The sequence below is a fragment of the Aneurinibacillus aneurinilyticus ATCC 12856 genome, assembly GCF_000466385.1.
Taxonomy (GTDB): domain Bacteria; phylum Bacillota; class Bacilli; order Aneurinibacillales; family Aneurinibacillaceae; genus Aneurinibacillus; species Aneurinibacillus aneurinilyticus.
Genome location: NZ_KE952738.1, coordinates 1 through 44183 on the forward strand (window position 1 = coordinate 1; position 44183 = coordinate 44183).

The 44183-nt window shown below is 46.1% G+C and carries 43 protein-coding genes and 1 pseudogene; 3 read left to right on the plus strand and 41 right to left on the minus strand.

The window, feature by feature from the left end; all coding sequences use genetic code 11:
- Window positions 1-298 precede the first annotated feature (298 nt).
- Both HMPREF0083_RS07015 and HMPREF0083_RS07020 read right to left on the minus strand, forming a co-directional pair.
- The gene (locus tag HMPREF0083_RS07015) at window positions 299-481 is read right to left on the minus strand and encodes a gamma-type small acid-soluble spore protein (RefSeq protein WP_021620482.1); all 183 of its coding nucleotides are present in this window, start codon (window positions 479-481) and stop codon (window positions 299-301) included.
- Between the two features lie 53 nt (window positions 482-534).
- A complete protein-coding gene (locus HMPREF0083_RS07020; RefSeq protein ID WP_021620483.1) occupies window positions 535-786 on the minus strand; it encodes a GIY-YIG nuclease family protein in 252 nt (83 codons plus the stop codon).
- A gap of 87 nt (window positions 787-873) precedes the next feature.
- Between HMPREF0083_RS07020 and HMPREF0083_RS07025 the strand changes: the two genes are divergently transcribed.
- The gene (locus HMPREF0083_RS07025; RefSeq protein ID WP_021620484.1) at window positions 874-2262 is read left to right on the plus strand and encodes a TldD/PmbA family protein; all 1389 of its coding nucleotides are present in this window, start codon (window positions 874-876) and stop codon (window positions 2260-2262) included.
- Entirely contained in the window at window positions 2259-3560 is a 1302-nt protein-coding gene (locus tag HMPREF0083_RS07030; RefSeq protein ID WP_021620485.1) for a TldD/PmbA family protein, read from the plus strand. Before HMPREF0083_RS07025 ends, HMPREF0083_RS07030 begins: the two co-directional genes overlap by 4 nt.
- A 34-nt stretch (window positions 3561-3594) precedes the next feature.
- Here HMPREF0083_RS07030 and HMPREF0083_RS07035 read toward each other — a convergent pair whose 3' ends face one another.
- The 29 genes from HMPREF0083_RS07035 to rpsU all read right to left on the minus strand — a co-directional run bounded on the left by HMPREF0083_RS07035 (window position 3595) and on the right by rpsU (window position 32242).
- Entirely contained in the window at window positions 3595-4293 is a 699-nt protein-coding gene (locus tag HMPREF0083_RS07035) for a hypothetical protein (protein ID WP_021620486.1), read from the minus strand.
- 234 nt (window positions 4294-4527) lie between these two features.
- Window positions 4528-5331 (minus strand): basic amino acid ABC transporter substrate-binding protein, encoded by an 804-nt coding sequence (locus HMPREF0083_RS07045; RefSeq protein ID WP_021620488.1) that lies wholly within the window; start codon window positions 5329-5331, stop codon window positions 4528-4530.
- A 94-nt stretch (window positions 5332-5425) separates the two neighbouring features.
- A complete protein-coding gene (locus tag HMPREF0083_RS07050; protein ID WP_167331547.1) occupies window positions 5426-6655 on the minus strand; it encodes a CapA family protein in 1230 nt (409 codons plus the stop codon).
- Window positions 6656-6769: 114 nt separating this feature from the next.
- Window positions 6770-7669 (minus strand): acyl-ACP desaturase, encoded by a 900-nt coding sequence (locus HMPREF0083_RS07055; protein ID WP_040301838.1) that lies wholly within the window; start codon window positions 7667-7669, stop codon window positions 6770-6772.
- A 170-nt stretch (window positions 7670-7839) separates the two neighbouring features.
- The gene (locus tag HMPREF0083_RS07060; RefSeq protein WP_040301840.1) at window positions 7840-8343 is read right to left on the minus strand and encodes a C4-type zinc ribbon domain-containing protein; all 504 of its coding nucleotides are present in this window, start codon (window positions 8341-8343) and stop codon (window positions 7840-7842) included.
- 104 nt (window positions 8344-8447) lie between these two features.
- Complete coding sequence (locus HMPREF0083_RS07065) at window positions 8448-9563, minus strand: Nif3-like dinuclear metal center hexameric protein (protein WP_021620492.1); 1116 nt, start codon at window positions 9561-9563, stop codon at window positions 8448-8450.
- Complete coding sequence (locus tag HMPREF0083_RS07070) at window positions 9539-10267, minus strand: tRNA (adenine(22)-N(1))-methyltransferase (RefSeq protein ID WP_021620493.1); 729 nt, start codon at window positions 10265-10267, stop codon at window positions 9539-9541. Before HMPREF0083_RS07070 ends, HMPREF0083_RS07065 begins: the two co-directional genes overlap by 25 nt.
- Window positions 10268-10463: 196 nt before the next feature.
- Entirely contained in the window at window positions 10464-12110 is a 1647-nt protein-coding gene (locus HMPREF0083_RS07075) for an AMP-binding protein (RefSeq protein WP_021620494.1), read from the minus strand.
- Window positions 12111-12214: 104 nt separating this feature from the next.
- A complete protein-coding gene (locus tag HMPREF0083_RS07080) occupies window positions 12215-13357 on the minus strand; it encodes an acyl-CoA dehydrogenase (protein WP_021620495.1) in 1143 nt (380 codons plus the stop codon).
- A 221-nt stretch (window positions 13358-13578) separates the two neighbouring features.
- Window positions 13579-14439: a hypothetical protein gene (locus HMPREF0083_RS26250; protein ID WP_021620496.1), complete on the minus strand. Its 861-nt coding sequence runs from the start codon at window positions 14437-14439 to the stop codon at window positions 13579-13581.
- 93 nt (window positions 14440-14532) lie between these two features.
- Window positions 14533-15666 carry an RNA polymerase sigma factor RpoD gene (gene rpoD, locus HMPREF0083_RS07090; RefSeq protein ID WP_021620497.1) on the minus strand — a complete coding sequence of 378 codons (1134 nt, stop codon included), beginning with the start codon at window positions 15664-15666 and terminating at the stop codon, window positions 14533-14535.
- Between the two features lie 34 nt (window positions 15667-15700).
- Window positions 15701-17524 (minus strand): DNA primase, encoded by a 1824-nt coding sequence (dnaG, locus tag HMPREF0083_RS07095; RefSeq protein ID WP_021620498.1) that lies wholly within the window; start codon window positions 17522-17524, stop codon window positions 15701-15703.
- A 77-nt stretch (window positions 17525-17601) separates the two neighbouring features.
- Window positions 17602-18066 (minus strand): YaiI/YqxD family protein, encoded by a 465-nt coding sequence (locus tag HMPREF0083_RS07100; protein ID WP_021620499.1) that lies wholly within the window; start codon window positions 18064-18066, stop codon window positions 17602-17604.
- Between the two features lie 184 nt (window positions 18067-18250).
- Window positions 18251-19078: a pyruvate, water dikinase regulatory protein gene (locus HMPREF0083_RS07105; RefSeq protein ID WP_021620500.1), complete on the minus strand. Its 828-nt coding sequence runs from the start codon at window positions 19076-19078 to the stop codon at window positions 18251-18253.
- A gap of 13 nt (window positions 19079-19091) precedes the next feature.
- Window positions 19092-19733 (minus strand): transcriptional regulator CcpN, encoded by a 642-nt coding sequence (gene ccpN, locus HMPREF0083_RS07110; protein WP_040301843.1) that lies wholly within the window; start codon window positions 19731-19733, stop codon window positions 19092-19094.
- Between the two features lie 238 nt (window positions 19734-19971).
- Entirely contained in the window at window positions 19972-22047 is a 2076-nt protein-coding gene (gene glyS / locus HMPREF0083_RS07115; RefSeq protein WP_021620503.1) for a glycine--tRNA ligase subunit beta, read from the minus strand.
- A gap of 3 nt (window positions 22048-22050) precedes the next feature.
- Entirely contained in the window at window positions 22051-22926 is an 876-nt protein-coding gene (gene glyQ, locus HMPREF0083_RS07120; protein ID WP_021620504.1) for a glycine--tRNA ligase subunit alpha, read from the minus strand.
- A gap of 439 nt (window positions 22927-23365) precedes the next feature.
- Window positions 23366-24127, minus strand: coding sequence for a DNA repair protein RecO (gene recO / locus HMPREF0083_RS07125; protein WP_021620505.1), 762 nt, complete (start codon window positions 24125-24127; stop codon window positions 23366-23368).
- Between the two features lie 33 nt (window positions 24128-24160).
- Window positions 24161-24310 carry a YqzL family protein gene (locus HMPREF0083_RS27050; protein ID WP_021620506.1) on the minus strand — a complete coding sequence of 50 codons (150 nt, stop codon included), beginning with the start codon at window positions 24308-24310 and terminating at the stop codon, window positions 24161-24163.
- A gap of 107 nt (window positions 24311-24417) precedes the next feature.
- Complete coding sequence (gene era, locus HMPREF0083_RS07130; RefSeq protein ID WP_021620507.1) at window positions 24418-25326, minus strand: GTPase Era; 909 nt, start codon at window positions 25324-25326, stop codon at window positions 24418-24420.
- A complete protein-coding gene (locus tag HMPREF0083_RS07135; protein WP_021620508.1) occupies window positions 25319-25717 on the minus strand; it encodes a cytidine deaminase in 399 nt (132 codons plus the stop codon). Before HMPREF0083_RS07135 ends, era begins: the two co-directional genes overlap by 8 nt.
- A gap of 1 nt (window position 25718) precedes the next feature.
- A complete protein-coding gene (locus HMPREF0083_RS07140; RefSeq protein WP_021620509.1) occupies window positions 25719-26231 on the minus strand; it encodes a diacylglycerol kinase in 513 nt (170 codons plus the stop codon).
- Between the two features lie 12 nt (window positions 26232-26243).
- Window positions 26244-26726, minus strand: coding sequence for an rRNA maturation RNase YbeY (ybeY, locus tag HMPREF0083_RS07145; protein WP_021620510.1), 483 nt, complete (start codon window positions 26724-26726; stop codon window positions 26244-26246).
- Window positions 26723-28846 (minus strand): HD family phosphohydrolase, encoded by a 2124-nt coding sequence (locus HMPREF0083_RS07150; protein WP_021620511.1) that lies wholly within the window; start codon window positions 28844-28846, stop codon window positions 26723-26725. The genes ybeY and HMPREF0083_RS07150 overlap by 4 nt, the downstream gene beginning before the upstream one ends.
- A 43-nt stretch (window positions 28847-28889) precedes the next feature.
- On the minus strand, window positions 28890-29855 hold the full coding sequence (locus HMPREF0083_RS07155) for a PhoH family protein (protein ID WP_021620512.1): 966 nt from the start codon (window positions 29853-29855) through the stop codon (window positions 28890-28892).
- A 6-nt stretch (window positions 29856-29861) separates the two neighbouring features.
- Complete coding sequence (gene yqfD / locus HMPREF0083_RS07160) at window positions 29862-31046, minus strand: sporulation protein YqfD (RefSeq protein WP_021620513.1); 1185 nt, start codon at window positions 31044-31046, stop codon at window positions 29862-29864.
- Between the two features lie 15 nt (window positions 31047-31061).
- Entirely contained in the window at window positions 31062-31343 is a 282-nt protein-coding gene (gene yqfC, locus HMPREF0083_RS07165; protein ID WP_040301845.1) for a sporulation protein YqfC, read from the minus strand.
- A 269-nt stretch (window positions 31344-31612) separates the two neighbouring features.
- Window positions 31613-32056, minus strand: coding sequence for a GatB/YqeY domain-containing protein (locus tag HMPREF0083_RS07170; protein WP_021620516.1), 444 nt, complete (start codon window positions 32054-32056; stop codon window positions 31613-31615).
- A gap of 12 nt (window positions 32057-32068) precedes the next feature.
- Window positions 32069-32242 carry a 30S ribosomal protein S21 gene (gene rpsU, locus HMPREF0083_RS07175; RefSeq protein ID WP_040301847.1) on the minus strand — a complete coding sequence of 58 codons (174 nt, stop codon included), beginning with the start codon at window positions 32240-32242 and terminating at the stop codon, window positions 32069-32071.
- Window positions 32243-32468: 226 nt separating this feature from the next.
- On the opposite strand from rpsU, the gene HMPREF0083_RS07180 reads away from it, so the two are divergent.
- Window positions 32469-33854 carry a UDP-N-acetylmuramoyl-tripeptide--D-alanyl-D-alanine ligase gene (locus HMPREF0083_RS07180; protein ID WP_021620518.1) on the plus strand — a complete coding sequence of 462 codons (1386 nt, stop codon included), beginning with the start codon at window positions 32469-32471 and terminating at the stop codon, window positions 33852-33854.
- Between the two features lie 77 nt (window positions 33855-33931).
- Here HMPREF0083_RS07180 and HMPREF0083_RS07185 read toward each other — a convergent pair whose 3' ends face one another.
- From HMPREF0083_RS07185 to HMPREF0083_RS07230, 10 genes and pseudogenes are all read right to left on the minus strand, one after another.
- On the minus strand, window positions 33932-35008 hold the full coding sequence (locus tag HMPREF0083_RS07185; RefSeq protein WP_021620519.1) for a D-alanine--D-alanine ligase: 1077 nt from the start codon (window positions 35006-35008) through the stop codon (window positions 33932-33934).
- Window positions 35009-35390: 382 nt separating this feature from the next.
- Window positions 35391-36287 (minus strand): nickel transporter permease, encoded by an 897-nt coding sequence (nikC, locus tag HMPREF0083_RS07190; RefSeq protein ID WP_021620520.1) that lies wholly within the window; start codon window positions 36285-36287, stop codon window positions 35391-35393.
- Window positions 36288-36298: 11 nt separating this feature from the next.
- Window positions 36299-37303 carry an ABC transporter permease gene (locus HMPREF0083_RS07195; RefSeq protein WP_040301849.1) on the minus strand — a complete coding sequence of 335 codons (1005 nt, stop codon included), beginning with the start codon at window positions 37301-37303 and terminating at the stop codon, window positions 36299-36301.
- Between the two features lie 80 nt (window positions 37304-37383).
- Window positions 37384-39045: an ABC transporter substrate-binding protein gene (locus HMPREF0083_RS07200; RefSeq protein WP_040301851.1), complete on the minus strand. Its 1662-nt coding sequence runs from the start codon at window positions 39043-39045 to the stop codon at window positions 37384-37386.
- A gap of 31 nt (window positions 39046-39076) precedes the next feature.
- A complete protein-coding gene (locus tag HMPREF0083_RS07205; protein ID WP_021620523.1) occupies window positions 39077-40048 on the minus strand; it encodes an ABC transporter ATP-binding protein in 972 nt (323 codons plus the stop codon).
- Window positions 40014-41024 (minus strand): ABC transporter ATP-binding protein, encoded by a 1011-nt coding sequence (locus HMPREF0083_RS07210; RefSeq protein WP_040301853.1) that lies wholly within the window; start codon window positions 41022-41024, stop codon window positions 40014-40016. Before HMPREF0083_RS07210 ends, HMPREF0083_RS07205 begins: the two co-directional genes overlap by 35 nt.
- A 177-nt stretch (window positions 41025-41201) precedes the next feature.
- Window positions 41202-41693, minus strand: coding sequence for a spore coat protein (locus tag HMPREF0083_RS07215; RefSeq protein ID WP_148315906.1), 492 nt, complete (start codon window positions 41691-41693; stop codon window positions 41202-41204).
- A 146-nt stretch (window positions 41694-41839) separates the two neighbouring features.
- Window positions 41840-42043: a hypothetical protein gene (locus tag HMPREF0083_RS07220; RefSeq protein ID WP_021620526.1), complete on the minus strand. Its 204-nt coding sequence runs from the start codon at window positions 42041-42043 to the stop codon at window positions 41840-41842.
- Between the two features lie 91 nt (window positions 42044-42134).
- Window positions 42135-42759, minus strand: a pseudogene (locus tag HMPREF0083_RS07225) (response regulator).
- The gene (locus HMPREF0083_RS07230; protein WP_021620529.1) at window positions 42752-44107 is read right to left on the minus strand and encodes a sensor histidine kinase; all 1356 of its coding nucleotides are present in this window, start codon (window positions 44105-44107) and stop codon (window positions 42752-42754) included. Before HMPREF0083_RS07230 ends, HMPREF0083_RS07225 begins: the two are co-directional and overlap by 8 nt.
- Window positions 44108-44183: the final 76 nt, after the last annotated feature.

Sequence of the window (44183 nt, forward strand, 5' to 3'; positions counted from 1 at the left end):
CATTGTTCTTCTGTATCCAGTTTTCAAGGTGCAACATATATCTTTTATTGTTTGTCGCTTAATTTAGTGGCGACATATACAAATATATCACTTTCTAAAAAGATAAGCAAGGATTTTTCTAAAGAGAATTTGAAGAAAATCTGAAGAACTTTTCCTTGTTTCCTTGACCTTCCTGCTCCCAGCCACGCTACATTGGTTGAAATATGCAATGCAACTTATACAGGAAGTCATTACATATACAACGACAGCATATAAGAAGAGGCTCCGACAATAGTCGGAGCCTGGGATGATGCTTCACTTACTGCTTGTTCTGCTGTTGCTGTTGTGCAGCCTTCGCTTTAGACTGTTGGTTAGCCTGGCGAACAGCCTGAACATTTGTCTCGCTGCCAAACTCAGTGTCAGCTCCCATCTGGGAAGCCGAAGCCTGGTTTTGCTGACGTACTTTGTTAATGTCAGTGCCTGCTTTAGAACGTTTAGCCATGAATCTCACCCCCAGTCATTAAGGTGCTCTTCATACGGATTTTTACGCAATCCTCATTCTTCCATCCGCCCGCTGACTAAACGTTCTTTTTGCTGCTTGGAATAACGCTTAATGGCATACTCCCGTTTTAAAGCGGCACTTTTGTCTGCTGCTTCCTCTATATATACAACTTCTACAGGAGTACGTCCACGTGTGTAACGTGCCCCTTTTCCTGCATTGTGTTTTCTCACCCGTTCCTCTAGATTCGGCGTGCATCCGGTATATAAAGAGTTGTCAGCACAGCGCAATATGTAAACAAAATACATAATTCTGATAAATCCTTTCTGAATTTATGTATCCTAACTTATATTATAATCGTATAAAATGGAAAAAAAGGAAAGGAGAGATGCACAATGCTTCATCCGGCAACAGTTGAACGAGTGCTGCTGGCCGCTCTGTCTTACGGCGGGGATTTTGCCGAAGTGTTTGTTGAGAACAAAATCGAGCAAAACATCTCTATGGTCAAAGGCGAAGTGGAAAAAGCACGCTCCGGACAAGATTTCGGCATCGGTATACGCATTTTTCATGGAAGCGATTACCTCTACACGTATACCAGCAACGAAGACGAAGAACACCTCATTAAAACCGCCCGCCTTCTCTCCCAGGCAGCTCAAAAAAGCGAGCATAGGAATAAAACGATTACGTTTCAGAAACGTTCCTTCGTGCCACGCCATCTCGCGCAAATCGATCCACGTGTCGTCTCTATCCATCAGAAACGGGATGTACTGGCCGAGTTGAACCACCATGCTATGGCATACCATACGGCCATCTCACAAGTACGGACCCGCTACTTTGATGAAACACAGAAAGTGCTTATCGCCAATTCGGAAGGCGTATGGGCGGAAGATATACGCGTGCGCACCCGTACCTTCATAGAAGCTATCGCAACCGAAGGCAATCAAAAGCAACGAGGATATGTCGCTCCTGGCGCACAGAAAGGGTTTGAATTCTACAATGAACTCGATTTGCGTGCATTAGCCGAATCGGCGGCAGACACAGCAGTCCGTATGCTGGAGGCAAAGCCGTGTCCGGGTGGCAAAATGCCGGTTGTTATTGATAATGGATTCGGCGGCGTCATCTTCCACGAAGCCTGCGGACATGGAATGGAGGCCACAGCGGTGGCTAAAGGCAAAGGACCTTATGCTGGAAAATTAGGGCAAACAGTCGTCAGTGCCAAAATCTCCGCAGTGGATGACGGTACAATTAACAATGAATGGGGCTCACTTAATATTGATGACGAGGGCACGCCAGCCAAACGCAACGTACTGATTAAAAAAGGCATACTTAAAGGATATCTTGTCGATAAGCTGAATGGACGGCGCATGGGAATGGAATCTACCGGTTCGTCACGGCGCCAGTCATACCGGTTCGCTCCTACATCTCGCATGACTAATACGTATATTCTAGGTGGTGCCGATAAGCTTGAGGACATGATTGCCACTACCGAGTACGGATTGTACGCTAAAACGATGGGTGGCGGCAGCGTAAATACGACGACCGGTGATTTTAACTTCGCCGTACTGGAAGGGTACATGATCGAGAATGGTAAGCTTACTTACCCGGTTAAAGGGGCTACCCTAATCGGAAATGGACGGCAAACAATGTACGATGTTGACATGGTGGGCAATAACTTCTTACCAGGGCAAGGAATGTGCGGTTCAATCAGCGGATCAATTCCGGTTAACGTCGGTCAGCCTGCGCTGCGCGTATCACAATTGACGGTTGGGGGGAGCGGCCAATGATTCAACAATTATTCGAACTTGCCGAAAAAAAGCGAATTGCTGAACTGGAGGTACTGACCAACCAATCCTCGAACTTCAGCGTCCAGGCATATGAAGGAAAAATCGAATCATACAAAAAAACCAATACGGCCGGGCTCGGCGTTCGTGGCACATATCAGGCCGGTACCGGCTATGCCTATACGGAACGACTCCGTCCCCCTGAATTCGAAACCCTGCTGGATATGGTAAAGGATAACGCCTCCTTAATGAAAGAGAAAGAACCGATGTTTCAGAAGAAAGAGGTAGGAAACTGGCATGACAGTCAGCCTGACCTTACGGAAAAGGAAAAAATTACGCTTGCCCTCGAGCTTGAATCACAGGCACGGCTCGCTGAAGAAGTGTCCGACGTAAGCTACGCGATGATAAGTTCGGGGGAAAGCACACGCCAAATCGCCAATACACACGGATTAAATAAAATATACCGTTCCAATTACAGTATGGCGTACTTGTCCGTTATCGTAAAACGCGGTGAAGAAGTGGAGACGGATAGCGCATATTATATAGGAGATTTAAGTAAGCTAGACCGCGTCAAACTAATTGATGAAGCTGTAGGCAAAGCCCGTCGCAAGCTGGGCGGCAAACCAATGCCTGTAGGGCGGTACCAGGCCGTGCTGGACCGCCGGGTCGTCTGCTCGTTGCTCGGCGTCTATAGCGGGATATTCTCGGCGCGGAATGTTCTGCAAGGAACCTCTCGCCTCGAAGGACAGCTCGGCGAGAAACTATTTGGGTCGCTCGACTTACTGGACGATCCGCTTTCCGGGCATGAACGCATTCTATTCGACGATGAGGGCATGGATACATCTACACGCTATCTGGTGCGAGACGGTGTTGTAGAGAGCTATCTTCATAGCCTTCAGACCGCAGCAGAGATGAGGCAGGCCCCCACCGGTCATGGCATTCGCAGCTACAAGGGAACAGTGCAAATCGCACCCCATCGTCTGCAAATACCGAATGGCACAACCGGGCTAAATAACCTGTTTACCGAAATAACGAACGGAATTTATATCACAGATGTACAAGGGCTTCATTCCGGTACAAATACAGTCTCCGGTGATTTCTCGCTTGCAGCCCAGGGCTTTCGTATCGAGAACGGGCAAATTACCTCACCGGTAAAAGAAATCACTATTGCACATAACTTCTTTGATATGTTCACACAACCGATTAAGAAAGCGGACGATTTTGATTTCTCAATGCCTGGCGGACATAGCCAATACGGGGCACCTTCCATCCTGTTCGAGACGATAGCGGTATCAAGCTGACACCGCAACAGTACAAACCCTCCTGACTTTAGTATCAGGAGGGTTTGTTTGCCTGCTCTCCGGTTGAATCATCCTGCGTTGCCGGTGGATGTTCAACTGGTGCGGGATCTGTCTGGGTATTTTTTAGCTTCCATCCCAGTTCTGTCTTCTCTACGGTAATCGTTTTAAGAAAGTCCTGGCTAGTAACATTGCTAGAGCGTGTAATGAGTACCTCTACAATCGCTTGCTTATCGTCTTTTTGCTTTAACATAATCTGCTTTACTTTATCGGTTGGAAAAACAATCGGTTCTTTCGCTGCCCATGTGTCCTGAAGACGGCGCGTCTCTATGTCAATGTATTCCTGTGTGGCATGCGGTGCTAAAGCACGCTGGAATTGAGTCAATGCTGCCTTCCTAAACTTATCTCCATTCGCTCCATTTATTAGCGGTATGCTCGCTTCATATGTGCCACGAAGTGCTGCACGGGATTCCTGTTCCATTAAATAAGCCAGTTGGGGCAGCGTTTGCTCGTCCACCTCTGCACTTTTCAAGCGCTCAATCTGCTGCTCAAGTTTCGCCTTCTCTTCGTTCACCTGTTTGGTTTGCTGGCGACTGTCACTCAATTGTTTTTTTACATTATCGAGTTCGATTTTCAACGCCTGGTTTTCACGTTCAATTACTTTTGTATTACATCCGGTTAATACACTTAACGACGCAAATAAAACAATTGCGCCTAATTTCACTTTTCTTTTCATCTACGTCAAACTCCTTATTCCCGAACGATGCCAGTACGCCACCTGCTCATTACCGTACCTTCGGCTCCTTGGGGTTGAATCTGCTCTGCTTTATGTAAAAACGTATAGTCGGGCTGCATATAAAGAATACTCCCAGCTTTTGCCCGCATATCTGTAACATTCTCTATTGTAACAGGAATAAAGAAAATTTGGGAATAAAAAAAGAGAATCGATCGATTCTCTTTTTCTTCCATCTTACTTCTGAGAGAAATACTTCTTATAGATTTCATCGTACGTGCCGTTTTCCTTAATCTTTTTCAATGCATCATTCACCTGTTTTACCATCTCATCGTTACCCTTCTGCATCAAGATGCCGTATGATTCCTTCGGGATGGTTGGATCATCCAATGTGACAAAGCCCGGTTTCGATACTTTGGCCATCTGCTCCATCATCGGTACGTTATCACCGATGACTACATCAACCCGCTTGTTATACAGCTCATCCATAGCAGACGGCAGATCTTCGAACTGGAATATGTCTTTGCTTCCTTTGCCCAGGATCTTTTCCGCCAGAAGCGCACCGGTTGTGGACAGCTGTACAGCTACCTTCTTGCCTTTAATATCCTGTATCGTCTTTATTTGAGAACCTTTAGGTACCATAATTAACTGCTTTGCATCAAAATACGGATCAGAGAATGCATATGATTGCTGGCGCTTCTTGTCGATCGTAATCGCTGCGATAGCCACCTGAGCTTTCCCGTTCTTCACCTGCTCCAGCGCACCATCGAATCCCGTATCCTGTACTTCGACCTGCCAGCCGAGCTCTTTTCCGATTGCATTAATAATATCGATATCAAAGCCCTCGGGTTTTCCCTGCGCACTCATATATTCAAATGGACGAAACTGCGCATGTGTTACTGCTAGAATTTTTTTATCGGCTTTCGTATCGCTTTTCCCATCGGTTTTTGTTGTAGTTTCCGCTTTGTTGCCGCAAGCGGCAGCCATAAGCCCCATCACAACAATAAGAAATAGTATCCCTGCCTTTTTCCACGTTGTCATCTTATGCTTCCCCTTTTAGTATAATTATTAATTTATGTTGATAATTATACACATCACTTCAAAGGAAGACAATAAAATATTTTGTCAATCATTTTTATTTTTTCTGACTTTCCTGTGATAGTACATTTCTTTCGCCATTCTGAACAAGAGCAATCTCCTTAATATTTTTTTTATCAAGCAGTATATCTAGCTGTGATGGGCCAAGATTGTAAAAAATATATTTTCCATTATACAATTCGTACGGCTGCCGGATCGGGCTACGGTGCCCAATAACCATATCTACCCCTGCATCAAGCAAATCATGTGCTAGATCTTTCTGGTACTGTTCGGGAGCTGTCTGATCTTCTTTGCCCCAATACATAGTCAAAATCAATACATCAACCTGCTGCTTAGCCCGCTGGATATCATCGAAGATATGCTTACCATATGCATCGGCTACTCCAACTTGCTCGCCTTCCGCTTTCCACTCAACTGCTGGTACAACACGAGTGTAGGACATCACTCCGTATTTCATTCCATTTTTTTCGAAAATTTGTGGCTGAAATACGTGCTCAGCTGAACCGTAACCAACCACTTTTACATGGTGCTGGTTAAGTAGCTCGATTTCTTTGGCAATGCCTGTCCGGCTTTGTCCTTTTAAAATATCAACATTAGCTATGTCAAGACCCGTCGGCGCTTTTCCGGCTGCTTCCTTAACCCACTCAGGCACTCCTTGTCCGACTTGAAACTGCGACACGGGAAACAGCTGGAAGTCAGCCGGTGTAAACGAATTTACTCCGCCGGTATGGTACGGACGATCCCCGTATACAGCTAAGCGAAAGTCAGCCTGCCTTGGTTCCTCCTTTTTTTGTTCCGGGGCGACTACCTGCTTTGGAATCGGTGGTTTGTTGGCATGCGCTCCTGTAAGAAGTTCGCTGACTTTTTGCTCCCCTCCCGTGGGCTGCTGCTTCATCATCTCTTCAACAGGTACAGGGCCGTCCGCCGTTCGTGCGGTGCTCTCACTCTGAAATGCTGCGTACCCTTTGTAGCCGCCATAGCTAAGTGCTGCCAGCAAAGCTCCCCAGATAACTGCACGCACTGCTTTCTGCGCTCGGCCCACCGGACGTGCCAAATCGTTATAGGCGAGAATTGCATTGGCATCCATCTGATAAAAAGTAAGCAATGTTTCTACTTCTTCTACTGTAATCGGGCTGATTCCCTGTTCGATACGCTTCATCCGTTGTTGGGAAATTCCCGTTTTTTCTTCGATTTCTTTGAGGGTGACCTTGCTGTCTAGCCGGTACTCCCGCAACTTTTTAGTTAACCCGTAGAATTCCAGGTTCATCGTGTTCTCCCCCATCTCTGGCCTCTTCTCTCCTATTTTTACACAATCGGCCAACCTCTGCCAGACAAAAGCATAAAAAATAGCCCGGAGCCATTCCGGGCGTAGCATTCATCGTTAGGATCGTGCTTTGGCAGCGCGCAGACGGGCGCACACTCTTTTTAATCGATCATAATGCTTTAGCACGCGCTGTCTCGCTGCTTCAGCTTCCGGCATGCTTGGACGCATATGCTGGATATGCCAGTAGTCTACAAGCACATCGAACACTTGATCAAAATATTCAACCGGGCCATACGACGCTTCGCGAGCAATTACATTCATACGTTCATCATAATCTGGTATGACAGCACCCGGCATCGTAAATTTAATCATCACATCGGCGATATGGTATATATAATTCTCATCCACTTCCAGATGCGCTTTCACCGCATCCCGATAAAAAGCGTAATGCAGAACTTCATCTTTGGAAAGACGGCGCAAAAGAGTTGCCAAATCCGGATCTTTCTCCCTTGCAACTCGAGCTACATTGTTATAGAACACCATCGTCGCCAATTCCTGCAGCGTAGTATATGCCAGCGTTTCCAACGGTGTAGTAAAATTACCCACCCAGCCATGCTCTACTGTTTCTTTGCGCAGTTCATGCAAACGATGCGGATCAACGTTACGCGTAAGCAATAAATAAGTTTCAAGCAAACTTGAATGCTGATCTTCTTCAGCAGTCCATGTATGAATAAAATCATGCATTACAGAGAACGATCCTCTAAATGTGTCATTTAAATAACTGGTGAACCATGGTAAGTTTACTTCTGTCAATAGCGCCGTTTCTACAGCAATGCGAAGACTGTCCGGCAAATTGCCCTGATCAGGCTCATATGGAACACGACGAAAATCTTGCCCTTTATCCCAAGGCAAAAATTCGTGGTAACTCCAGTCAATTTTACGGGAACGCTCTAAATGAATTTCGTACAGTTCTTTAAACTTCTTCTCCAAACGATGATCTAAATGGCATGATAACAAAGTGAATCCTCTTTTCCCCTCACGGTTGTTCTTTTACATTGTTCCACTATGCTAGCAAAACTAGCATTATGGGTATTATACCATGCCTTAAAAAGATGTCAGCCTTTTTGGACATTTTTTTGTTTTTTGTATTATTTCACTAATTGTGAGAAGCCAATTCAGTCTGGAGCTTACACAAGAATACGACCACACTCGTCGCACGTAACGAGTGTTTTTCCTTTATACCATTCTTCCATTTTCACTACGGATAGTGGGAGAAAACATCCCATACAAGACCTGCGTTTCACTTCCACAACCGGGTTCTGTATATTTTCGCCGATTTTGTAGTATAATTCCAGCTTTTCCCTACTAAGGGCCGCCTCTCTTTCAACAGCTTTCTCATCCCATTCCTGCTTGCTTTCACGCAAAGCGAATTCTTTCTCGAACCTTTCTTCCATAAAACGCTCTGTATCTTTATCAACAAGCCATAGTTCCTGCTGCGCGAGCTTGAGTGCAATCTGATTATCGATATCGTTCTCCGCCGGTATCCCGATTCGCTTGATTTTCGCTTCTGCTTCTTTCCGCCTTGCAGCAAGCTCCTCTTCACGCGCTCGCCATTCATCCAGCCCTCTTTGCGCTGCCGCTCCCCTCACTTTGGCCTGATGCCATTCTAATAAGTTTCTTGCTTCCGTCATCTTCATCTCTCTCCTGCTCACCTGTCTTTTCTGCTATAAAGTAAAACTTCCATCAGCGGTGGGCTCTTTCCCATTAATGATTAGTTGCACGTATCGGGATAAAATTATAAGAAAGTAAACGGATCGGTATTCACCTTGGATACAACAATTTTCGTATCCAGCTTATCCTGTTCAATCCGTTTATCAAGTACATTCTTGACACCCTGCTTCATGATTTTTTCAACATTATGGCCTGGGTCGATGATCGACAGACCGCCCGCCATTGCATCATGAGCAGTATGATAGTAAATATCTCCCGTTACCAGTACATCGGCGCCCCGGAACATCGCCTTAGAAACAAAACTATTTCCATCTCCGCCGAGCACAGCCACTTTTTGTACAACCGTATCAAGATTGCCGACTGCCCGTACACCAGTAACATCAAAGGCTACTTTTACATGCTCAGCGAATTCTCGCAACGTAACAGACTCTTTCAACTTGCCGATACGTCCGATACCCAAAGCGGCACCGGCCTGTTCTACCGGATAAATGTCGTACGCCACCTCCTCATACGGATGAGCCTTTATCATTGCTTTAACCACTCGCGCCTGAATATCCTCCGGCATGATGGTTTCTATTCGCATCTCTTCTACTTCCTCTATTTTTCCCTGTTCGCCAATATACGGATCAGCTCCTTCGCCCGGCATGAACGTTCCGGTTCCCCGAACTCCAAACGTACAATGGCTGTACTGGCCAATCGAGCCGGCACCTGCCTGTGACATGGCATCGCGTACTGCATCCGCATGTGAAAGTGGAACGTAGACGACGATCTTCTTCAACTTTTGCTCATGCCATTTCTCCAGTATATCAACATCGGCAAGCCCCAGTGCTTCAGCCATTAAATCATTAATTCCACCTTCAGCAACATCAAGGTTTGTATGGGCTACATACACAGCGATGTCATGCTTAATCAGCTTTTCGTACAAGCGACCAGCCGGCAGATCGGTCCGTAAATTTTTCAATGGACGAAAAATAACAGCATGATGCGCAATAATTAAGTCCACGCCCTCTGCAATGGCCTCATCTACGACTTCTTCGAGCACATCAAGCGCAACCATTACTTTTTTAACTTCTTTCTGTAAGGTACCAACCTGTAGCCCAATTTTATCTCCTTCCATCGCTAAATGCTTAGGAGCGAACTCTTCAAAATACTGAATTATTCTTTGTCCGTTTGCATACATGCTAGCATCTCCTCCATCCAGGCCAATTTTTTGTTTACTTCCTGTTTTTTTCCTTCCGCTTCCGGATTTTTCGCTCGTTGAAGCTGAGTTTGTACAGAACGAAGCTTACCCAGCTCCTGCTCCCATTTCTTGCGCAGTACGGGGGAGCTTTCCTGCCACAAATACGGACCAACCTCTAGCAAATCTTCCAATTCACGTTCATGATTTTCATACGGGAAAGCCGGGTTTCCGGGGATCGCCTCCAAAATCTCGTAGATAATTCCATCTTCCTCAAGAATTTTTTCCCGGTTCAATTGCCAGCCATGTTCAAGCAACCAACGCCGAACAAGCGGTGCTGCGACATTAGGTGCAAGCAAAAGCTGCGTCACACCTGCAAGCTTCTCCATGCCTTTATCAAGAATGGAAACGATAAGGCTACCTCCCATTCCGGCTATGCACACAGTATCCACTTCACCCGGATGAATAACATCCAATCCGTCACCCAGGCGAACATCAATACGCTCGCCAAGTCCGGCTGAACGTATCTGACGCACAGCAGATTGCCATGGACCGCGGTTGACCTCGCCTGCGATGCAGGCAGATGCAATGTTTTTTTGAATAAGGTATGTAGGAAGGTAAGCATGATCAGAACCAATATCCGCTACGCGGTGCCCCTGTTCCACCATGTCTCCAATTGTTCGTAATCGCTGTGAAAGTTCAATCATCTGTTCAATTCGCTCCTTATCTACTCCATCCCTACTAGATTACCATTTCCACGGAAAGTTTAACAACATAACGGCAATTCTATATACGTCTGACTTGATGAATCGGTATCCTCTTGCTAGCAAGCAAAAGTCATCAACTTTTTTTCATCAAAATAGAGACTACCTCATACGTGGCAGTCTCCCTATTCCTCGGTAGCTATTTTATCCCAAGACCAAGTTCTTTGATTGCATTTTCCCGTAGGCGGAATTTCTGAATTTTGCCTGATGCAGTCATTGGATACTCATCGACGATTTGTATATACTGCGGAATCTTATAACGAGCGATTTTGCCATCGCAGAATTCTTTAATTTCCTCAACCGTCAATTCCTCTTCTTCTTTGACTTTGATGCAGGCGAGAATTTGTTCCCCGTACATTTCGTCCGGAACACCTACCACCTGAACATCCAGCACTTTCGGATGCTGGTAGAGAAACTCCTCGATTTCACGCGGATATACATTCTCTCCACCGCGAATAATCATATCTTTTAGACGACCGGTAATCTTATAATACCCGTCTGCGTCAACAGTTGCTAAATCGCCGGTATGCAGCCATCCTTCATTGTCGATAGCCTTTGCTGTCTGTTCCGGCATGTTATAATATCCCTTCATTACATGAATGCCCCGCGTGCATAGTTCTCCCTGCTCGCCCTGCGGCATTACCTCACCCGTAGCCGGATCGATAATCTTCGCCTCTACATGCGGCAATATACGTCCAACCGTCGACACACGCTGCTCAATTGTATCATTAGGCCGCGTCTGTGTAATAACTGGCGCCGACTCTGTCTGACCGTATGCGATCGTAATCTCGCTGGCGCCCATAACATCCACAACTTTTTTCATGACTTCCTTCGGACATGGAGAACCTGCCATAATACCGGTACGCAGCGAGCTTACATCGAATGTACTAAATTCAGGATGGTTCAATTCAGCGATAAACATCGTCGGCACGCCATACAGTGCCGTGCATTTCTCATCTTGTACAGCTTGCAGCACCTTTAACGGTTCGAATGAAATAATCGGCACCATTGTTGCACCGGTTGCCACGCTCGCCAGCGTCCCCATAACGCAGCCAAAGCAATGGAAGAACGGAACTGGAATGCAGATGCGGTCCTGTTCTGTTATGTTCTGGCAAGCGGCTACATTTATCGCATTATTGACAATATTTTTATGAGAAAGCATAACTCCTTTCGGAAACCCGGTCGTACCTGAAGTATACTGCATATTAATGACATCATCCGCATCCAGACTATTCTGTACATGCGTCAGCTCTTCATCTGATACTTCTGCTGCACGCTCCAGAATATCCTTCCATGTGAACATACCGGGCTTATGCTCATCACCAATAAGAATTACATTTTTCAAGCGCGGAAGCCGCTTGGCTTCAAGTTTTCCGGGTTCGCATTCTTTCAATTCCGGACAAATCTCGTACAGCATATCGGTATAGCTTGTGCTACGGAATGAATCAATTAAAAGAAGGGTCGTTGAATCCGATTGTCGAAGCAGATATTCAAGCTCATGAACCCGATAGCTTGTATTTACCGTAACAAGCACGGCTCCCATCTTTGCGGATGCAAACTGGGTTGTTACCCATTCCGGCACATTCGTAGCCCATATAGCGATATGCTCGCCAGGTTTAATGCCGAGGGATATCAATCCTTTTGCTACCCGGTTGCAAGCGGATTGAAATTCAGAAAACGTATAGCGCAATCCCACTTCTGGATAAATAACTGCTTCCTTCTCCGGAAATTTGGCTGTTGTCTGATCCAATAATTCCCCTATTGTTATCGTTGCCGGCGCACTCACTCTAATTCCTCCCTCAGATCAAATTATTTGGAAAAGTAAAAAAATAAACAAGGGAGCAAAAGGAACACCCTCTCGCTCCCTTATTCAGAATTTTACATCATTTTTCATTTGCAGCCAATCTCACGGGAAATAACAATGCGCAGAACTTCAGATGTTCCTTCTCCAATCTCAAGAAGCTTGGCGTCACGGAAGAAACGCTCCACCTGATACTCTCTCATATAACCATTGCCTCCATGAATTTGTACCGCCTGATCGCAAACACGCATGCACATCTCCGAAGCGAACAATTTGGCCATGGCCGCTTCTTTCGAGAATTTACGTCCTTGATCCTTCAGCCATGCTGCCTTGTGCACCATATTGCGTGCTAATTCAATATTCATTGCCATATCAGCCAGCTTAAACTGGATGGCCTGGAATTTGGATAGCGTCTGACCGAACTGTGTTCGTTCATTCGCGTAAGCAAGCGCCTTTTCATAAGCACCTTGTGCAATACCTACAGCCATAGCACCAATCCCAATACGGCCGCCATCTAAGGTGGCCAGAAATTGTTTGAATCCATTTCCTTCCAAACCAAGTATATTCTCATGCGGTATATGAACGTCTTCCATAAAAAGCTGTGTCGTATTGGATGCGTGTAGTCCCATTTTTTCATAATCGGACACAACGGAAAATCCCTTCGCATCTGTCGGCACAATAAAAGCAGTAATGCCGCTCGTACCTTTGCTCTTATCAGTCACTGCCGTCAGAGCAAGTGCTTTTGCATAGCTTGCGTTTGTTATATAGCACTTCGAACCATTAATGACCCACTCATTTCCTTTTTTAACGGCAGTAGTACGCGTACCACCTGCATCCGAACCCGCATTCGGCTCAGTCAGTCCGAACGCACCGAAATATTCTCCACGTGCCAGCGGAGTCAAATATGTCTGCTTCTGTTCATGTGTACCAAACATATTAATCGGTGCGCCTCCAAGCGAGATGTGGGCAGAGTACGTAATTCCCGTCGATGCACATACCCGGCTCAATTCTTCTGTCACGATCGCAAAGCTAATCGTGTCCGCTCCACCTCCGCCGTACTCCTCCGGAAATGGAAGCCCCATTAAATCCAGCTTCGCCATCTTCTTAAATACTTCTAAAGGAAATTCGCCGGTTTTGTCGCGTTCGTCTGCACCTGGAGCTACCTCACCCTCCGCAAAATCACGAATGAGGTTCTTAATCATCTGTTGCTCTTCGGTGAATGTAAAATTCATGCTCTTCCACCCTTTCCTAATTATGATTGAGCGCTAGCTCAGAATTTTTGGTCAAAATAAAGCGGTTACATTTCTTCCTTATTAAATTTTTCTGAAATTATATACTAATTATTTTATTCTACATTTTACTAAGATTTCCTTCCAGCATGAAAAGAAAAACTCGAAAGCATTGCTGTGTGTTCTTTTCCACATAGAAAAAACCGGGTTCATATGAACCCGGCTTAACGTAAAGGCTGCTGGAGGCTGAACCAGCCCCACCAGAAGTTCTTAAGCGAGAGTAAAAAAAACGAAGCGCTGAAGGTTTTTAAGTAAAGAAGATACAACAACACATCGTTGCCTGCTTCAGGGACGAAAAAGCTCTCCAACTCTGCGCCGAACAGTGCAACAATCCCACTAAAGAACAAGATGGCCGATGTTTTTTCCTGCCGGCGTTTCCATAATAAACCCAGTACGATTAGTATCATGGCGATTGGGATCCAAAACGCTTCCATCTGCCACCATGTAAACTGATTATACAATTTGTAGTAGGCAAACCAGCCATATACTCCCTGTAATCCGAGCAGCGCGCAAAAAGAAAGATATCTTTTATCAGCAAGAATGCCTGTCAAATACCAGATAATGCAGGCAGCGCCAAGATAAAGTATTGTGGCGGAGTGCGGATACTTGGATAATCCTAATGCGTATATCCCTGCAAGTGCCAACAACATTGAAGCGAGACCAAGGAATAAATGACTCGATAAACTGCTTTTTTCCTTCATAAATCCCATAATGTAAAATAAAAGGGTCAAAAATCCAATCAACGTCATTTGCATTGTCAAAGTAAAATCGGTAAAATGAAAAGCAAGATACAGCAATACAACCATAAGCAAGGCAAAGCCAAACCATCTTATCTCGAATCTTGGGATGGTGAATGCCGGAAGCGCTTCAATTCCGGTGCTTGCCTCATCCCGCGCATCTCTGCCGGCGGCCTCACCTTCCGTATACAGGTTCAACAGAAAATCGCAGTATTGGCTTGGAAGAAGATTGCTGCGACGCCAATGTTCAATCTCGGCTGTAATGATTTTCTTTCTTTGCTCTTTCATCGACATTACCTCCCGTGTGAATCCATGCGGAAAAAAAGAAAAAGCCTACGCGATACATGCGACGCAGGCTGTCTATAATCAATGATGCGGTACTTATTCTAAGAAATCTTTCAATCGCTTGCTGCGGCTTGGATGGCGAAGCTTACGTAATGCTTTTGCTTCAATTTGACGAATACGCTCCCTTGTAACACCGAAGACTTTGCCTACTTCTTCAAGTGTACGGGTTCTTCCATCGTCGAGTCCGAAACGTAATCGAAGCACGTTCTCTTCCCTTTCGGTTAATGTATCAAGTACGTCTTCAAGCTGCTCTTTCAGCAGCTCATATGCCGCTGCATCAGATGGTGCAAGCGCGTCCTGATCTTCGATGAAGTCACCCAGATGCGAATCGTCTTCTTCGCCTATTGGCGTCTCTAAGGATACCGGCTCCTGCGCGATTTTCATAATTTCTCGCACCTTTTCCGGCGTAAGATCCATCTTCTCAGCGATTTCTTCCGGAGACGGTTCACGGCCTAGCTCCTGCAGCAATTGGCGGGAAACACGAATCAGCTTGTTAATCGTTTCCACCATATGAACTGGAATACGAATGGTACGTGCTTGGTCAGCAATCGCACGGGTAATAGCCTGACGAATCCACCATGTTGCATATGTGCTGAATTTAAACCCTTTACGATAATCAAACTTCTCAACGGCCTTAATTAGACCCATGTTTCCTTCCTGAATCAGATCAAGGAATAACATGCCACGACCAACGTAGCGTTTGGCGATGCTAACTACTAGACGAAGGTTCGCTTCGGCAAGACGGCGTTTCGCCTCTTCATCTCCCTGTTCAATCCGCTCTGCGAGCTGAATTTCTTCCTCAGCAGACAAAAGGGGGACGCGGCCGATTTCTTTGAGGTACATCCGGACAGGATCGTTAATTTTGACACCCGGCGGAACGGATAAGTCGTCGAAAGTATAATCTTCCGAGTCATCTCCTTCCTGCGGCTGCGGCATCATTTCATCATCATGGTCCTCGTCCTCTGATTCATTCATAACCTCAATGCTTTGATCGTTCAGATATTCAAAGAATTCATCAATCTGGTCCGAGTCTTGATCAAAGGTAGAGAGGCGTTCCATGATTTCTTTGTACGTAAGCACTCCTCGTTTTTTTCCTTGATCCACCAGTTGGTCCTTGACTTGATCAAGGGTTAATTCCATATCAGGCTTGCTTTCTGTTTTTTTAGTCATGGTGTTCCCTCCTTCCGGCACTCTTCAACTTCACTTATTTTACCGATCTTTTTAAGGGGATAAGCTCCAGGCTGATGCGAACTGCTTCCGCTGTATTTCCGGCTCGCTCATACATCCGCTGCTCTCTCTCCAACTGCTCGATCTGCATTCGCTTCACATTTTTCACCACTTGCTCGATATAATCGCTTACAGCACGTGGGGCGTGGAGATGAGCCTGTACGTCCATCATCGCCAATTCGGATGCTTTCTCTACTAAACGCTTTTCATCCTGCAGAAAGGAAATGAACCGTGCTGGGTCTGACGTGTATCCTTCCGAATAATATCGGTAGATATGTGCAGCCAGAGCGGCGTGATCTTCTACCGCAAAATCGGCCCCTACCTTCATCTGAACCTGTTCTGCAATCTCAGCACTATGCATCATGAGCGATAGCAAATACTGCTCGGATTTGATATATGCGGGCAGCATCGGTTTTTCGGCGACAGATCTGCTACTATCTATACTATTATTCCATCCGTCTTTGAGATTATCCCTGTTTTCTGCCTTTTTTTGCTGTTTAAAAATCTTCTTTTGTTCCTGTTTCATCGCATCGAGCGACAGATGGAACTCCTCGGAGATTTGACGAAGGTAATGATCCCGCTCTACAGCACTTGGCAGGCGAGAAATTTCTTCAAGCGCCTCATGAACAAACTTCATCCTCTCCGTTTCATCAGTTAGCGTATGCCGCGAGCGAATGACCTGCAGTCGATAAGCGGTCAAGGAAGCGGCATTCAGCAGAATTTCCTGTTTAAATCGCTCTCCTCCGTATTGCTGGATATAATCATCCGGGTCCATTCCCTGCGGCATCTGCGCAACCTTCACTGTACATCCCGCTGCAACCAGCAAATCTGCTCCCTTAAATGCAGCTTCAATGCCTGCCTGATCCGAATCGTAGCACAGAATGACAGTTTCTGTGTTGCGGCGAATAATACGTGCTTGCTGCTCGGTAAGCGACGTACCGAGGGAAGCAATTCCGTTATGGACACCTGCCTGCCACGCAGAAATGACGTCTACATATCCTTCAAACAATACAGCTTCCTGTTGTTTACGAATCTGCGTTCGTGCCCGATGCAGGTTAAAGAGCAAATGACTTTTGTTAAACAGCGGTGTCTCCGGACTGTTTAAATATTTGGGCTGGTCGTCCCCTAATGTACGAGCTCCAAACGCAACAACTTGTCCCTGAGAATTGTGAATCGGAAACATCACTCGACCGCGAAACCGATCAAACGGCCGGCTGCTTCTATCTTTTTGACTCAAGAGTCCCGCTTCTTCCATCAGGGATAATGAAAAACCTCTCTTTGCAAGACGCTGTGTGATAAAATCCCAGCTGTCCGGGCTATATCCCAAACCAAACTCTTCAATTGTAGCAAGTTGCATTTGTCTGTTCAAGAGATAATTACGCGCCTGGGCTCCATGGTCCGTATTCAACAAAAGATGATGATATAATTTAGCCACCAGGTCATGCGCAGCCAGCATGCTTTCCTTGCGCTTGCGTGCCTTCTCGTTCTCGGGGGTGCTTTCCTCTCTCGGTATATCAATGCCCACACGCTGGGCCAGATTATACACCGCTTCCGGGAACTCGAGACCTTCTACCTTCATTACGAAAGAAAAGACATTGCCTGACTCGCCGCATCCATAGCAACGAAAGAGCTGTTTGTCAGGATGTACAGCAAACGAAGGGCTCTTCTCGGAATGGAAAGGACAAAGCCCGAAATAATTGCGCCCCGTTTTTTTGAGATGAACATACTGTCCGATAACATCGACAATATCGTTCTGCGAGCGTACCCGCTCAATGACATCTTCCGGAATTCTTCCTGCCATGCTTCTCACCTGTACTTCCTGCTCTGCCTTTCCTGTTGCATAAAGGGCAACGGAATAATAATATTCGTCAAAACCCCTTAAATTCCTTCTAAATTACACAAAAGTTTTCGCAGTTTTTGTCGAAAATAATCGATTTCCTGGTTGGATAGCGGTCGCGGCCCTTTACGCTTGCCTCCTGCTTTAGCCGCTTGCTGTGAGATGTGACGATTCATGAGGAGAAAAGAGATGGTATCTCTAGTATATTCTTTTCCTCTCGTGCCCAACGCTAAACATTCCTTACCTAATGCTAGGCACGCCAACCCGTAATCGTCAGTAATGACGATGTCGCCCGCCCTTATATGGTTGGCGATATACATATCAGCGGATTGGGAGCTAGCATCGACAGTAATGGAGCGTGCCAGCGGATGGGACAATGATAAACGATGATTATAGGATGCTACATAATTCACCAAAACCTCACAGCGTTCAGCTTCCTCAAGAATACTGTTTTTGACGGGACATGCGTCAGCATCCACCCATATTTCGGGCTTATTTTTATTCATGCCTGTAGTATTCTACATGATGAACTGTTTTTCCTGCACATGATTTATAGTTTGTCAATTTCGAAAGTTGTCGAAAGGAAAATTTTGTTCGCTTCGCTTATTTCGAAATTCAAATCACCAAAAGTCACTGTACAAACGAAAAAAAGCCAAAACTTTACGGACAAGTTTTGACTCTCTATCTTCCTTATTTCTTTCGGTTGCGTTTAATCATCTGCATAATGATATTGGCTGTTTCCTCAACTGCTTTATTAGAAACATCAAGGACAGGACAACCAACTTTTCCAATGATTTCACGAGAGTAATCCAGTTCATGCTTAATACGTTCCATACTGGCATAATTAGCTTCCGCAGTTAAACCGAGAGATTTGAGTCGTTCGGCACGAATCATGTTAAGCTGATCTGCATTAATGGTAAGGCCGATGCACTTCTCCTTCGGCACAAGGAACAGCTCTTCCGGCGGAGCCACTTCTGGAACAAGGGGCACGTTGGCCACTTTAAAGCGCTTGTTAGCCAAGTACATTGATAGCGGGGTTTTCGATGTGCGGGATACTCCGATGAGAATAACATCGGCTCGCAGGATGCCCCGCGGATCGCGTCCATCATCATATTTGACTGCAAACTCAATCGCTTCCACTTTGCGGAAGTAGTCTTCATCAAGCTTGCGGACAAGGCCAGGTTTGTTGCTCGGTTCCTGATTCAAATATCCTTGAAGTGCATTAACTATCGGACTCATAATATCAATTGCCGTCACATTTTGCTCGGCAGCAGCCTGGCGAATGTGACTTTTCAGCGCGGGGATAACCAGCGTATAGGCAATAATCGCATTCGATTCGGCAGCGGCATGGATGATTTCGTTTAATGTTCCTTCATCTTCTATGTAAGGAAACTTGCGAACATGTAAAGAATGGCCTGCAAACTGACTAGCCGCAGCCTTTACCACAAACTCGGCCGTTTCACCGACGGAATCGGAAACCACATAAACTGTTGCTTCTTGTAGAAATGTCGGAAACATGCTTCCTCCTTCGCTATACGTTTATTTCATTGCCCAACTCCACAAATCCCCGGGTAATCGTCGTTTTTGTGACGCGTCCCACCACTTCATAGGCGGTCTTCCCCGTCTCCTGCGCCAGCCGTACAACCGGAAGCGAATCGATCTGATAGTCAATTAATTTCTTCGCCGCATCCAATAAGCTATCTTCAGGCATACAGGTAATAATATTCGGCATGCGCGTCATAATGATGCTGACCGGCATATCCTCAAGATTCTGTTTGCCCAGTGCGGCGCGCAATAAATCTTTGCGCGAGACGACGCCAGCAAGATGCCCTTTTCCATTAACGACAAACAGCGTCCCTACATCTTCGAGAAATAGGGTACAGATAGCATCGTATACGGAACTGGACTCTTTGATAATAATCGGTGGGGCTTTATAGTCTTTTACAATTTTACGACTGACTTCTTCTTTTATCAACTGGTTGCTGTCTTTACCCGTATAGAAGTAGCCAACTCTTGGCCGTGCGTCCAGAAATCCGGCCATCGTCAAAATCGCCAAATCAGGTCGTAGCGTCGCGCGTGTGAGCGACAGCCGTTCGGCGATCTGCTCCCCTGTAATCGGCCCCTCCCCCTTAACAATCTCTACAATATGTTCCTGGCGCTTTGTAAGTTCTATGACTGCTCACCTCCTGCTTCGGAGTTTTATCGTGACATACTAAATCATGTTTTTTTACATATATAGTATATACTATATAAACCTGCGCATATCCTGCAAGTAATTTTTCTTTACAGGGAGAAAGTAGATGTCGCTTCTTACCCATTAAAAAAGGACCCGCCTTTTCTGCCCTATAAAAAGCAGAAGCTATGCGAAGTCCTTTTCCGTAAAAGCAGGTGAAATAAGAAGACAGGAAAAGCTAGGCAAATACGATTTTGCTAAAGTCAGCCAATCCGAAAATGAACACCGCAATAGACACAAGCAGCGCCAGACGATTAGCCTTCACTTTTTCGTCTTCAACCATAACCATTACGTTATCAAAGAACGCATCAATATCGCTCTTAAGCTCGGCCATGCGAGCCAGTGCCTTGCCGAATTCCTTCGCTTCGAGCAGCGCCTCACCTTCCTGCTTTACAGCAGTGAATGCTGTCCATAGATTACGTTCGGCTTCTGTCTCGAACAGTTCAATATCGACTTTACTGCTTGTCGCTTTTTGCGCCAGGTTGTTCACACGATTAAACGATTCCACCACACTTTTGAATTCCTCTTTCTCTGTCGCATCCATAAGCGTTTGGGCGCGGGCGATTACATCAGTTACATGGGTGGCATCTGCCGTCAGTACAGCATCAATAATGTCATAACGAACATGCTGCTCTTGCAGCAGATTTTTCAGGCGCAGGGCGAAGAACTCACATAAGTCCTGTAAAATCTCGCCTTTGTCACGTTTAAGAAGCGACTTACTTTCCAGAATAGAGAGCGTTCCCTCGAATAACTCATCCAATGAAATAGGCAATTGTTTATCTAGCATAATTTGTACGATACCGGTTGCCTGGCGACGTAGAGCGTATGGATCCTGGGAACCGGTTGGAATAATGCCAATGGCAAAACAGCCAACAATCGTATCCAGCTTATCCGCGATGCTCAATACCGCGCCTTCATTCGTCTCAGGAAGCCTATCTCCGGCAAAGCGTGGCAAATAATGCTCAAATATCACATGCGCTACCGTCTCATCTTCACCTGCTAGACGGGCATAACGCTCACCCATAATACCCTGAAGTTCCGGGAATTCGTATACCATTTGGCTTACCAGATCAAATTTATTAATAGTAGCTGCACGCTGTAATTTTTCCTTCTCTGCAGCAGACAGCTTGGCCGCATCTCCAATAATGGCTGCCGCTTCCTGAACACGGCGGATTTTATCACCGATTGTACCCAATTCTTCATGGAATACAACATTCTCCAGGCGAGCTAATGCATCTTCAATCTTCATCTTCTGATCTTCTTGGTAGAAGAAACGGGCATCAGAAAGACGGGCACGAAGAACCTTCTCATTACCACGTGCTACTGTCGCAAGATCGCGGTCATCTCCGTTACGCACGGTAATAAAGTGTGGCAAAAGCTCCCCTTTATCATTCTGCACCGGGAAATAGCGCTGATGTTCACGCATCGAGGTAACAAGAACCTCCTGTGGGATTTCCAGATATTCTTCTTCAAAGCTTCCGAACAATACAGTTGGATACTCAACCAGATGAATAACCTCATCCAACAATCCTTCATCAATCGGAACAGTCCAGCCCTTTTCCGTTTCTAGTTTCTTAATCTGGGCCAGAATACGACTTTTTCTCTCTTCCGGGTCCACCAACACGTATTGAGCAGCCAGGGTACTTACATAGTCCTCCGGTTTCTCAACCCTCGTCGGCTGACCAAGAAAGCGATGGCCCTGTGTTTCTTTGCCTGATTCTACGTCAGTAATCTGTATTCTGATTACATCTTCACCGAACAATGCTACAATCCAGCGTATCGGACGAACAAAACGAAGCTCATACGCTCCCCAACGCATGTTTTTCGGGAAGGAAAGACCTGCCACAATATCTTTGAGCTGCGGCAGCAAATCCATTGTCGACTGGCCTGCCTGATGTTTGCGGGCAAATACATACTCTATGCCGCCGACTTCCTGTAAGTACAAATCATCTGGGGCAAGTCCCTTGCCACGTGCGAAACCGAGCGCAGCTTTCGTCCAATCCCCCTTTTCATCTACTGCGATTTTTTTAGCCGGACCACGCAGCTCTTCATTAATATCGTCTTGCTGCTCGTTTACATCTTTAATCATTACCGCAAAACGGCGGGGCGTTCCAAAGCTTTGTACTTCACCATAGGAGATACGGTTTGTACTCAGCCATTTCTCTACCTTCTCTTTTAATTGTTCACATGCGCCCGCAACGAAGCGAGCCGGCATTTCTTCTGTTCCAATCTCCAAGAGTAGCGTTCTGCTCATGGCTTAGACCTCCCTTTTCAACATCGGGAATCCGAGTTCTTCCCGAACTTGATAATATGTGTGCGCCACTTCACGGGCCAGATTCCGTACGCGAGCAATATAACCGGTACGCTCAGTTACGCTAATCGCACCACGCGCATCAAGCAGGTTGAAGACATGGGAACACTTCAGCACATAGTCATAGGCAGGGAGCACAAGCTTCTGCTCCATACAGCGTTTTGCTTCCGCTTCGTACGTAGAGAACAAATCAAATAACATCTTGGCGTCCGATACTTCAAACGTATATTTGGAATGCTCATACTCGGCCTGTTTGAATACGTCTCCGTATGTAAAGCCGTTAACCCATTCTAGATCGAATACATTTTCCTTATCCTGAATATAGGAGGCAAGACGTTCGAGACCATATGTAATCTCTACTGCGACAGGATTACAATCAATGCTACCAACCTGTTGGAAATAGGTGAACTGCGTAATCTCCATACCATCAAGCCATACTTCCCATCCGAGTCCCCATGCACCTAATGTAGGAGACTCCCAATTGTCTTCCACGAAGCGGATATCATGCTGCAACGGGTCAATACCAAGCTCGCGCAAGCTATCCAGATACAATTCCTGAATATTATCCGGTGATGGCTTCATAATGACCTGAAACTGATGATGCTGATATAAACGATTTGGATTTTCTCCATAGCGTCCGTCCGCTGGGCGGCGGGAAGGCTCTACATATGCTACGTTCCATGGTTCGGGGCCAATAGAGCGCAGAAAAGTCATTGGATTCATTGTACCAGCGCCTTTTTCTACATCATACGGCTGTACAATGAGGCAATTCTGTTTGGCCCAAAAATTTTGCAGCGACAAAATAATGTCCTGGAAATTCATAAATCGTACCTCTTTTCTTCTATAAAAGTGTAGAGAGGAAAACGAAAGGCACAAGGAATGCCCGTTTTCCAAATGAAGTTTTACTTTAATTGAAGATGGTGCAGGAAATGACAAAAATCAAAAACTCCCGTCCCTATGTCGTACGAGGATTACTCATACAACATAGGGACGGGAGTTCAATTCCCGCGGTTCCACCCTATTTGAACGATTTACCTTGCGTGTACCCACAACAAATGCATAAACCGATCCACTCTTGTATACAAATACGCTCGGGAGCGCCGTTCACCAGCATGTGCCATCGGGCTTACACCATCCCCGACTCGCTTATGTCCACTCCTGACTGGTTACTCTTCTCCTTCATTGCGCCTTATTTACGCTATTGGATTTTGTACATAAATATAAACGATGATTTCCACACTTGTCAACTCTTGTTCTGTGTCTATTCCAATACGGACCCTAGCCCCATTTGCTCAAGCTGGTCCAGAAAACGCCGAGATTTCAGATACAATCCTGTACAATCCTCAAGAAATGCATATAAAACGCGGCGAAGCTGTTCCTTGGTTTCTGCCTTCACACTTACATTACCGAGCTGGGGCATGTTAATATGCTGTAGCAAACGAAGAATTCTGACCGTTCCCGGACTTACCGCCAACAAAGACGGATCATCCCGCTGGCACGACTGGCAGACGAAGCCCCCTTCATGAATGCTGACGAAAAACGGCGCTTTCTCCACACCACAGCCTCTACATACATCGAACTGTGGGCGACACCCGGCTACATACAACATCTTCATCTCAAATAGGCGGGCAATAATCTCAGGGTCTTTGCCTTCCTCCATCCACTTCAATGCATATAATAGCATCTCAAACAAATATTGATTCGGTTCCTTGTCTTCAGTCAAACGATCAAGCAGTTCAGCTAAATATACAGCATACGCCGTTTTCGTCAAATCTTCCCGAACAGTACGGAATGAATTAATGAGATCCCCCTGCTGAAGCGAACCCATACCTGAACCAGCCCTGTAAAGAAAATAGCCGTACGTAAATAATTGCGATACGGCTGTAAAACGGCTTTTCGATTTTTTTGCGCCCCGGGCCATAATACTAACTTTTCCTGCCTCTCGCGTATAAACGGTTAAAATCTTATTCGCCTCACCATAATCGGTGGTACGGACTACGATCCCCTCCGCTTTTCCAATCATCCGTGTATTCTCCTCTATTGGCGCTTCTCATAGTTATTTCACATTCGAAGGTTCTTCTGCAACAGTGCTCTCAAAATCCAGGCCATCTTCCGGGAATAACGCGTCTTCATGCTCCGTATACAACAAATAGGCATCGATACTACCTGTCTGGGCAAAATAATGCCAGAAAAATTCCTTTATCATTCGTATCCACCCTTTCGGAAAAGATAAAGCATGAGTGACGAAACCTTATTATTATCATGGCCCGGCGCAAAATACGCTATCCATTGGAAGTTTTACCAGTTCCATGGCTACTCTTCATCATAAAAGCCGAAATTCTTGAACATATTCTCCTGATTGCGCCAATCTTTCTTTACTTTAATCCACAAGTTAAGATATACCTTGGTTCCTAGCAGCCTCTCAATGTCTTCTCTGGCACGCATACCGATTTCTTTCATCATCGAACCTTGCTTGCCGACAAGAATTCCCTTCTGCGTAGGTCGTTCTGTATAAATTGTAGCATAAATATCAATAAGATGCTCGTTATCTTCCCTCGGTTTCATCTGTTCAATAACAACAGCGATGGAATGAGGCACTTCTTCGCGGGTAAGATGCAGAATCTTCTCCCGAATTAGCTCCGCTACGACGAATCGCTCCGGATGATCTGTAATTTGATCCTCAGGATAATATTGAGGCCCTTCCGGCAGCTTTGCAAGCAATTGCTCCATTAAGCGATTGACGTTATTCCCCTGGAGCGCAGAAACCGGTACAATTTCTTCAAACGCATACAGTTCTTTGTACTGATCAATGAATGGCAGAAGCTCCTCTGGATGCACTTTATCAATTTTATTAATAACGAGATATACTGGCGTTTTCACTTCTTTCAGCTTCTCGATAATGTATTCGTCACCGGGTCCCAGCTTCTCCGATGCGTCTACCAGGAACAAAACAACATCTACTTCACGCAGCGCATTCTCCACCATGCGGTTCATGTAATTACCAAGCTTTGATTTTGGTTTATGAACACCGGGTGTGTCCAAAAAAATAATCTGGCCTTCTTCGGATGTGTAGACGGCACGAATTTTATTCCGCGTCGTCTGTGGTTTGTCTGACATAATTGCAACTTTTTGTCCGACAATATAATTCATTAGCGTCGACTTCCCTACATTTGGGCGGCCAACGATAGCTACGAATCCTGATTTATACCCTTTGTTATCCATTCAAGTCCTCCTGATTGAATGCACCGGGCAGAAGTTCTGCCACAGTCATAATCTTGGTGTCTCCGGTCAGGTTACTCATCACAACCTCCATCTGCGGTGGACACAGTTCAGAGATTACCTGACGACATGCGCCACAAGGTGAGCACGGTCCCGGAGTATCAGCTACAATAGCCAGGCGCTTGTATTCAAGATCGCCCTGGGCATATGCAGCGAATAATGCTGTTCTCTCCGCACAGTTGCATAAGGAATATGCGGCGTTTTCCACATTGCATCCATGATACACCTTTCCTTCTTTCGTTAGAAGAGCTGCGCCCACTTTAAACTGGGAATAAGGTGTATACGCTTTTTGGCGTGCTTTCATCGCTTCCTTAAGCAGCGCTTGATTGTCCATTTCAATCTTCCTCCTTTTTTTCCGGGCGAAAACATTCCACCAACAGCCAAACAACAAAGATGAACATCAGGGCGACGATCAAGAGAAAGGCTATCTCGCCCCGCTCTTCTGTATGTATTACCCTTCTTTCTCCGTTCTGTATGAACTGCCACAGCGGTTCCAAAAACACATAAATCCCTACCAGTACCGACAAGATCGCTCCGAACAGCACCGCACCCGCCGCCGCATCTTTCGCCGCTTTTGCCAGCGGATGGAACGTATCACCTATCGTCAAATCGACAGCTTTTTCGATTGCAGTATTTACGGTCTCCAAAATAAGCACAAGAAAAACAGAAAAAAAGACCAGCAAAACATCTCCTTTCGGAATGGCCAGAAACCATCCCAAAAGGAGTACAAGCAACGCCATGATAACATGGATTTGCATGTTTCGCTGAGTCTTCACAGTCTCGCGTATTCCGCAGATAGCATAGAAGAAGCTGCGCTTCAACCGCTGCCACTCATTTTTGTTTCTCACATTGCTCCCCGCCTATTCGCGCGTAAGGCGCACCCGATTCAGGATCTCTTCCTGCCGGCCAAACATCTCACGCTCTTCCGACTCCGTCTCATGATCATACCCGTTCAGATGAAGAAAGCCATGTACTGCAAGAAAACCCATCTCCCGTTCGAAAGAATGCCCATATTCTTCGGCCTGCTCCTGTGCTTTTGGAATGGAGATGATAATATCACCTAACATATTCGGCATATCATCCATTTCCTCATCAAGAAAAATCTCCATCTCATCTTCACCTTCTTCATTCATCGCAAACGAAAGCACATCAGTCGGACGGTCAATTCCCCGATAATCCCGATTCAGTTCATGAATCCGTTCATTACCGACAAATGTCACCGTCAGCTCTCCTTCGACCTCCTCCGCACGCGCCGCTTCTTCGAGCACCCGGCGTATAAGATCGAGCAGCTCCTCAGATAGCTCTGGCTCATATTCCTGGATGAATTCTATCTCTATGCTCATGCTTGCTTCACCGCCATCTGTTTATCGTCCGGATACTCGATCCGGTTATGGAAAAATCCTTGCAGCGTCTCGCAGATTGTCTGCGCTACACGTTCAAGCTCCTGCATGGTCAAGTCACATTCATTAAATTGTCCATCTTCAAGCCGGTCGGCAATAATGCGGCGTACCAATGTTTCGATGCTCTCGGGAGTCGGATGGGACATCGAACGCACCGCTGCTTCGGCGCTGTCGCAAATGCCTACAATCGCCGTCTCCCGCGTCTGCGCTTTCGGACCCGGATAACGATACTCCGATTCTGGAATTGGTGTCTCGGATGCTTTAGCCGCCTTATGGTAGAAAAACTTCAATAGCGTCGTACCATGATGCTGCTGTGCGAAATCGATAATCTGCTTTGGCAATCCATTCTCCTCAAGAATACGCACACCATCTTCCACATGGGCAATAATGATGCGTTTGCTGAGGCCAGGCGCCAGCGTATCATGCGGATTATCCCTGTTAATCTGATTCTCAATAAAGAAATGCGGACGTTTCATCTTGCCTACATCATGATAGTAGGCACCAACCCGGGCCAATAACCCGTCTGCTCCTACCGCTTCGCACGCTGCTTCCGATAGACTGGCTACCATCATGCTGTGGTGGTAGGTGCCTGGTGTCTCCATCAGCATTCGGCGCAGAAGGGGCTGGTTCGGGCTGGATAGCTCAATCAAGCGCATCGGCGATAAAATACCGAATAGTCCTTCAAAGAAGGGCAGGAAGCCGATGGCCAGTATCGCTGCCAGTAAACCGCTAATCGCACCGAAAGCATATTCATTCAGCAACTCCCGCCAGCTTCCTGTTGAAGACACTAACAAATACAAAGCAGAAATCGCTATGATGTTCATTGCAGACACGAAGAATCCCGCCTGAAGAATTCGCGTCCGCTTCGTCGCCTTACCCAATGAATACGCACCGGCCACACCGCTCAGAAATCCGTACAGTGCATAGCGGAAATCAACCGGAAGCAAACTCTCGAAGTTGAATATAATGCCTGCGGCAAAAGCGAACAGAACGCTGCAAACAATGGCGAGCTGCGTATCCAGAAGAATAGCAATCAGCATCGAACCAAGCGCAATCGGAACGCCGTAGCCGGGCGAGAAAAAGTCAATCGTACTGAAGCTGCTCATGATTTTCATAAAAATAATATTTAGGAAAATAATGAGCGACAACATCAGAATATGCGCATTGCTTTTATAAATTTTGCGATGCGCCTGAGCTATATACGTACGAAGAAACAGCACACTAAAGGCTACTAACAGCGCAAGCCCCAGGAATGGTAGCTTGCTGGCATTGCGTTCCAGAAGTCCTGCCGCATTCAGCTTGCGATACACCTCTTCAGAAATGTATTGATCCTTCTCGACCAATACTTCTCCTTTATAAATCATAATCGGCTTCACCGAACGACGCACTGTTTCCTTAAGCGTGTTGGTTGACTCTTCATTAATCGTCACATTTGGCGCAATGCTCGGCATCGCTACTTCGCGCACCACCCTGCGCGATTTGCTATCAAGATCGACCAGTACAATCTGCTGATTAACCAACTGCTGAATGACTTCCGGATCGGAAGCTGTTTTCTTATCAATTCCCTTCTGCATGATGGACGTTACCACTTTATTCGTTTCCTGAGCCGCTGCATTCAATGCAGGAGCAGGCATTGTCAGAAGCGATTGCATGGTATCTGCAGATAAGGAAAACGGGATATTCTCCTTCAATTCTTTCAGCTTGGCTTCTGGAGCCATATCCTGACGGGCCGCCAATTCACCCGCTTTTTTATAAATGAATGAGACGAGCTTTACCTGATGCATCGTAATCGTGTCATCGCGCGAATATACGGGCTGCACTTCACTGATTGCCTTGGCACGCGCCTGTTCAGTCGCTTCGCTATCCTCAACAGTTACAGGCGCCGTCAGTGTGACATCGCTTACGGTATTGACGTTTAAATCGAACGTTTTAGGCAGGACATCTCCCATAAGCGGCAAATAAATCATCAGTCCTAGGAAGAGAAACAGCAACCGACGAATCGTTATGTTTGTTTTCCACGACTCCGGGACAGAGAGATGCAGCCGCCGTAGACTTGCTTTCATGTCGTACAACCCCTTCTTGCAAGACGCCTAGCCCGTTCCAAAGCTAGGTCTCGCTTTCCTGCTCATAGGCAGTAATGACTTTTTGCACCAGCGGATGGCGCACTACGTCCATTCCAGTCAAATACACAAAAGAAATGCCTTCAATTCCTTCAAGCTTCCGGCATGCATCCTGCAATCCGGATTTTTTACCACGCGGCAAGTCGACCTGAGTTACATCTCCCGTGATGACCATTTTGGAGCCAAAACCAAGCCGCGTCAAAAACATCTTCATTTGCTCAGGCGTCGTATTCTGTGCTTCGTCAAGAATGATGAACGAATCATCAAGCGTCCGCCCACGCATATACGCCAATGGTGCAACTTCAATGATGCCCCGTTCCATGTATTTCGCCATGTTCTCCGTGCTAAGCAAATCCTGCAACGCATCATACAGAGGACGCAAATACGGGTCCACCTTCTCCTGCAGATCTCCCGGCAGAAAGCCCAGATTCTCCCCTGCTTCCACAGCGGGACGCGTCAGTACAATTCGTTTAACACGATTAGCCTTGAGAGCTGTTACGGCCATAACTACAGCAAGGTACGTCTTTCCCGTACCGGCCGGGCCGATGCCGAACACGATATCCTTTTTCTTAATAGAGGTAACATAATGACGCTGTCCAAGCGTTTTGACACGGATGGGTTTCCCCTTAACAGAAGTAGCAATAGGTTGTTCATACAACTCCATTAACTCTTCCAGCGCATCCTCCTTGGACAATTGAATCGCGTACAGCACATCCTGCGGAGAAAGCTTGATTCCTCGACGCAGAAGCGATGCCAGTACTTCAATCAGGCGGGCATTCCGCTCTACCTCCTGAGCAAGGCCAGAGATAGTGATTTCTTCACTTCGAGCAAATATGTGCGCCGGTGTTGCATTTTCGATTTCTTTCAGATAGGAATCATGCGGACCAAAAAGCTGGCTGGCTTCCTCCGCACTTTCAAGGTGTATGGTTTTGCTTGTCTCTTCTACATGCAAAAGACCTCATTCTCCTTCGTAGGTAATAGGCTGCTCTGCTGCAATATCTTCCACTACAACAAAATGAATCTTCATATAAACTTTACCATTCTCTTGCTTCTCGTGCAAAACTTTTTCCGCCTTAATATAACCGCCTTTTTTCACTTGTTTTATCAGATTTTCCTTTGCGTATTTTATTCCTGTTTCTTTGGCTTCTTTTTCGGTCAATGTAATATCAAGCCACTCACTTTGGCGTATGACTTCTTTCTTAATCCCAAGCGGGAAAGATTTTTTTCCGAATGTTATCCAACCCGTATCCTCGGTTTTAACGGACTGAACATACGGCTTAGCAGTAAAACCCTGGATTTTGACTGCATATTTGCCAAACATTACATAACGATTCGTATAGCTTTCCCCGGTTAGTATCGGCCGTTTCTGTTTCAGTGGCACAACGACCGAAGATTCATACCATGTCTCCCCCTCTACCCGTCCACCTGCCGGTACGAGTACAGAGTGCTCTTCCCCTCCCAATACACCGGAAATAAGCACATCTCCAGGCTTGACCCAATCATTAATTCGGACCATAGGCCGTCCACGTTCTGCAAAGATAGAATGGATGACTGCTTTTTTGGTGGCAACAATGTGTCTCGGACCAGGACTTTCCTTTTTCTCAGGCATCACCTTCTCAACAACACGAATGACAGCGGTCGTTCCTTTCATCTCGAAGCCGATCCATGATGCCTGCGGAAGCCGCTTCATAAGGTCGCGCTGCATTTGCTCCGCTTCAGGGAGCCGAAAAATAAACGCTCCTTGTCTGACACCGGCTTGTTCTGCAGCTTGTTTAATCTGATGGGCTGGAATTTTCTCATTGCCAACCACTTGTATGCTCCAGACGATGTTGGACAAGAAATAAATGCCGATGAAAAATATGACAATCCCTACCGCAAACATAGAGCGCGTCCACATTTTTCGCAGAAAAAAGGGGAAACCAATCCGCCGGACAACACGGCTGCGGCATCCGGTTTCTTTAAGAAACGGCTTGATGCTGCGGAAAGATTCGAGCGGAAGGCTTAAGTACGCCTCTTCCCCGTTTCGTCGAATGTCCCATACTTGAATACCTTGTCCTACAATTCGATTTAAGAAACGTTCAATACGCTTTCCGCGCACCCTCAGGACAAGATACCCCCGAAACCAATTTTCTCCGTGCTTCATCACCGTCTCTCCTCTCTATTCATCCAGAAATACGACCTGATCCACGACACCTTCTACCAGCACTTCTTCCGGTAAAATGGCCCGGATTACAAGATTTTGTCCCCGAATTAATAACTGCCCTTTCGTTAAAAGCAAACGGAGCTCCTGATTGCTGAACCAAAGGACTCCGCGATGATTTTCGATATACATCTGCAACTGACCAATCATTGTAATGCGGGGCATCTCCATCGTTAAGTCCTGCGGCATATCAAGTGCACCAGTCGCAAACCGCCGCCATTTTTCGCTCCATTTTCTCATGAGCAAGCCCCCTTTCCGCATCAATTCTCCGAAAGAATGATACGACTCTCTATCTTCACACTATGCTCCCGCAAAAGAAAATATGAAGGGGAAAAACAGCAGGGAAGGAGTCTGTGCAAACACAAATAAGTAAAGGAGGTGGTTGTACTCCACCTCCCTTTTGCTAACTGTTTATATTTTTCCGGATATTGTCGGAAGAAAGTAGATATCGCTTTCTTATTCATATATAAAAGCCCCACCTGCATAATACAGGCGGGGCTTTATACACCTTATGACAAAGATTCCTGAACGACCTTACTAACCAGGGTTCCGTCAGCGCGACCTTTTACCTTAGGCATTAGCGCGCCCATCACTTTTCCCATGTCTTTCTTCGAAGAAGCGCCGGTTTGCTGAATGATTTCATTCACCAGTGCACGGATTTCTTCTTCACTCAATTGCTCAGGCATATATTCCATAAGTATATTAATTTCATCTCGTGCGGATGCCGCGAGGTCATCACGACCAGCTTTTTCGAATTCTTGGAGGGAATCGCGTCTTTGCTTTAGCTCACGAGTCAAGACAGTAAGCACTTCATCGTCAGACAGTTCTTTCCCCTGGTTGATCTCCTCATTCTTAATAGAAGATTTAACCATCCGGATAACGGAAAGTTTGAGCTTGTCTTTATCTTTCATCGCTTGCTTCATATCATCGGTAAGACGATCGACGAGTCTCATTAACTGTTCCTCCTAAAACTTGCGCTTACGCGCTGCCTCAGACTTCTTCTTGCGTTTAATGCTTGGCTTCTCATAGTGTCTGCGTTTTTTAACTTCAGCAAGAACGCCATCTTTGGAGCAGTCACGTTTGAATCGACGTAGCGCTTGGTCTAACGACTCGTTTTTACGTACACGAACTTCTGCCATTTGTTTCCCCTCCCTCCGCCTTAACCATCGGTGACGACCCGAGAAGAGAAACATCTCCAAAAGTCGTCAAAAAACATTATATTATACAGGGATAGGTAGGTCAACCTCGAAAGACCATTTTTTCACTTTTTAACGAACAGGAAGATGGGGGCATCTTCTTGGACGCAAATAGAGTTATAATAGGTATGTATCATGACAAAAAGCAAAAACAGGGAGGACATCCTGTATGTTTACCGTAAAAGAGATAATGGAAATTACGGAGGGAACCTTGCTTCAAGGGAACGAACACACAAAGATTACATCTGTACATTTTGATTCGCGTAAGCTTGGGGACGGCGCATTGTTTGTAGCACTGACCGGCGGTGCGCGGGACGGACACGAATTCTTGCCGAAAGCGGCACAAACAGGTGCGGTCGCCGCTTTTGTCTCCGATGAGGCTAAAGCCCGGCAAGCTGGGCTTGCAAAATCATTCGCACTCATTCTGGTTGGAAATACGGAAAAAGCATTCCAGCAAATTGCGCGTATCCACCGCAATCGCTTATACCTGCCGATCGCCGCTATTACCGGAAGCAACGGAAAAACGACCACAAAAGACATTCTGGCACACTTACTGTCAGGGCAGAAAAAAGTATATAAAACATACAAAAACTTCAACAACCATCTTGGGGTGCCGCTCTCGTTGCTGCAGATCACACCCGATACGGATGCAGCCGTGCTTGAGCTTGGGATGAATCATGCGGGCGAAATTGATTTCCTCGCAGGTATGGTGCGTCCAACCTTCAGCGTTATTACAAATGTCAATGACGCCCATATAGAGTTTTTCGAGTCTAAAGAGATGATCGCACAGGCAAAAGGCGAGATTCTGGGCCACACAAACCCTCAAGGCTTCGCCTGTTTGAATCAAGATGACGAGCTAGTAGCCAACCTGGCACATTTGAACCCCGGCAAAACGTTCTTTTATCATGTACACCATGAAGGGGAGAAATCTCGTGTAGCCGATATTATAGCGTCCAATATTTCATTTGACGAGAATGGAAGTCATTTCATTGTTACTACGAACGAAGGCGAGCAATTCAACTGCTTTATGCCGTTATTCGGTGAGCACAACATCTCAAATGTACTCCCCTGCATTTTCATCGCTATGCAGCTCGGCATTTCGACCGGAGAAATCGTGGAACGACTTGCCACGCTATCAATCTCTACGATGCGCTTTGAGCGCATAGACGGCGCAAACGGACTGTTGATTATTAACGATGCATACAATGCCAGCCCGTCTTCAATGATCGCATCTATTAAAACGTTCCTGTCCATTTATCCGGAACGCAAAAAAGTACTCGTACTTGGCGATATGTTCGAATTGGGCAAGCAAAGTGCAGCATATCATCGCCAGGTCGGCGAAGAACTAAAAACAATGGAAGGCATCTTTGAAGTGATTGCCATCGGCAACGATGCAAAACACCTTGCAGAAAGCTATGGGACTAAGGCAAAATATTTTGCAGATAAAGAAGAAGCGTCTATCTACCTGGAAACATTCAAAAGTCCGGATATCGCCCTTCTACTAAAGGCTTCACGCGGTATGGCTCTGGAGACACTACTCGATAAACTACGTTAATACATCAGTGTACAAATTAAAAGGGAAGAGGCCCTGTTTGCGGATAAAAACAGAGCCTCTTCCCTTTAATGAATGTATTAATCGTTAAACTGTTCCGCCACAAGTGCGTTGGCTTTTTTCTCTTCATGCCGTTCAATTCCGAAATCAATGAGACGATCAATCAATTCGGCGTACGGCACACCCGCTTCCTTCCACAGCATCGGGTACATACTGAATGGAGTAAAGCCTGGCATCGTATTGATTTCATTAATGTACAGCTCATCTTTCGCTTCATCCCAGAAGAAGTCGACGCGGGATAAACCACTGCAATCCAGAGCAAGAAATGCTTGTGCGGCAAGCTTTTTCATCCGGGATACTACACTATCCGGTACATTTGCCGGGATATCAAGACGAGTGTTATTGCTTTTGTATTTCGCTTCATAATCATAAAATTCATTACCAGACACGATCTCCCCTACAACGGAAGTGTCAGGATATTCATTACCAAGCACACCAATTTCCAGTTCACGTCCAGAGATGAACGCTTCTACGATTACTTTTCTATCAAAACGAGCAGCTAACCTTAACGCTTCTACAAGACCCTGACGATTTTTTGCCTTGCTGATGCCCACGCTTGATCCCATATTGGCTGGTTTAACAAAGCACGGGAGTCCGATTTCCGCTTCAATATCATTGCAAATCGCTTCAAAATTCGTTTCCAGTTCACTGCGCAGATAGCTTTTATATTTGCCCTGTGGCAAGCCTGCATTCCCGAATACCTCTTTCATCATGATTTTGTCCATTCCAACTGATGAACCAAGTACACCGGAGCCGACATACGGTACATCGATGAGCTCAAGAAATCCTTGGAGCGTACCATCCTCTCCGTTTGGCCCGTGAATGACCGGGAATACAACATCCACCGTATTGTTAAGCGTGAATACGTTCGGCGCCTGGTAGTCTTTCAGAGTAAAACGCAATTCGTTCACATGGGTAATTTCGCGTTCAATCCAAGGCCCCTGTACCCATTGTCCATTCACATCAATATATATCGGAAGCACTTCATACCGCGCTTTATCAACCGCGTTGATAACAGACAGGGCTGTATGGACAGATACTTCGTGCTCACTTGATTTTCCCCCGTAAATCAGGCCTACTTTCCGCTTGTTTGACACCCGCAATGTCCTCCTTTATTCTCTTGCATAGCCTGTTCCCAAACACAGCAGGAACGACTGATACTTATGCGTTCTCTATTCTCTTCATACTATGTACGAATGAATTTTTGGATAACATATTTATCATACCAGTTTTTCAAGAGGGTGGGAGCACTAATATTTTCACAATCTAGAGCGCGGATACACAGCCAATCCTAACCCCGGTGCATGAACTCGGTGCTGTGCGCGTTTATCCACCTCACACCGCGGGACATATAAATATAAATTCCTGAAAATTGTAAACTGCCAGAAGGCAAAATGGCTGTAGATATTTGTGTACCGGTTAGGCCTTTATAATGGCTTGACAAACTAAAAGGCGTGGAATATCCCACGCCTTTTAGTTTTATTGTTTCATTTTCGGATCAAGAGCGTCCCGAAGCCCATCTCCGAATAAGTTAAATCCGAGCACAGTTAGCATAATTGCCAATCCAGGAAATAAAACCGTCCAGTATGCAGCGGTAATGTATTGCCTTGAATCAGCGATCATCTTGCCCCATTCAGGCTGGGGGGCTTGTGCACCAAGCCCTAGAAAACCAAGCGCGGCCGCTTCCAGCACTGCGGTGGCAACACCGAGCGTTCCCTGTACGATAATCGGCGCCATGCTATTGGGCAGAATATGGGAGAAGAGTATCCTTGCGTGCGACATTCCCAATACTTTTGCTGCCGTCACGTATTCTTCTTCTTTGATACTAAGTACACGCGAACGCACGAGCCGCCCGTACGTCGGCACATTAATAACAGCGATCGCAATAAGGGCATTAGAAAGCCCCGGACCAAGAATCGTAACGATGGCAATGGCTAAAAGGATGCTTGGAAACGCCAGAATAATATCAAATAGCCTGGAAATAATTGTATCCACCCAACGTCCATAATATCCAGCAACAAGCCCCATAGACGTGCCAATGACAATCGAGCCGACAACAGAGAAAAATCCAACCCAGAGCGAGATGCGCGCGCCATAAATGACCCGTGTAAAAATATCGCGCCCTAAATCGTCCGTCCCAAACCAATGCTGGGCACTTGGCGGCTTTAACTTATCTGCAAGATTCTGTCCATCCCAGGGCTGGCTTGTAATCACAGGAGCCAGCAGCCCTACAACGATAAAAAATATAATAACGAACAAACCGATCAGAGCGGTTTTTTGCTTTTTTAACCGATACCAGGCATCGCGCCAGGGGGAACTCTGCCGAGTCCGCACCGGGCCTGCCGCCTGCGTATTCACCTGCGCTGTCGACTGCATGCTGCCACCCCCTACTTGTATTGAATGCGTGGATCGATATAAGCGTATAAAATATCGACAACCAGATTGATCATGACAAACAGGAACGCAATAACCAAAACGCCGGATTGCACAACCGGATAATCGCGGAAAGCAATGGCATCATTAATATAGCGCCCAACGCCCGGCCAGCCGAAAATCGTTTCGGTGAGTATGGCTCCTCCGAGCAACGAACCGAGCTGAAGGCCAATAACGGTCAACACAGGCGCAAACGCATTGCGCAGCGCGTGTTTGTATATCACCCAAAACTCACGTAATCCTTTGGCGCGAGCCGTACGGATATAATCTGATTTCATCACTTCAAGCATAGACGAACGCGTCATGCGCGCAATAATCGCCATTGGAATGGTTCCAAGCGCAATGCTTGGCAGAATGAGGTGCAAAACAACATCCTTCAAGCCTGCCCAGTTACCCGAAAGAATCGTATCCAGCACATAGAAGCCCGTAATTCCATCCACCGGCTCACGTGGATTGAATCGGCCAGTCGATGGCAGTAAATCCAGTTTATCTACGAATACCCATTGTTCCATCAACCCGAGCCAGAAAACGGGCATCGACACGCCAACAAGGGCTACTAGCATAGCAATATAGTCAAACCAGGAAGCACGCTTCCACGCCGCGATGATACCTGCATTTACTCCGACAACAATTGCAAAGATAAGCGCCGCAATTGCCAACTCAATCGTTGCGGTCAAATAGGCACCAATCTCCAGGCTAATCGCCTGCTTCGTACGGAGCGATTCCCCAAGGTCCCCCTGTAAAATATCAAGCATATAATAAAAATATTGCTGATACAGAGGTTCATTCAAATGCAACTTCGCCCTAAGGGCCTCCAGTGCTCCCGGTGTCGCGTGTTCGCCCAAAATCATCAATGCCGGGTCGCCGGGAATCGCATGAATAATGGCAAATACAACGAGCGACATCCCGATTAGGACGGGAATAAGGTGCAGCAGCCGGCGGATAATATATGAAAACATATTCTTCACCTGCCTTAAGAAGTCGGAAAAAGAGTGCATGCGGCTTTCGCATGCACCCATGAATAACGATGCTTTGCTACCTACTTTTCAATTGATACATCATTCAATTTTTCCGAACCGGTTGCATGCGGCACATAGCCTTTAACCTTGCTGGAACTTGCCAGTACCGGTGTGGAATGTACAAACGGAACCATTGGAGCGTCATTGAGAATAATTTCCTGCGCTTGCTTATACAAATCTTCACGCACCTTCTGATCCGGTGTCGTTTGAGCTTTAATCAGCAGTTCATGCACTTTTTCATTTTTGTAGAGCGAGATATTCTGTGCAGCCGGCGGCTTGGCGTTATCCTTGTCTAGCAACACATACAGGAAGTTATCCGGGTCTCCATTGTCTCCGGTCCAGCCAAGCAATGCCATTGTGTGCTCGCCGTTCTTTGTCTTCTTCAAATAGGTCCCCCATTCCATGGAGACAAGTTTTGTTTTTACACCGATTTTCGCAAAGTCAGCTTGAATGGATTCAGCAATTTTTTGCGGCTGTGGCATGTACGGACGAGATACAGGCATTGCCCATAGATCCGTCTCGAAGCCATTCGGATAGCCAGCTTCAGCCAACAGTTGCTTCGCTTTTTCTAAATCGTATTTATAGTCCTTTGCTTCCAATTCTTTGTTATAGCCCCAGATGGACGGTGGCAGCGCATTCGTCGCCGGCTGTCCCCGCTTTGCGAAGAACGCATCGACCAGTCCTCGTTTATCCACTGCCATAGCCAATGCCTGGCGCACTTTTGGATTATCAAATGGCTTTTTCTCCGTATTGAAGGAGAGATAGCCGACGTTCATTGACGGACGTTCATACAGCGTCAAATTTTTGTCCGATTCCACAATCGCTGCATCAGACGGATTCATGCCATCAATAAGATCTACTTCACCGGATTTGAGCGCAGTAAGACGCGCCGTATTATCAGGAATAACCTTAAAGATAATTTTGTCGAGTATCGGTTCGCCTTTCCAATATTCCTTGTTTTTTTCCAGCGTAATCGTGTCATTTGGCTTCCAGCCACCCTCTACGAACTTGTAAGGTCCTGTGCCGACTGGATGCTGACCAATCTTGTCTTTATGTTTCTTAATAGCCTCCGGACTCTCAATCGCAAAGAATGGCATCGCGATATTGGCAAGGAATGGAGCTTGCGGTACATTCAGAATGAATTGTATTTTGTTTTTGTCCAATACCTTTACTTCTTTAATCACGGCACCTGGCTCGCCTTTAAAGGCAGTGAATTGACTGATGACGTAATCAAAGTTACCGCCCACGTGGTATTCATTACTCTTGTCCAACATACGGTCGAAGTTGAATTTTACCGAATTCGCGTCAAACTCCGTACCGTCGTGGAATTTCACGTTTTCACGCAGGGTGAATGTCCATATTTTACCGTCTGGACTGCTTTCCCATTGGGTTGCCAATGCCGGCTCAACTTCTGTACTGTCCTTCTTATATTGAACGAGCGTATCAAAGATATTGTCCGTTACACGTGTCGTCTCGCCTTCCGTACTGTTCTGCGGATCAAGCGTCGTGGAATCCCCGCCACGTGCAAAAAGCAGCGTTCCTCCCTTCTGTTCCTGTGCCGGTTTGCCCGTCGTCTCTTTCACCTTGTCGCCACTGCCGCATGCCACAAGTCCCAATGATGTGGTCAATAGAATAGCTGAGAGAATTGCCATCGTCTTTCTGCCATACTTTCTATGCCCCATGTTCATCGTCCCCCTTTTTCTCCCTTACGTTTTATTGATTGTATAAATGGCAAGCCACCATATGCCCGTCCCCAAAATCGCGGAGTAGCGGACGCTCCGTTCGGCAGATATCCATACAGGCCGAACAACGCGGATGAAACGTGCAACCTCCAGGCGGGTTGGCAGGGCTTGGCACATCCCCTTCAAGAATAATACGATCCCGCTTTTCGCGCGGATTCGCTACGGGTACTGCGGAGAGCAGCGCCTGAGTATACGGGTGAAGCGGCTTACTGTAAAGGCTTTTTTTGTGTGAGAGTTCAACTATACGGCCCAGGTACATTACTCCAATGCGATCGCTAATATGCTTGACCACACTTAAATCGTGGGCAATAAACAAATAGGTCAGACCAAGCTCCTGCTGCAATTGCTTCAGCAAATTAAGCACTTGCGATTGAATGGATACATCCAATGCGGATACCGGTTCATCACAAATAACAAGCTTCGGCTGCAGAGCCAGGGCCCTCGCAATACCAATTCGTTGCCGCTGTCCACCGGAAAATTCGTGAGGATACCTCGCAGCATGGTATGCATGGAGCCCTACAACTTCCAGCAATTCATGCACCCGCTTCTTTCTCTCACTCGGTGTATACATGCCGTGTACGGCCATCGGCTCACCAAGCAGCTTCTCCACAGTCTTGCGCGGATTGAGCGATGCATACGGGTCCTGGAAAATCAACTGCATGTCCCGGTACAGTGTACGCATCTTGCCACTTTTAACGTTGCTAATATCCCGGCCTTCGAATTCGATGACGCCGTCAGTCGGTTCAATGAGCCGCAGAATCGAACGGCCTGTCGTTGATTTGCCACAGCCCGATTCCCCTACCAATCCCAACGTCTCGCCCCGAAAAATATCAAAATCAATGTCATCCACCGCTTTGACATATCCGATTGTGCGCTGCAAAATCCCCTGGCGAACCGGAAAATATTTCTTAAGATGTCTTACTTTCAATAGTGTTTCCGTCATATCTTGCACCCTCCTCTACCAGGAAGCAACGAGACTTCTGTCCATTGCCTATTTCATACAATGTTGGCTCTTCTGTCTGGCAGCGTTCCATCGCATATATACAGCGCGGAGCAAACTTGCACCCTTCTGGCATCTCAGACGGTATCGGCACGTTACCAGGAATTGAATCCAGCCATTCTTTCTCCTGATCAATTGACGGAATGGACTGCAGCAGTCCCTTCGTATACGGATGCGATGGGGCTGTAAACAGCGTATTCACATCGGCCTCTTCGACCACCTTGCCGCCATACATCACAACGACCCGATCACACATCTCGGCTACAACGCCAAGGTCATGTGTAATCATAAGAATTGAAGTACCGTTGTCTTTCTTAAGCTTGCGCATCAAGTCCAGAATCTGCGCCTGGATGGTTACATCGAGTGCCGTCGTCGGCTCATCTGCAATCAGTAACTTTGGGTTACATGCCATTGCCATCGCAATAACTACCCGCTGTCGCATTCCACCTGACAGACGGTGCGGATATTCGTTGACAATTTGCTCCGCCCTCGGAATACCGACCTGCTTTAGCAAGTCAACCGCCCTTGATAGCGCTTTCTTTTTATTCAACTTCATATGTAGGCGAATTGTTTCTACGATTTGATCGCCAATCGTAAATACCGGATTCAGACTTGTCATCGGATCCTGAAAAATCATGGCAATATCATTGCCTCGGATGTCGCGCATTTCCGCTTCCGATAAACAGACGATATCCTTATCCTGAAACATGATGGACCCCTCAACAATTTTTCCCGGAGGCCATGGTACGAGCCGCATAATGGATAACGACGTAACACTTTTGCCGCAGCCGGATTCCCCGACCAATCCGACCGTTTCTCCCTCACCAATCATAATGTCGACTCCGTCCACCGAACGGACGACCCCTTCCGCCGTGAAAAAATGAGTTTTTAGCCCGCTAATATTGAGTAGTGGCTTCATTTTTTCACCTCCTTCTACTTGCTGTTGAATCGTTGTCATTTGTTGAAATACGTATAATATTTTGTTAATTCTGTATTCAAGTATATGTATGATGTAACTGGATAACAACAGAAAAAAAAGAAAAAAAAGGCTTTCCGCCTTAGGAACCCCTAAAGAAAAAGCCTTCCACGCTATTAATTATTTGACATCGAGCCTAGCCACTAAAGCAGCAAGAATTTGTGCTAGCAGTTGAATGTTAACCGACAGGTCTGTGTCCTTTGTCTTTACTTTAACACCTTTAGAGTTCTCAATAACAGTTTTTTGATTATGAATCTGTTTTACCTGGATTTTTTGCAACAGCTTTTGAGAAATTTTTGAATCATCGTCGCTGCCTGATACCGAAATGTCAATAACGGCCGCAATTGCAAACTGAAGCGCAGCCTGAAGATTAACCGCTGCTCGTGTATCCGTCGTTTTAACCTTGACATCGCAAGAATCTTTAATAACAATCAATTCATTTGATTTTTGGATAGTGCTTTCTACTTGCTTTGCATCCTGCTCCAATATATCATCATCCACCCGATGGTGGCAGTTCAGATCTAGTATATCGAATTTTGTATCCCATGATTGCTTATCGTTATTACAGCAGTAAGCGTCACGTTCATCATAACGAAACATTCTCTTTCTCAAATTGGGTTCCTCCTTCGTTCGAATATATTACAGGATATGAGGACGAAGAAGGATTTGTATAGACAAGCGTCCCTCCACATGTGTGTATTCTTAGAAAATTCTACGCATGGCAGGAACATAACAATAAACCTGAATACAAGCAAAGCTTATAAATTTTCTCCTCTTTCTTTTTGCAAAAAAGCGTCTACTTGCTCCTGCAAATCTTGAGCAAGTTTTCTAATCTTCTGTTTCTGTTCTTCTGGGATATCTTTCCGAACTACGACTTTATTCCTTTCAAATACATCGCTGACAATCAAATCGGCCAACGACTTTGATAGATGTGAAAAATCGTTTTCTTCCCCTTTACTCATTGCGTGAAACCCACCTCCATATCTTCTTGTCCATCACCATCAATATATGCAGGTGAAAACAAGAAGTGAAAAAAATGGATATCTGTCTAGGCTACTCGCCGCGCCACTCGTATTTATTTTTCGGACGGCCCACCTTTTGATAGCTAATAATGGTCCGCACTTTTCCTTTCTGCATCATATATACGAGCGAACGATACACAGTTGGATACGCCAAGCCGACGTCCTTCGTAATCTCATCAATTGTGCATGGCTTCCGTCGGTCACGCAAGAATCCCGCAATATGGTTCAACGTAGTCGTACTGATGCCCTTCGGCGCCTCCAGTTCTTGATTTTTTTTCGCCTCAGACGTTTCTTTCTCACTTTCCTTTGTCAGCTTAGAAAGCCGAAGATGCAACTGGATACGAGAGATTAAATCCGGTGCCCGCACAGGCTTGATGGCAAAATCGGTTGCCCCCACATCAAGAAAGCGATCTGCGATTTCCTGACGTTCATCAACCGTTAGGACAAGAATAGGCACATGTTCGTCCAGTTTGCGGATTTCCTGAACAGCCCGAAGCCCGTCCATCTGGCATATGATAATCTACGAGCACGACATCGGCCCGTTCAGTACGGAATAAATCCACGCCTTCCCTGCCATTGCTGCCAAATACAATGTTCCAGCCTGCACTCTCGCAAATCTCACGCAGCATAAACCGAACCGTAGCATCATCATCCATAATTAAGATTTTCACAATGAGTCTCTCCTCCCCGCAGATGAATCCATACAGTCGTTCCTTCCCCAATCTTACTATGTATCGAGACAAACCCGTCGTGGCTTTCCGCCACCTGAAGAACGAATGAGAGACCTAGCCCCGGATGGCGCTTTGTACTGTAGCCCGCCTCCCAGATTTTCTTCTGATCCTCTAAAGCGATGCCGGACCCGTTATCCGACACACCGAGTTTGATTTCATCTGCTTCTACTTCTGCACATAATGTCACTCTTCCGTCTTCTCTATCCTTCACTGCATCAAGCGCATTATCAATCAGATTTACCAGTGCACGGGTCATATGAATTTTGTTAATCCATATCCACATTTCGCTATGCTCAGAGAGCGCAATATCGACACAGGAGCCTGTACCACTCAATCGGCTTGCATGAACATAGTTCATTACATCCGCAAGCTTCACCCAGCCTTTTCTATCCTCATATAACATCTCAGAAATCATCTCGCTCATCGATGCAATTGATTGTGAACTCATCCGACAATACTCCCGCAGCTTCTCATCCTCTACCCGCATTTCAATTAAGGAAATAAGGCCTTCCACAGATGTAAGCGGTGTCTTTAAATCATGCACAAGGTGAAGCACCTCACGACCTGAACGGGAGTGAATCGCCTCTAATTGGGCCAGATGAAGCTTCTTACGATCGTTCCATTTCTGTGCTGACATCGTCAGGAAGATAGAGACGATTACAGCATTCAAAATTAAAATAAAGCACATCATCAAACTATACATGCCAAGCGCCTGATCGAATCCTAAAGTAAACGCCATTTCTTTCATTTTGTTAAGAATCTGATTTTCTCCAAAGCTGAGATTAGGAATAAACGGGATAACTTCCAACCATTGAAATCCGAGGAGAAGCTGTACCAACAGAAGTATTTTCATGCGAGATTCCAGCTGGTTATGCGTCACTCGCTGCAACACAAACATAGAGATAAGAAGCAGGACCCCCGGTAATCCAAACGGAAACTTCAATGGATTGTACACGTATTCTACATACGTTATGATAGGAATCAACAATAATGGAAGAATGATCTTTACCCATGCCTTCCCTGTTCTCCTGCCCCATTCATCCCCTAATAGAAAAGCACCGATATAATGCGGCAGTGAGTACATCACATTCCACACCATAAGAAGCAGCACTACTACCATAAACGAGTTTCCGGTCGGACGTACCTGTAGAATTTGAATCATGCGCAAAATCCCGGTATACTCCGGCTTCACGATAAAAGGTAATGCAAGTCCGAATAGAAGGAGACCTATGCCAAGCCATATTTTCAGCGAGCCTGTCCACCTTGTGCCCACTACCCCATCTCCCTTACTCCCTATTCTATTTTTTCCTGTTAAGTATCAAGGGTGTTGATTATCCAGTATGATCCAG

What these genes read in the sequence shown, in the direction of transcription:
- HMPREF0083_RS07015 (WP_021620482.1), bottom strand. Translation starts at nt 481, where the DNA reads ATGGCTAAACGTTCTAAAGCAGGCACTGACATTAACAAAGTACGTCAG.
- HMPREF0083_RS07020 (WP_021620483.1), bottom strand. Translation starts at nt 786, where the DNA reads ATGTATTTTGTTTACATATTGCGCTGTGCTGACAACTCTTTATATACC.
- HMPREF0083_RS07025 (WP_021620484.1), top strand. Translation starts at nt 874, where the DNA reads ATGCTTCATCCGGCAACAGTTGAACGAGTGCTGCTGGCCGCTCTGTCT.
- HMPREF0083_RS07030 (WP_021620485.1), top strand. Translation starts at nt 2,259, where the DNA reads ATGATTCAACAATTATTCGAACTTGCCGAAAAAAAGCGAATTGCTGAA.
- HMPREF0083_RS07035 (WP_021620486.1), bottom strand. Translation starts at nt 4,293, where the DNA reads ATGAAAAGAAAAGTGAAATTAGGCGCAATTGTTTTATTTGCGTCGTTA.
- HMPREF0083_RS07045 (WP_021620488.1), bottom strand. Translation starts at nt 5,331, where the DNA reads ATGACAACGTGGAAAAAGGCAGGGATACTATTTCTTATTGTTGTGATG.
- HMPREF0083_RS07050 (WP_167331547.1), bottom strand. Translation starts at nt 6,655, where the DNA reads ATGAACCTGGAATTCTACGGGTTAACTAAAAAGTTGCGGGAGTACCGG.
- HMPREF0083_RS07060 (WP_040301840.1), bottom strand. Translation starts at nt 8,343, where the DNA reads ATGACGGAAGCAAGAAACTTATTAGAATGGCATCAGGCCAAAGTGAGG.
- HMPREF0083_RS07065 (WP_021620492.1), bottom strand. Translation starts at nt 9,563, where the DNA reads ATGTATGCAAACGGACAAAGAATAATTCAGTATTTTGAAGAGTTCGCT.
- HMPREF0083_RS07070 (WP_021620493.1), bottom strand. Translation starts at nt 10,267, where the DNA reads ATGATTGAACTTTCACAGCGATTACGAACAATTGGAGACATGGTGGAA.
- HMPREF0083_RS07080 (WP_021620495.1), bottom strand. Translation starts at nt 13,357, where the DNA reads ATGAATTTTACATTCACCGAAGAGCAACAGATGATTAAGAACCTCATT.
- HMPREF0083_RS26250 (WP_021620496.1), bottom strand. Translation starts at nt 14,439, where the DNA reads ATGAAAGAGCAAAGAAAGAAAATCATTACAGCCGAGATTGAACATTGG.
- rpoD (WP_021620497.1), bottom strand. Translation starts at nt 15,666, where the DNA reads ATGACTAAAAAAACAGAAAGCAAGCCTGATATGGAATTAACCCTTGAT.
- dnaG (WP_021620498.1), bottom strand. Translation starts at nt 17,524, where the DNA reads ATGGCAGGAAGAATTCCGGAAGATGTCATTGAGCGGGTACGCTCGCAG.
- HMPREF0083_RS07100 (WP_021620499.1), bottom strand. Translation starts at nt 18,066, where the DNA reads ATGAATAAAAATAAGCCCGAAATATGGGTGGATGCTGACGCATGTCCC.
- HMPREF0083_RS07105 (WP_021620500.1), bottom strand. Translation starts at nt 19,078, where the DNA reads ATGTTTCCGACATTTCTACAAGAAGCAACAGTTTATGTGGTTTCCGAT.
- glyS (WP_021620503.1), bottom strand. Translation starts at nt 22,047, where the DNA reads ATGAGCAGAACGCTACTCTTGGAGATTGGAACAGAAGAAATGCCGGCT.
- glyQ (WP_021620504.1), bottom strand. Translation starts at nt 22,926, where the DNA reads ATGAATTTCCAGGACATTATTTTGTCGCTGCAAAATTTTTGGGCCAAA.
- recO (WP_021620505.1), bottom strand. Translation starts at nt 24,127, where the DNA reads ATGATTGGAAAAGCGGAGGGGATCGTAGTCCGTACCACCGATTATGGT.
- HMPREF0083_RS27050 (WP_021620506.1), bottom strand. Translation starts at nt 24,310, where the DNA reads ATGATAAAGGAATTTTTCTGGCATTATTTTGCCCAGACAGGTAGTATC.
- era (WP_021620507.1), bottom strand. Translation starts at nt 25,326, where the DNA reads ATGGATAACAAAGGGTATAAATCAGGATTCGTAGCTATCGTTGGCCGC.
- HMPREF0083_RS07135 (WP_021620508.1), bottom strand. Translation starts at nt 25,717, where the DNA reads ATGGACAATCAAGCGCTGCTTAAGGAAGCGATGAAAGCACGCCAAAAA.
- ybeY (WP_021620510.1), bottom strand. Translation starts at nt 26,726, where the DNA reads ATGAGCATAGAGATAGAATTCATCCAGGAATATGAGCCAGAGCTATCT.
- HMPREF0083_RS07150 (WP_021620511.1), bottom strand. Translation starts at nt 28,846, where the DNA reads ATGAAAGCAAGTCTACGGCGGCTGCATCTCTCTGTCCCGGAGTCGTGG.
- yqfD (WP_021620513.1), bottom strand. Translation starts at nt 31,046, where the DNA reads ATGAAGCACGGAGAAAATTGGTTTCGGGGGTATCTTGTCCTGAGGGTG.
- yqfC (WP_040301845.1), bottom strand. Translation starts at nt 31,343, where the DNA reads ATGAGAAAATGGAGCGAAAAATGGCGGCGGTTTGCGACTGGTGCACTT.
- HMPREF0083_RS07170 (WP_021620516.1), bottom strand. Translation starts at nt 32,056, where the DNA reads ATGAGACTCGTCGATCGTCTTACCGATGATATGAAGCAAGCGATGAAA.
- rpsU (WP_040301847.1), bottom strand. Translation starts at nt 32,242, where the DNA reads ATGGCAGAAGTTCGTGTACGTAAAAACGAGTCGTTAGACCAAGCGCTA.
- HMPREF0083_RS07180 (WP_021620518.1), top strand. Translation starts at nt 32,469, where the DNA reads ATGTTTACCGTAAAAGAGATAATGGAAATTACGGAGGGAACCTTGCTT.
- nikC (WP_021620520.1), bottom strand. Translation starts at nt 36,287, where the DNA reads ATGCAGTCGACAGCGCAGGTGAATACGCAGGCGGCAGGCCCGGTGCGG.
- HMPREF0083_RS07195 (WP_040301849.1), bottom strand. Translation starts at nt 37,303, where the DNA reads ATGTTTTCATATATTATCCGCCGGCTGCTGCACCTTATTCCCGTCCTA.
- HMPREF0083_RS07200 (WP_040301851.1), bottom strand. Translation starts at nt 39,045, where the DNA reads ATGGGGCATAGAAAGTATGGCAGAAAGACGATGGCAATTCTCTCAGCT.
- HMPREF0083_RS07205 (WP_021620523.1), bottom strand. Translation starts at nt 40,048, where the DNA reads ATGACGGAAACACTATTGAAAGTAAGACATCTTAAGAAATATTTTCCG.
- HMPREF0083_RS07210 (WP_040301853.1), bottom strand. Translation starts at nt 41,024, where the DNA reads ATGAAGCCACTACTCAATATTAGCGGGCTAAAAACTCATTTTTTCACG.
- HMPREF0083_RS07220 (WP_021620526.1), bottom strand. Translation starts at nt 42,043, where the DNA reads ATGAGTAAAGGGGAAGAAAACGATTTTTCACATCTATCAAAGTCGTTG.